The 56,323-nt window shown below is 42.2% G+C and carries 64 protein-coding genes (2 of these 64 only partly in view); 45 read left to right on the forward strand and 19 right to left on the reverse strand.

The features are described from left to right. The 6 genes from I595_RS12140 to I595_RS12165 all read right to left on the reverse strand — a co-directional run. Positions 1–758 carry the 5' portion of an enoyl-CoA hydratase/isomerase family protein gene (locus tag I595_RS12140; RefSeq protein ID WP_054559698.1) on the reverse strand. Its footprint begins 13 nt before the window's first position, so the window shows 758 of its 771 coding nt (coding positions 1–758); the start codon lies at positions 756–758; its stop codon lies off the left edge, out of view. 6 nt (positions 759–764) lie between these two features. After that, entirely contained in the window at positions 765–1,520 is a 756-nt protein-coding gene (locus I595_RS12145) for an SDR family NAD(P)-dependent oxidoreductase (RefSeq protein ID WP_054559699.1), read from the reverse strand. A gap of 9 nt (positions 1,521–1,529) precedes the next feature. Beyond that, positions 1,530–2,606: a phosphotransferase family protein gene (locus I595_RS12150; protein ID WP_054559700.1), complete on the reverse strand. Its 1,077-nt coding sequence runs from the start codon at positions 2,604–2,606 to the stop codon at positions 1,530–1,532. Positions 2,607–2,609: 3 nt separating this feature from the next. Beyond that, positions 2,610–3,824, reverse strand: coding sequence for an acyl-CoA dehydrogenase family protein (locus tag I595_RS12155; protein ID WP_054559701.1), 1,215 nt, complete (start codon positions 3,822–3,824; stop codon positions 2,610–2,612). Positions 3,825–3,833: 9 nt separating this feature from the next. After that, positions 3,834–4,607 carry a glucose 1-dehydrogenase gene (locus I595_RS12160; RefSeq protein WP_054559702.1) on the reverse strand — a complete coding sequence of 258 codons (774 nt, stop codon included), beginning with the start codon at positions 4,605–4,607 and terminating at the stop codon, positions 3,834–3,836. 228 nt (positions 4,608–4,835) lie between these two features. Next, positions 4,836–6,656 (reverse strand): acyl-CoA dehydrogenase, encoded by a 1,821-nt coding sequence (locus I595_RS12165; RefSeq protein WP_054559703.1) that lies wholly within the window; start codon positions 6,654–6,656, stop codon positions 4,836–4,838. Between the two features lie 151 nt (positions 6,657–6,807). Here I595_RS12165 and I595_RS12170 point away from each other — a divergent pair, with 151 nt between their 5' ends. Then, entirely contained in the window at positions 6,808–7,647 is an 840-nt protein-coding gene (locus I595_RS12170; protein ID WP_217997192.1) for a bile acid:sodium symporter family protein, read from the forward strand. A gap of 190 nt (positions 7,648–7,837) precedes the next feature. Here I595_RS12170 and I595_RS12175 read toward each other — a convergent pair whose 3' ends face one another. The 6 genes from I595_RS12175 to I595_RS17660 form a co-directional block, all read right to left on the reverse strand. Further along, a complete protein-coding gene (locus I595_RS12175; RefSeq protein WP_054559704.1) occupies positions 7,838–8,431 on the reverse strand; it encodes a Crp/Fnr family transcriptional regulator in 594 nt (197 codons plus the stop codon). A 315-nt stretch (positions 8,432–8,746) separates the two neighbouring features. After that, positions 8,747–10,090 (reverse strand): aryl-sulfate sulfotransferase, encoded by a 1,344-nt coding sequence (locus I595_RS12180; RefSeq protein WP_054559705.1) that lies wholly within the window; start codon positions 10,088–10,090, stop codon positions 8,747–8,749. Between the two features lie 123 nt (positions 10,091–10,213). Continuing rightward, on the reverse strand, positions 10,214–11,158 hold the full coding sequence (locus tag I595_RS12185; RefSeq protein ID WP_054559706.1) for a hypothetical protein: 945 nt from the start codon (positions 11,156–11,158) through the stop codon (positions 10,214–10,216). A gap of 14 nt (positions 11,159–11,172) precedes the next feature. Then, the gene (locus tag I595_RS12190; RefSeq protein ID WP_054559707.1) at positions 11,173–12,879 is read right to left on the reverse strand and encodes a SusD/RagB family nutrient-binding outer membrane lipoprotein; all 1,707 of its coding nucleotides are present in this window, start codon (positions 12,877–12,879) and stop codon (positions 11,173–11,175) included. A 23-nt stretch (positions 12,880–12,902) separates the two neighbouring features. Next, a complete protein-coding gene (locus tag I595_RS12195; protein ID WP_054559708.1) occupies positions 12,903–16,148 on the reverse strand; it encodes a SusC/RagA family TonB-linked outer membrane protein in 3,246 nt (1,081 codons plus the stop codon). 145 nt (positions 16,149–16,293) lie between these two features. Further along, entirely contained in the window at positions 16,294–16,644 is a 351-nt protein-coding gene (locus I595_RS17660; protein ID WP_245628285.1) for a hypothetical protein, read from the reverse strand. Here I595_RS17660 and rpsL point away from each other — a divergent pair. The 38 genes from rpsL to ctlX all read left to right on the forward strand — a co-directional run bounded on the left by rpsL (position 16,541) and on the right by ctlX (position 41,287). Next, positions 16,541–16,873 carry a 30S ribosomal protein S12 gene (gene rpsL, locus I595_RS12205; RefSeq protein ID WP_245628284.1) on the forward strand — a complete coding sequence of 111 codons (333 nt, stop codon included), beginning with the start codon at positions 16,541–16,543 and terminating at the stop codon, positions 16,871–16,873. The two genes, I595_RS17660 and rpsL, sit on opposite strands and share 104 nt — an antisense overlap. Before the next feature lie 25 nt (positions 16,874–16,898). Then, positions 16,899–17,375 carry a 30S ribosomal protein S7 gene (rpsG, locus tag I595_RS12210; protein WP_054559710.1) on the forward strand — a complete coding sequence of 159 codons (477 nt, stop codon included), beginning with the start codon at positions 16,899–16,901 and terminating at the stop codon, positions 17,373–17,375. Between the two features lie 5 nt (positions 17,376–17,380). Beyond that, on the forward strand, positions 17,381–19,507 hold the full coding sequence (gene fusA, locus I595_RS12215; RefSeq protein ID WP_054559711.1) for an elongation factor G: 2,127 nt from the start codon (positions 17,381–17,383) through the stop codon (positions 19,505–19,507). 10 nt (positions 19,508–19,517) lie between these two features. Next, complete coding sequence (rpsJ, locus tag I595_RS12220; protein WP_007094989.1) at positions 19,518–19,823, forward strand: 30S ribosomal protein S10; 306 nt, start codon at positions 19,518–19,520, stop codon at positions 19,821–19,823. A 156-nt stretch (positions 19,824–19,979) separates the two neighbouring features. Continuing rightward, complete coding sequence (gene rplC, locus I595_RS12225; RefSeq protein WP_054559712.1) at positions 19,980–20,597, forward strand: 50S ribosomal protein L3; 618 nt, start codon at positions 19,980–19,982, stop codon at positions 20,595–20,597. 4 nt (positions 20,598–20,601) lie between these two features. After that, positions 20,602–21,231 carry a 50S ribosomal protein L4 gene (gene rplD / locus I595_RS12230; RefSeq protein ID WP_054559713.1) on the forward strand — a complete coding sequence of 210 codons (630 nt, stop codon included), beginning with the start codon at positions 20,602–20,604 and terminating at the stop codon, positions 21,229–21,231. A 7-nt stretch (positions 21,232–21,238) separates the two neighbouring features. Beyond that, the gene (rplW, locus tag I595_RS12235) at positions 21,239–21,529 is read left to right on the forward strand and encodes a 50S ribosomal protein L23 (RefSeq protein ID WP_054559714.1); all 291 of its coding nucleotides are present in this window, start codon (positions 21,239–21,241) and stop codon (positions 21,527–21,529) included. Between the two features lie 9 nt (positions 21,530–21,538). Continuing rightward, the gene (gene rplB, locus I595_RS12240) at positions 21,539–22,363 is read left to right on the forward strand and encodes a 50S ribosomal protein L2 (RefSeq protein WP_054559715.1); all 825 of its coding nucleotides are present in this window, start codon (positions 21,539–21,541) and stop codon (positions 22,361–22,363) included. 11 nt (positions 22,364–22,374) lie between these two features. Then, complete coding sequence (rpsS, locus tag I595_RS12245; protein WP_054559716.1) at positions 22,375–22,653, forward strand: 30S ribosomal protein S19; 279 nt, start codon at positions 22,375–22,377, stop codon at positions 22,651–22,653. A 3-nt stretch (positions 22,654–22,656) separates the two neighbouring features. Next, positions 22,657–23,070, forward strand: a complete 414-nt coding sequence (gene rplV / locus I595_RS12250) for a 50S ribosomal protein L22 (protein WP_054559717.1) — start codon at positions 22,657–22,659, stop codon at positions 23,068–23,070. Between the two features lies 1 nt (position 23,071). Beyond that, complete coding sequence (rpsC, locus tag I595_RS12255; RefSeq protein WP_054559718.1) at positions 23,072–23,785, forward strand: 30S ribosomal protein S3; 714 nt, start codon at positions 23,072–23,074, stop codon at positions 23,783–23,785. Positions 23,786–23,807: 22 nt separating this feature from the next. Beyond that, positions 23,808–24,227, forward strand: coding sequence for a 50S ribosomal protein L16 (gene rplP / locus I595_RS12260; RefSeq protein ID WP_054559719.1), 420 nt, complete (start codon positions 23,808–23,810; stop codon positions 24,225–24,227). A gap of 15 nt (positions 24,228–24,242) precedes the next feature. Next, complete coding sequence (gene rpmC, locus I595_RS12265; RefSeq protein WP_054559720.1) at positions 24,243–24,434, forward strand: 50S ribosomal protein L29; 192 nt, start codon at positions 24,243–24,245, stop codon at positions 24,432–24,434. A gap of 13 nt (positions 24,435–24,447) precedes the next feature. Further along, positions 24,448–24,711: a 30S ribosomal protein S17 gene (gene rpsQ, locus I595_RS12270; protein ID WP_054559721.1), complete on the forward strand. Its 264-nt coding sequence runs from the start codon at positions 24,448–24,450 to the stop codon at positions 24,709–24,711. Positions 24,712–24,713: 2 nt separating this feature from the next. Beyond that, entirely contained in the window at positions 24,714–25,082 is a 369-nt protein-coding gene (gene rplN, locus I595_RS12275) for a 50S ribosomal protein L14 (RefSeq protein WP_054559722.1), read from the forward strand. 12 nt (positions 25,083–25,094) lie between these two features. Continuing rightward, entirely contained in the window at positions 25,095–25,406 is a 312-nt protein-coding gene (rplX, locus tag I595_RS12280) for a 50S ribosomal protein L24 (RefSeq protein WP_172675946.1), read from the forward strand. 2 nt (positions 25,407–25,408) lie between these two features. After that, complete coding sequence (gene rplE, locus I595_RS12285; protein WP_054559723.1) at positions 25,409–25,957, forward strand: 50S ribosomal protein L5; 549 nt, start codon at positions 25,409–25,411, stop codon at positions 25,955–25,957. Between the two features lie 2 nt (positions 25,958–25,959). Beyond that, positions 25,960–26,229: a 30S ribosomal protein S14 gene (gene rpsN, locus I595_RS12290; protein ID WP_054559724.1), complete on the forward strand. Its 270-nt coding sequence runs from the start codon at positions 25,960–25,962 to the stop codon at positions 26,227–26,229. Positions 26,230–26,250: 21 nt separating this feature from the next. Continuing rightward, positions 26,251–26,649 carry a 30S ribosomal protein S8 gene (gene rpsH / locus I595_RS12295; RefSeq protein WP_054559725.1) on the forward strand — a complete coding sequence of 133 codons (399 nt, stop codon included), beginning with the start codon at positions 26,251–26,253 and terminating at the stop codon, positions 26,647–26,649. Positions 26,650–26,669: 20 nt separating this feature from the next. Continuing rightward, positions 26,670–27,212: a 50S ribosomal protein L6 gene (gene rplF, locus I595_RS12300; protein WP_054559726.1), complete on the forward strand. Its 543-nt coding sequence runs from the start codon at positions 26,670–26,672 to the stop codon at positions 27,210–27,212. Between the two features lie 12 nt (positions 27,213–27,224). Next, positions 27,225–27,578, forward strand: a complete 354-nt coding sequence (rplR, locus tag I595_RS12305; protein ID WP_054559727.1) for a 50S ribosomal protein L18 — start codon at positions 27,225–27,227, stop codon at positions 27,576–27,578. A 6-nt stretch (positions 27,579–27,584) separates the two neighbouring features. Further along, complete coding sequence (gene rpsE, locus I595_RS12310) at positions 27,585–28,109, forward strand: 30S ribosomal protein S5 (RefSeq protein WP_054559728.1); 525 nt, start codon at positions 27,585–27,587, stop codon at positions 28,107–28,109. 6 nt (positions 28,110–28,115) lie between these two features. Beyond that, positions 28,116–28,295 (forward strand): 50S ribosomal protein L30, encoded by a 180-nt coding sequence (gene rpmD, locus I595_RS12315; RefSeq protein ID WP_054559729.1) that lies wholly within the window; start codon positions 28,116–28,118, stop codon positions 28,293–28,295. A gap of 13 nt (positions 28,296–28,308) precedes the next feature. Continuing rightward, positions 28,309–28,761: a 50S ribosomal protein L15 gene (rplO, locus tag I595_RS12320; RefSeq protein ID WP_054559730.1), complete on the forward strand. Its 453-nt coding sequence runs from the start codon at positions 28,309–28,311 to the stop codon at positions 28,759–28,761. Positions 28,762–28,773: 12 nt separating this feature from the next. Next, complete coding sequence (secY, locus tag I595_RS12325) at positions 28,774–30,117, forward strand: preprotein translocase subunit SecY (protein ID WP_054559731.1); 1,344 nt, start codon at positions 28,774–28,776, stop codon at positions 30,115–30,117. Between the two features lie 90 nt (positions 30,118–30,207). Then, positions 30,208–30,423, forward strand: coding sequence for a translation initiation factor IF-1 (infA, locus tag I595_RS12330; protein WP_008613577.1), 216 nt, complete (start codon positions 30,208–30,210; stop codon positions 30,421–30,423). A gap of 1 nt (position 30,424) precedes the next feature. Then, positions 30,425–30,541, forward strand: a complete 117-nt coding sequence (gene ykgO / locus I595_RS12335; RefSeq protein ID WP_013305171.1) for a type B 50S ribosomal protein L36 — start codon at positions 30,425–30,427, stop codon at positions 30,539–30,541. A 2-nt stretch (positions 30,542–30,543) separates the two neighbouring features. Further along, complete coding sequence (rpsM, locus tag I595_RS12340; RefSeq protein ID WP_054559732.1) at positions 30,544–30,918, forward strand: 30S ribosomal protein S13; 375 nt, start codon at positions 30,544–30,546, stop codon at positions 30,916–30,918. Positions 30,919–31,013: 95 nt separating this feature from the next. Continuing rightward, on the forward strand, positions 31,014–31,406 hold the full coding sequence (gene rpsK / locus I595_RS12345) for a 30S ribosomal protein S11 (protein WP_054559733.1): 393 nt from the start codon (positions 31,014–31,016) through the stop codon (positions 31,404–31,406). A 100-nt stretch (positions 31,407–31,506) separates the two neighbouring features. Continuing rightward, a complete protein-coding gene (gene rpsD / locus I595_RS12350) occupies positions 31,507–32,112 on the forward strand; it encodes a 30S ribosomal protein S4 (protein ID WP_054559734.1) in 606 nt (201 codons plus the stop codon). A 19-nt stretch (positions 32,113–32,131) separates the two neighbouring features. Then, complete coding sequence (locus tag I595_RS12355) at positions 32,132–33,124, forward strand: DNA-directed RNA polymerase subunit alpha (protein ID WP_054559735.1); 993 nt, start codon at positions 32,132–32,134, stop codon at positions 33,122–33,124. A gap of 60 nt (positions 33,125–33,184) precedes the next feature. After that, a complete protein-coding gene (gene rplQ, locus I595_RS12360; protein ID WP_054559736.1) occupies positions 33,185–33,685 on the forward strand; it encodes a 50S ribosomal protein L17 in 501 nt (166 codons plus the stop codon). Positions 33,686–33,772: 87 nt separating this feature from the next. Beyond that, positions 33,773–34,885 (forward strand): glutamine-hydrolyzing carbamoyl-phosphate synthase small subunit, encoded by a 1,113-nt coding sequence (gene carA / locus I595_RS12365; protein ID WP_054559737.1) that lies wholly within the window; start codon positions 33,773–33,775, stop codon positions 34,883–34,885. Between the two features lie 115 nt (positions 34,886–35,000). Beyond that, positions 35,001–36,293 (forward strand): phosphopyruvate hydratase, encoded by a 1,293-nt coding sequence (eno, locus tag I595_RS12370; RefSeq protein WP_054559738.1) that lies wholly within the window; start codon positions 35,001–35,003, stop codon positions 36,291–36,293. Between the two features lie 96 nt (positions 36,294–36,389). Further along, positions 36,390–37,928 (forward strand): glycogen synthase, encoded by a 1,539-nt coding sequence (locus I595_RS12375; RefSeq protein ID WP_054559739.1) that lies wholly within the window; start codon positions 36,390–36,392, stop codon positions 37,926–37,928. A 113-nt stretch (positions 37,929–38,041) separates the two neighbouring features. Beyond that, a complete protein-coding gene (locus I595_RS12380) occupies positions 38,042–39,325 on the forward strand; it encodes a citrate synthase (RefSeq protein ID WP_054559740.1) in 1,284 nt (427 codons plus the stop codon). Positions 39,326–39,400: 75 nt separating this feature from the next. After that, positions 39,401–40,330, forward strand: a complete 930-nt coding sequence (locus I595_RS12385) for a dimethylarginine dimethylaminohydrolase family protein (protein WP_054559741.1) — start codon at positions 39,401–39,403, stop codon at positions 40,328–40,330. Between the two features lie 27 nt (positions 40,331–40,357). Then, positions 40,358–41,287, forward strand: a complete 930-nt coding sequence (ctlX, locus tag I595_RS12390; RefSeq protein ID WP_054559742.1) for a citrulline utilization hydrolase CtlX — start codon at positions 40,358–40,360, stop codon at positions 41,285–41,287. Between the two features lie 3 nt (positions 41,288–41,290). Here the strand turns inward: ctlX and I595_RS12395 are convergent, their stop codons facing one another. The 3 genes from I595_RS12395 to I595_RS12405 form a co-directional block, all read right to left on the reverse strand. Beyond that, positions 41,291–42,790 (reverse strand): peptidase associated/transthyretin-like domain-containing protein, encoded by a 1,500-nt coding sequence (locus I595_RS12395; protein WP_054559809.1) that lies wholly within the window; start codon positions 42,788–42,790, stop codon positions 41,291–41,293. A gap of 98 nt (positions 42,791–42,888) precedes the next feature. Beyond that, positions 42,889–44,313, reverse strand: coding sequence for an SDR family oxidoreductase (locus I595_RS12400; protein WP_054559743.1), 1,425 nt, complete (start codon positions 44,311–44,313; stop codon positions 42,889–42,891). Positions 44,314–44,316: 3 nt separating this feature from the next. Beyond that, positions 44,317–44,742 (reverse strand): hypothetical protein, encoded by a 426-nt coding sequence (locus I595_RS12405; protein ID WP_054559744.1) that lies wholly within the window; start codon positions 44,740–44,742, stop codon positions 44,317–44,319. 287 nt (positions 44,743–45,029) lie between these two features. Here I595_RS12405 and argS point away from each other — a divergent pair, with 287 nt between their 5' ends. Further along, entirely contained in the window at positions 45,030–46,811 is a 1,782-nt protein-coding gene (argS, locus tag I595_RS12410; RefSeq protein WP_054559745.1) for an arginine--tRNA ligase, read from the forward strand. Further along, positions 46,812–47,639 (forward strand): zinc-dependent peptidase, encoded by an 828-nt coding sequence (locus I595_RS12415; protein ID WP_054559746.1) that lies wholly within the window; start codon positions 46,812–46,814, stop codon positions 47,637–47,639. 63 nt (positions 47,640–47,702) lie between these two features. Here the strand turns inward: I595_RS12415 and I595_RS12420 are convergent, their stop codons facing one another. Then, on the reverse strand, positions 47,703–48,449 hold the full coding sequence (locus I595_RS12420) for a bacteriorhodopsin-like (RefSeq protein WP_083467595.1): 747 nt from the start codon (positions 48,447–48,449) through the stop codon (positions 47,703–47,705). A gap of 117 nt (positions 48,450–48,566) precedes the next feature. Between I595_RS12420 and I595_RS12425 the strand changes: the two genes are divergently transcribed. Further along, positions 48,567–49,436, forward strand: a complete 870-nt coding sequence (locus I595_RS12425; RefSeq protein ID WP_054559747.1) for a Brp/Blh family beta-carotene 15,15'-dioxygenase — start codon at positions 48,567–48,569, stop codon at positions 49,434–49,436. On the opposite strand, the gene I595_RS12430 is transcribed toward I595_RS12425, so the two are convergent. The 3 genes from I595_RS12430 to I595_RS12440 all read right to left on the reverse strand — a co-directional run bounded on the left by I595_RS12430 (position 49,433) and on the right by I595_RS12440 (position 53,590). Then, positions 49,433–51,982 (reverse strand): TonB-dependent receptor, encoded by a 2,550-nt coding sequence (locus I595_RS12430; RefSeq protein ID WP_054559748.1) that lies wholly within the window; start codon positions 51,980–51,982, stop codon positions 49,433–49,435. The genes I595_RS12425 and I595_RS12430 overlap by 4 nt on opposite strands. Then, positions 51,963–52,880: a FecR family protein gene (locus I595_RS12435; protein ID WP_316934165.1), complete on the reverse strand. Its 918-nt coding sequence runs from the start codon at positions 52,878–52,880 to the stop codon at positions 51,963–51,965. The genes I595_RS12430 and I595_RS12435 overlap by 20 nt, the downstream gene beginning before the upstream one ends. A gap of 209 nt (positions 52,881–53,089) precedes the next feature. Next, on the reverse strand, positions 53,090–53,590 hold the full coding sequence (locus I595_RS12440; protein WP_054559812.1) for an RNA polymerase sigma factor: 501 nt from the start codon (positions 53,588–53,590) through the stop codon (positions 53,090–53,092). A 112-nt stretch (positions 53,591–53,702) separates the two neighbouring features. On the opposite strand from I595_RS12440, the gene I595_RS12445 reads away from it, so the two are divergent. The 3 genes from I595_RS12445 to ffh form a co-directional block, all read left to right on the forward strand. Continuing rightward, positions 53,703–55,496 (forward strand): hypothetical protein, encoded by a 1,794-nt coding sequence (locus I595_RS12445; protein ID WP_054559749.1) that lies wholly within the window; start codon positions 53,703–53,705, stop codon positions 55,494–55,496. Positions 55,497–55,662: 166 nt separating this feature from the next. After that, the gene (locus I595_RS12450) at positions 55,663–56,097 is read left to right on the forward strand and encodes a hypothetical protein (RefSeq protein WP_157449736.1); all 435 of its coding nucleotides are present in this window, start codon (positions 55,663–55,665) and stop codon (positions 56,095–56,097) included. A 128-nt stretch (positions 56,098–56,225) separates the two neighbouring features. After that, positions 56,226–56,323, forward strand: partial view of a signal recognition particle protein gene (gene ffh, locus I595_RS12455; RefSeq protein WP_054559751.1) — the 5' portion only. The gene runs 1,231 nt beyond the window's last position; only the first 98 of its 1,329 coding nucleotides appear in the window; its start codon is at positions 56,226–56,228; its stop codon lies off the right edge, out of view.

Genomic DNA, 56,323 nt, shown 5'->3' on the forward strand with positions numbered 1-56,323 from the left:
TTGCTAAAACTTTTTACATAAGCTTCCATTTTTGACCTGATTTCTGGCTTCCACCAAAGGTCTGCCGCCTCTTTGAGCGCGTTCCCAGAATTTGTATCCAGTTGGTCCCAAAGGTGTTTTCGGATTTTAGCTTTGGTGTTCTGCCAAATTTGCTGATCGGCACCTAGGTAAACGTCCATTTGCCTTTTTGATCGTGGAATCACCTCCTCCAATGGCACCAATTCATCTACAAGGCCCGCGTTACGGGCTTCCTTTCCACTTAATAATTTGCCCTCCAACAGGTATCGGCTCGCTAGTCCCTTACCCATCCAAAAGGCATAAATCTCCGTAAGGTTTTGACTGATTTGAATGTTGACCGCAACTTCATTTAGTCCTATTACATATTTTTCGCCCTGCGCCATGTAACGGTTATCCGCGGCAACGGCCAAAACACATCCGCCTGCTGGGGCATGTCCTGTTATCGCGCAAATAAAAGGTTTTTTAAACTGGACCAATTGTAGGTAGAGGGCTCCGAAAGCATTAAAAAATTGACTGATTTGCCCTTGGTTGTACCCAAACAATTCAATAAGGTCCAAACCTGCGGAAAAATAATGTGGCTGTCCGCAGAGGATGGCGCCCTTGGTGTCCTTATCATTTTCTATGGAGGTAAATACATCACTTAGTTCCAGCACCATATCATGGTTCAGGGCATTTACCTTACCTCTGTTCATTTTAACCACGCTATAGTCTTTCTCTTTAGTTAGTTCTAAATATCTCATAACATGTTATAATGAGGTTCCCCCATCTAGGGTTATAGTTTGTCCGGTTATGAATTTTGAGTGATCCGATGCCAACCAACAAATAGCCTCCGCTATTTCTTTGGCCTCCCCAAAGCGCCCCATTGGAATCATCCGTTTTAAATTTTTTTCCATAGTATCACTGCTGGCTAAAAGTTGGTTGAGTAGCGCAGAGTGGGTAAAGCCCGGGCAGACGGCATTGATCCGTATGTTTTTTCTGCCATACTCCAGTGCTGCCGATTTGGTCATCCCGACTACGGCATATTTACTTGCGCTGTAGGAAAGGTTGTTGCCAGATGCTTTTAATCCTGCAAGTGATGCAACATTGACAATGGCACCTTGGCCTTGAAGCATCATTTGCTGTAATGCGGTCTGCATGCCATAAAAGACCCCGGTTTGGTTCACAGCAATGACGTTATGCCAATCGTCATGATCGTGTTCGGCAGTTTTTAACTGGTGTTTGCCCCCAATCCCGGCATTGTTGACCATCACATCCAATTGCCCAAAGGTGGTAACCGTGTCTGTGACCAAGGCCTTGACTTGGTCAAATTGGGTAACATCTGTTTGCACCACAGTGGCCATACCACCACTTTTTTTGATATCCCTGGCCGTTAGCCCTGCTTGGTCCAAATTAATATCCGATACGATGACATTGGCGTTGTAAGCTGCAAACAATTGCGCCGTGGCCGCACCTATCCCGCTTCCTGCACCGGTAATGATAACCACCTTTTTTGTGAAGTCCATAAGCTGTTGTTAATATAGATGATCAATTTTATTTTTTTGAATGGCTTGCCAAGCGGTAGTACAACAAAGTGCCGACGCCTTATTAAGTTGGGCGAATTTTGGGTCTGATGTGTGGCCGTGTTGGTAGCGGTAATAAATTTGCTGTGCGATGACCGCTACTTTAAAAAGCCCATAGACGTAATAGAAAAGGATGTTATCTACCGGTTTACCGCTTTTTACCGCATACTGCTGCACTATTTCGGACCTTGAAGGGTTCCCGGGCATTACCGTAGGTGAGGGAAGCCCCTGCTTCATAAATTCTGGGTCTTGGGCCGTGGTCCAATAACCAAGGGAGGTACCCAGGTCCATTAGCGGATCCCCTAAGGTGCACATTTCCCAATCCAATATTGCGGCGATTTCCGTCCAGCCATTGTCCTTAAAAACTACGTTGTCATATTTAAAATCGTTATGTATGAGGCTATGGTCGTAATGTTTGGGTTGCTGCTCCTCCATCCACTTCATCACCTTTTTTGCTGCTGCCACTTCCTCGGTTGCCGCGGCAAGATATTGTTTGCCCCAATTGGTGACCTGTCTTGAGACATACCCTTGGGGCCTTCCTAGGTCTTGAAGCCCGGCTGCGCGGTAATCTATGGCATGCAGGTCTATAAAACCATCTAACCAGGTGGCTGCTATGGTCATGAAGGTTTCTGGTGCTATGTTTTCTGTTTTTGCACGTTTAGCGGTTAAAATTTCACCCGAAACGTGCTCCATAAGGTAAAAGGGAACTCCTAGGATGCCCGCAGCAGAAAATGCAAAAACTTTGGGTGTGCTTTCAAAAAATGGGTTTAATTGCTTTAATACCCGATATTCCCGTTCCATATCATGACCACGTTTAGGCGCTGAAAAGGGTGGGCGGCGCAACACAAATTCTTTGTCTTGGTAAGCAAGTAAGTAGGTGAGGTTAGAATACCCGTTGGCAAATTGGCGTATGTTCAATTCATCTTTTGTGCCACCTATTAAGTGGTGCTTAGCTAAAAACTGGATTATCTTTTCCTTAGGCAGTTCTTCTCCGGGTCTTACACTCCTTGTGTTACTGGTTTCTTCCATACCTTAACTCGTATACTTTTTAATGGTCAACTTCCCTAGTTGGCTCATATGTACTTCATCTGGGCCATCTGCCAACCGCAGCGTGCGTGCGGCGGCATAGAAATGGGCTAGGGGGGTATCATTGCTTACGCCCTGGCCACCTAAAATTTGAATGGCCCTATCAATCACCTTAACAGCCATTTTGGGGGCTACGATTTTGATCATGGCGATAAGGTCTTTTGCTTCTTTATTACCCAATTTGTCCATTTTATCCGCCGCGGAAAGCGTAAGCAAACGTGCTTGTTCTATTTCACACACAGATTGTGCAATATCCTGGCGGATACTGCTAAAAGTGTCCAAGGTCCTGCCAAATGGTTTTCGGTCAACTGTTCTTTTGGACATAATTTCCAATGCTCTTTGCGCCATACCAATAAGACGCATACAATGGTGTATTCGCCCGGGGCCCAATCTGCCTTGTGCAATTTCAAAGCCCCTACCTTCACCCAACAAAAGATTGGTTTTTGGCACACGTACCTGATCTAGCTGTATCTCTGCATGCCCCTCTGGGGAATCTGTAAAACCAAAAACTGGCAAATGTCTAAGGATGTTGACTCCTGGGGTATCCATAGGTACCAGCACCATACTTTGTTGCAAATGCCTAGGGGCCGTAAAGTCTGTCTTTCCCATGACTATAGCAATTTTGCAATGGGGGTCCAGGGCGCCAGAAGACCACCATTTTGTTCCGTTGATCAGGTAATGGTCCCCATCCGAAACAATGGAGGTCTCAATATTGGTAGCGTCCGAGGAAGCTATTTCCGGTTCCGTCATCAAAAATGCCGATCGAATACTGCCGTCCATTAAAGGTTGTAACCAATGTTGCCGTTGCTCCTTGGAGCCATATTTGGCCAGCACTTCCATATTACCCGTATCTGGGGGGCTGCAATTAAATACTTCTGACGCCCAAAGCATACGTCCCATAAGTTCTGCAAGTGGGGCATATTCCAAATTGGTTAATCCTGGGCTTAGTTTACCGTAGGATATAGGTAAAAAAAGGTTCCAAAGCCCGGCAGCTTTGGCTTTTTTCTTTAATTGTTCCAGACCTGGCCATTTGGTCCAGGCATTTTCTGGATGCTGATGGAATTGATTCACTTCCTCCTCAATGGGGAGGAGTTCTTTAGCCATAAAGGCCTTAAGCTTGTTTTGCAGTGCAATTGACTTTTCTGAGAATTCAAAATTCATAGTGCGTGTTTAGCCCGATATTAAATAACCACCGTCCGCAGCATAGGCACCACCTGTCATATAAGAACCGGCCTCTGATGCCAAGAGCATCACCAATCCGGCCATTTCATCCGGTTCTGCCATCCGTCCAAGGGGAACCATTTGCTCATAGCCTTTTGCCAATTTTTCATTGCTCCAAAGGCTTTCGCTGAATTTGGTCTTAATCAGCCCCGGGCAGATGGCGTTGCTGCGAATTCCATAACGTCCCCATTCTTTTGCCTGGTTTTTTGTCATCATAATCAATGCGGCCTTTGTCATGCTGTACAAGCCAAGGCCAAAACCCGGATGTAGGCCCTCTACCGATGCAATATTGATGATACTGCCAGAATTTTGGGCTTTCATCGCTGGCAGTGCCAAGTTGGAAAGCAGCCAAGGAGCTTTGACGTTAACATTCATTATTTTGTCAAAAACCGCCCCATCCGAACCTTCCAAAGGACCATAATAAGGATTGATGGCTGCATTGTTCACTAAAATATCAAGTCGTCCAAAATGTGCTTGGGTTTTCGCAATTAGTTCTTTGCACTGGGACGTATCCCCAATGTGGCAGGAAATCCCAATAGCTTCCAGTCCGTCTTTTTGAAACGTTTCTGCCACTTGATCTACAGCCTCCTGTTTACGACTACTGATGACTACTTTGGCACCTTGTTCTGCCAACCCCCTTGCGATAGACTTTCCTATACCCTTGCTAGATCCTGTAATGACCGCTACTTTTCCCTTGAGGTCAAATCGTTTTGTTATGCTCATAATTTAATTAAATAATCGAAGTTTGCAGCCGCCGTGTTGCGAATTGTTCCTTCCCTTTCGTATAAATCACTATTCATTTTCTTTCTGATGTGGCTAGGTCTTGCTTAGACAGGAGCTACTTTCTGTTTTACCTTATGGGCCTCTACTGCATTTTTAATAGGCTACCGATGTTCTTCTAATCCACTATTTTTTGGTGACATTTGTTTTAGCCAAGCCATATCATTTTCTTTAGTATTCGTTTCCGAAGACCTTTTGTTTGGAGCCAATGGTTAAGGCTTTATCATTCATGATGATTTCTGCCAATCCCGTTGTTTTGGGTAGTTCATAGGTGAAATAAAACTGCATGGCGTGAATCTTACTTTCATAGAAAGTGGTATTGTGCCTTTTACTTCCTGTTAGTAAAGCCTGTTGTGCCTCCCTTGCCATATCCAGCCAGAGCCAAGCAATTAGAATATTGGAGAAATAATCCATAAAAGGAGTTGCATCTGCTAGGAAACGTTCATAGTCCCCTTTTTGTGCATAGCCCAAAAGGGACTTTAAAATGTCCTGGGTCAGTTGGAGTTTGTCCCCTAAGGTATGCGCGTAGGCCTGCAGATTATCCATTACCATGGCCGCTTTGATGGTGGTTTTAATTTCATTGGAAAGCAATTGTAGGGCCTTCCCATTTTCCATGGTTATTTTTCTGCCAAGTAAATCTTGTGACTGAATACCGGTAGTTCCTTCGTAAATGGAAAATATTCTGATGTCCCTTAGGTATTGTTGCAAAATATAATCAGAACAGAATCCATAACCTCCTAAAATTTGTACTCCGTTATCCACGGCAACCCTTCCCATCTCAGAAGGATAGGTCTTCACGATAGGCGTCAAAATTTCAAGCAGTAAAGCATATTTTTCACGTTCCTCCGCATTTTGGAGCGATTTTGATAAGTCTTGATATTTGGAAGTCAGTAACACCAAACTCAATGCGCCCTCGGACACCACTTTTTGCAATAATAGCATTCGGCGTACATCAGGATGGTTTACAATTAAGGTTTGTTCTTGGTGTACATCTTTTTTGCCGGTGCTGGCAAGTTTACGGCCTTGTGCCCTTTCATGGGCGTATTTGAGTGATGCTTGGTATGCCGCCGCGCAGATGGCTGCTGCACCACGACCAACAGCAATACGGGCCCCGTTCATCATCAAAAACATATATTTTAGACCTTGGTGTAGCTCACCCACCAAATAACCATGACAATCACCATTACCCCCAAAAAACAAGTGGGTGGTACAATAGCCTTTTTGTCCCATTTTTTCAAAATCAGTCACGGTTTCAACATCATTAGGTGCTAGTTGTCCATGTCCATCCGGTCTATTTTTGGGGACCACGAAAAGTGAAATACCCTTTGTTCCAGCTGGCGCACCATCAATTCGTGCTAAAAGTAGATGTACAATGTTTTCCGCACCTTGATAATCCCCTCCGGAAATGAAAATTTTTTGGCCATGAATTTTGTACCGGTCGCCATCCGGTGTTGCTGAGGTTACAATGTCGGATAGTGAGCTTCCTGCCTGAGGTTCTGTAAGGCACATTGTGCCGCCCCATGTGCCATTGAGCATTTTTGGAACGTAGGTCTGGTTGAGATTCTCATTGCCAAAATGGGTGATAAGTTCAGCCGCACCAATGGTGAGGCCAATATAACCGGGTAGGTGGTTGTTGGCCGCTTCTTGGATGTACCCCAAAGCGTTCATAACGGTAGATGGCAATTGCATGCCGCCATCCTTGTAAGGAAATGCTCCGGCCAAAAGTCCCATTTCCCCGCTTGCTTTCATGTACTTGCTTACCTGCGGATGTACAACGATTTCGCCATTTTTAAAGTGGGCAGGATTTTCATCCATTTCCTTAAAATAAGGATACATTTCCTTATCGGAAAAATCCTTCACCGAATTAATCAATAGGTCAATGGAATCACTATCGTGATCGTTATATTCCGGTAGGTTTAAAATTTCTTCCAAATCATGAACCTCATTCAATAAGAATTTAAGCGTCTCTACATCTATATACTCGTTTGCCATGTTTCTCCCTTTAAATTAACCGTTCCTCAAGATACCATAAAAAGACAGGATTCGCCGTTAAACTGGTTTAAGAAAAGAATGTTGGATTGTTCCCATTTAAATGGATAAGAAATCCCTTATATTTAAGAAGTGGACATCAACTAGCTAAGCAATGGATGCTATTTCAAATGCCATACTTGCCCTATCGCTCATCATTATCATGTTTGGAATGGGCTTATCCTTGGGTTTGCGAGATTTTGCCGCTGTTTTTCTGAAGCCAAAAGCGATGGTTATCGGATTAATTTGCCAATTGGTGCTATTGCCCCTTATAGGGTTTGGCTTAATTTCCGTGTTCACCTTACAGCCAGAAATTGCCATCGGTATTGTTATTTTGGCCGCTTGTCCAGGTGGGCCTACCTCCAACCTAATCACACATTTGGCCAATGGAGATACCGCACTGTCCGTATCCATGACGGCAGTTTGCAGTTTTATTACCTTGCTTACCATTCCTTTTTTAATCAATTTGGGGTTGCAGCAAGTGCTTGGTAAAGGAACGTTGATTCAGCTAAACGTGGTCCAGACCATACTACAGGTCTTTGTCATCGTCATTTTTCCAGTAGCCTTAGGGATGTTGTTAAAATCTAGAAAGCCTAAGTTTTCTTTACGGATGCAAAAACCGGTAAAACGTGCATCTGGAATTTTCTTTGTGTTGGTGCTGGTAGCCGTTATCATTAAAGAGCGTGAATTGTTGTTGTCAAGTTTTGGTGAGGCGGGTTTGGTTTCATTCTGTTTAAACCTTTTGACGATGCTTACTGGTTTTGTACTGGGATATCTCTTTAAACTTAACCCAAAGCAACGTATCTCAATTACTATAGAAGGAGGCATCCAAAACGGAACCTTGGGCATCACCATTGCAACCATATTGCTCCATAATACTTCTTATGCTATTGCCCCCTGCCGTTTACGGCGTAATCATGTTCTTAACTGCCGGTGCCTTCATTTATTGGAGTAACCAAAGCCCAAACGTTTAAGGAAATAAAGAACCAAAGCTGTGGAAGTAAGAATTAGCCTTAGGACCTAAGAACGGGAGTTGGTAGAAACGCCAAAAACATATCAGATTGGGCTAAACACTTTAGAAAAGGATTGAACTAGCCTAAGCCGTAATGGATATTTTTTGGAAAATGGAGTATGGGTAGCGTGATTCATGCTTCACTTTTTCTTAAGCGTTTGCGGAGTTTGGATAGCCCTACGGGGGTAATGCCAAGATAAGAGGCAATTAGATATTGTGGCACTCTCTGCAGAATATCCGGTCTCTTGGTTAAAAGTCTCAAGTATCTTTCCTCGTTGCTCCTGTGGTTTAAACGGTCCACGCGGTTAAAGAGCTTAAGAAATGCTTCTTGCATGGATAACCTCCCAAAACGTTCTAATTGGTGTGATGCCCGAAAGGATTTTTCCGCCTCCTTTTTTTTAACGGCAAGCACAACGGAGTCTTCCAAGGCCTCCAGATAATAAGTGGTTGGACTGCCTTTTACGTAGGCAATTAAATCAGTGAAGAAAACGTCAGCGGTATAAAATTCCAACACCTGTATGTCACCCTCTTCCATTTTATAGTAGGAGATACAGCCACGCTCCAAATAGTAGAAAGTGTCCACAGTTTCCCCTTCAGAAATCAAACGGTCTCCCTTTTTAAGTGAAATGGTTTGGTAGAAGCTAAGGGCAAAAGCCAAAGGCTCAGCATCTACATGGGTGTATGATAGTATTTTATTTTTTATATTTTGAAGGGTATCGTTGCTCAATTTTTCACCACTTTAGCGCACTAAGATATGGTATTGACCACGATTTGGGCGCTCCACTAAGATAGTTGGAGTGTGCTCTTTACCATATTGATGTTGATGTATTTCCTGTTAATCCTTGCAGGAAGGAACCTAAGGAAAGAAAATAAGACCTTTCCAAATGTTCATTAAATTTGATATTGTCCATTCCTTTGGGCTTTTGCCATTACCTTACCGATAAAGTAAAGAAAAAACCGCCTTCAACGGAGTTAAATTAACTTTGGGGTTAACAAGGCTGTTTGTGTTTGTTTTGCAGTTATTGGTGGGAATGGATTAACTTCAATTACCAAATGGCAACATATTTATTTCATCGGCATTGGTGCCATAATCATAGCCTCGCCAAAAAAAGCCGGGTGCACTAAACTTCCAAACTACCTCTCCATTTCTGGTTACTTCCCAATAGCCAAAATCACCTTCCGTAATCAAAATGTTGCCATTATCCAACTCCACGGCACCGGAAACCCGGGCTGAGTAAAGTTCAGCATCGGTGAAACTCCAAGTAACAATGGGTTCATTGTCAGCATCTTGGGTAAGTTGATACGTGCTTGGCAACTGTAATTCATAAACTGTAGATTGATCTAGGCCATTCCCATTGGAATAGATTAAAAGCCTATCAACCTCCCCTCTTTCTGGAAAATTTGGATGGTGGTTGTTATAGAACAATCTAGTTCCCTCAGTGTTTCCGTAGGTCTGGGGATTCCCAAACCTATAGACTAAATCCCCACCTTTGCCATATTGCCCACCGGTATGGGAGGCAGCTTCTTCAGTGGTAGTGCTATGGTCTATAACCCATACTTCTGAATAAAAATTGGCGCTCAGAAATATCAAATCGTTTTTTGGGTCGTAGGCAATGCCATTGGCGTGGATAAAATCACCGGCAATATCTGGCTGTAACCCATTTTTAATCGTAAAGTTAATATCAATTAACTCAGGGTGTTGGCGCACATTTCCAAAGTTGGATTTGTTTTCATCAATATCCTGCACAATATGGTCCATAGCATCCCATTCCCATACTATTTCATTGGTGTTGGGATTAATTTCTATGAGTGATTCTGGATATATCTGGGTTTCGAGCATAAAGCCAGCTTCTGTAGCTTGCTCTGGGGATAATTCCCTCCATACCATGGCCAAGACATTTCCATTCGGAAGCATTTCTGCATCGTGGTGGGTCTCCCCATCTTTGGAGGAATAGACAAATTCCCAAGATACATTTCCTGATGGTTCAATAATTTGAAGTTTTCCACCTTTTCCGCCAAGGGTTATTTGGGGTTCATCTGCTTCCAAGGACGCAATCAAATTACCGTTGGGCATGAGGAATACATCATTACCAATGTTATTGGTTAAAGGCCATTCATACAGTAACTCGGCTTCCTTGGTCATCAGATATACCCTGTTGTTACCAGCATCATTAACGAGGATGAGGTTGGGGTCAACCAGGTTAGGGTTAAGCATTTCAACATCCCCAATGGGAGTAAAGCCCACGGGTTCGTCAATAGGTTCCTCGGTTTCCTCGTTTGTTTCCTCAATTTGCTCTATTTCTTCTGTATCTGCCTCTTTGGTACAAGAAAGACAGAATAAAAAGCCGGTTAGAAATAAGAAACGGATTATAGTAGTTTTAAACATGTCTTTATGGAATTAGTACACAATGGATTGCGTATTTTTCACGGAAGGAAGGTAAAAAGAAATCCACTAAAAATAAAAAAGCCACCTTTTAAAAGGTGGCTTTTAACATTATAAACAAAGGATTTAATCCTTGCAAAAGTCTATGGTAATTGGTCCAGCGTCAACACCTGTGTATCCACCTACAACGTTTCCGTTTGGTGTAATGATTTCAAAACCAATTTCACCGTAGAAGTCGCCCGGAAAGAACCAGTCTGCGGACTCAGTTCCTGCTGGAATTGTTATTGTACCAGTTCCGCTAGAGCCATCATTGGGAACACAATCAGTGCCGCCAAGGAACGTTCCTGCTGCGCTACCGTAAGGAGAACAAAGGCCTACTTCTAAAACAGTTCCATCATTCAACGTTACCGTGATACCGGCCCCACCACCACCGGTGGAAGTTTGCCAGCCGTCACCGTAGGAATCCGTCATGTTAATAGTCCAAACACCTGGCGTTGGAGCTTTTGGAGGACATACAACAGTGGCAGAATAGAGGAAAGGCGAAGAGAAAAAAGCACCAGTCAATGTACTTGAATTTTGAGCGAAAGACAACCTTCGTCCGCTTTCAAGCACCAATTCAAACCTAATCCTAAATTGGTCACTCCCATCAATTTCATCCGCTGCTATCCCTGTACCTGCCAGTAATTCGGCCAAGGTTGCGTTAAAAGTAAATTGCGGATAACCAGCAGGGCCTCCAATGAAGTCGGCAGCATTAATAGTGGTAAGCAAATTTTCCTCAGTATTACCAGGAGCATCATCTGGGGTAGCGTCCCTAAAACTTACGAAAACATCTACTGCGGTTACGGCACGGCCGTTGTCACGTGCTTGAACTTCAAGAGTGACACCAAAACTACCATCGGAAACACCAATGGGTAACTCGTCCGATAGTACTTCTATCGTGCGTAACGCCGCTCCACGTTCAACGTCAGCGATGATTTGATCAAACACCTTATCCCCATCTTCACAGGCAGCAAACACCAAAACCGAAGCTGCGGAAAATGCTTTTATATAATTTTTTATCTGTTTTTTCATTTGATTAATTTTTATTAATTAGCGGGTGGAAAGGTTGGGCTATCAGGATTATTGTCCCAAAACACTTTATCCGTCAATGCCGTTTTCTGAGACAAATTCGGATTGGTGATTACCTCATTTTGGGGATAAAGTAACGTTCTAGGGAAAGGTCCAGGGTTAAGTTCCCAGTTGGGCAATACCGTTGTGGGGTAACCAGTCTTTCTATAGTAATTGTATGACTCCGTAGCACCGCCATATAGTGTGGTGAAGTACTGCTCAGCAAAGATATTTTGCTTTCCTTCATCATCAGCTGCGTTGTAGGCAGCAACAATACCGTCGATATAGGCCGTAACGTCCGCAGCAGTTGGAGCAAGTGATAAATCGGCAGATCCGTCCAATGCACCAAAGCTTTGTACTTTGGCTATGGATTTTTCAAGTCCGGTTCTCATAAAAGTGGCTTTGTCTGCCAAAGGAGACATTTCTCCCCTCCAAAAATCTACATAGGATGCAAGGATGATAGGTTCTATACCAGCACCGCCTCCACCTTTGCCTAGACCTACGCCTTCTGTAAGACCGCTGTCCGCATCAAAAGCACTACTATCAAACAAACCTCCTGCGGGGTAAACACCAACTGCCGTTCTTTTAAAACTATCTGGAGGCGTTCCTTCGTCATTACCGTGAGATCTTCCCCAGTAACCGTTATCCACGCTACAATAGGTGAAGTTTCCATCAATATAATGTTGTGGCACTTGTGCCAATGAACAGGCTAAATCTTCTTCGTTGGGGTCTACAGGATCTCCATTAACATCAAGGGCACCTGGTGTGCCATTGGATTGGCGATAGAAATAGTATCTAATTCGAGGGTCGTTATTCTCCAACATCAGTTCCATCAACCAATTGGATTGGTAAATGTTGGCACCGGATGGCGTATAATCAGCGGCATAATCAGGATGACGCGTATCTGGCTGTAGTTCACTGGTACCATACTGTAACTGAAAATCATCTTCGTTATCAGTAATATAGTTTCCACCTGCTATGATTGCATTAAAAGCTGCAACATTGCCCGTATTCTTGTAAGATCTAAGTCGCAAGGTATTGATTAATTTAACCCACTTGGAAGTATCTTCATCATAAAAGAAGTCCGTTGCCCCTTGGGAGGCAGGGCTACCACTTAGTAAAGCTTCCGCTTCATCCAACAGTTGGAATGCAGCAGCATAAACCGCTTCTCCACTATCTAAGGTAGGTGCGGGGAATTCCAATGGATTTCCAGCTTGGCTAAATGCAGCTTCACCCAAAAAGTCAACCAATTGAAAGAGGCTGTGGGCATAAAGAGTTTTAGTAACCCCTATGTGGAATGAATAATCAACATCAGTCTCGGCATCAATTTGTTCCAATGCTTGGAGGTTAGTCAACATACCTACAGAAACACCATCTCCAACACCGTTGCCACCAGAACTGTAAGTTCTGGACCAAGCACCGTTTAATACGGTTCCAGGTAGCTGGTTAAAGTAGTCCCTTCCAAAAAAGTAATCTATTCTTGTCAATTCCGCGGCGTTGTCGCTAAACGTCTGTTGGTTTGTGGCATAGGCCAATTGTACTGCGTTAAGCAATAAATTGGGGTCTGCCTGCGTCGTTGACAAATCGTTCGGACTTACCGTCTGATCGAGGTCAGTAGTCTCACAAGAGGCAATAAACCCACCTGTAAGCAATACTAGCGTTATATTTTTAAATAATTTTTTCATTGTATATCTCATTAACAATTTTATTAGAAACTTGCTTTAAGGGTAATACCATATCTTCTGGACGCTGGGCCGTTCAAGAAATCGAACCCTCTACCGTTTCCGATACCTGCACCAGCTACGTTAGGATCAAAGTTGGCGCCATCTGGTGTGTTGTACGCATCATACCAAAGGTTAAAGCCTTGAGCTGTGATGGATAAACTACCAAAAGGTGTCTTCTCCAAAAATCTCGTTGGAAAACTGTAGCTTAGGGATACCTCTTGTAAACGAATTACGGAAGCATCATAAACCCTTGTTTCAGTTGGACCAAAAAGGAGGTTGTTGAAGAAATAGGTAGAGTTGTTGATTTGGATATCGTTAGGCTGTCCCGTGCTCTGGCGTACGCCTGGTAAAATATAGGTATCCAAACGATCTTCTGTTTCTACGATCAATCCACGACCTAATAATGCAGCAACAGTACTGGACATGATGTCTCCACCTTTGGTATGGTTAATCTGGAAGTTTAAATTCCAGTTTTTGTAACGGATAGAGTTGATAAAGTTCATCTGATAATCCGGTACGGCATCACCGATAATGGGTACATTGCCATCAGCGTCTTGCTCCGCTACAACGTAACTACCCCCATCGTTTATCAAAAAGTTGCCATCGGCATCCCTTGCAATGGCCGTACCTACCATGGTTCCTAGAGATTCACCTTCAATAGCGGCGTTAGAGCCTCTAAACAGCCCACCTCCAACAGCTAACGAACCAGCATAGGCGATAAAATCTTGCTCTTGCTCGGTAACCAACTCTTCATTTGCAAAGAAATTTACGCTAGAATTCCAAGAGAAATCTTCGGACCTAAAGATATCAACACCAACTACAGCTTCAAAACCTTTGTTGCTGATTTGGCCAATGTTACTTTGGGTAAAGCTAAACCCTGTAGATGGCGACAAAGGTTCGGTTACGATAAGGTCGTTTGTTCTTTTGTCGTAATAAGTCATATCTAAAGAAATCCTGTTTTTCCAGAACTTGGTTTCCAATCCAATTTCAAATTCTTCCAGTAATTCTGGTTTTAAATCAGGATTAGCTCGGAAGTTGTCTACTTGGTTGGTAGTGATCAAGCCGCCACCAAAAGGATCATCAAAGCGTTGCGTAGTTTGTTCCACTACATTTACCGTGGGATATGAAAATTGGGTATCAAAGTTCGCAGACGTTCCGTATCCTGCCCTAATCTTCAAGAAATTTAAACCATTTTCAGATTTTAGACCTGGAAAGGTCTCCAAGGGTAGCCATGATAAACTTGCCCCAGGATACGTTTGGTTTCTATTGGCACGTTGGAAATTGGAAACCCAGTCAGACCTTGCTGAAACGTTTAGGAAGAGCATGTTGTCATAATCCAAACTAGCTTGCCCCAGTAGACCAACAATGTTTCGGTTCCTACTGAACTGTATAGGTCTTTGGTTTTCGAAATTGAAATGTCTTTTTACACCAAATACGATTTGTCCGGTACTTGCGACCCCAGAACGGTCAAAATTATCTTGTCTAGCATTGGCACCTACTGTAAAAGTCATTCCGAATTTTTCCGAAAGATCATAGTTGGCGTTCAAGGATAAAAAGTGGTCCCAAATAGTACTATTGTTATCGAAGGTGTCATAGAATCCAAAGATGGCCTCTGTAAACTCTACACCCCCTTTGTTGGAGCCATTGATGTTACGTTCGTTGTAAAAATCCAAACCGGTCCTCCAAGTAACGTTCATATTATCATTTAACTGGTAGTCCAAAGAAACATTCCAGTTCACACGGTTAGTCAACTGTCTATATTGGACATTTTTAGCGGTCCACCTTGGATTAATGATATCGTTACCATTACGGTAATAGACACTGGAACCATCAATAGGATTTTCAAAGGGTAAACCCATTAAATCCACACTCAAGGGTGTAAAGAATACATTACCGAATACGGATAGACCATCTGTACCGTTACCCCTACTGGAGGCCACCGGAGGGCTGGTCACGTCTGTTCTCGCATAGTTCATGGTGCCCCTTACCGTAAATTTATTACTGAGTTTAGACACACCACCTACAGAAATGGTAGTTCTGTTTAGACCATTGCCAGGGGTAAAGTTTTCCTCTCCTAAATACCCAATATTGGCATTAAAACTGGTGTTGCCATCAGCGCTCCCGCCTGCAATGTTTACAGAGGTGTTGGTGGCAAATCCTGGCCTAAAAAAGTTTTCTACTGAATTATAAGGTCTCCAGGCATAGCGTGCGCCTTGTAGCTCTGGAAAAGCATTTCTGGTTGAGGCAACTGCCGTTGTGGAATAGGGATGTTCCAAGGTGCCTTGGTCATCAATGGCTGATTGTCTTCCCCAACCGGCTACACCGTCACGATCAAAACTAGGTCCCCAGTTACTAAAGAACCAACCAAAATTCTGGTCGAAACCATTACCATACTGTTGTTGGTATTCCGGTAAGGATGCCAATTCTATATTAAAGAAAGACTGGCTTACCGTAATTTCAGTTTTTTTAGGTCCTCCATTGTTAGCAGCACCCGCTTTGGTGGTAATCAAAATCACCCCGTTACGTCCCTGGCTACCATATAAGGTAGCGGCTGCAAGACCTTTAAGTACTTCTATACTTTCAATGTTGTTGGGATCTAAGTCCAAGAATCGTGAAGATCCAGGATTACCAGAAATAAAGTTACCAGCGGAGTTGGTATCGTTACTAAATGGGACACCATCAACAATAAATAAAGCTTGGTTGGTTCCACTAAAGGAACTAATACCCCTAACGTTAATATTGGTACCAGAACCAGAGGTACCACCTGCCGCAACAATTTGTACACCCGCAGCTTTACCGGATAATACCCTGGCAACATCGCCCTCGGTACGGTTTTCAAGAGCTTCCGATCCTACGGAGGTAACCGCATAACCAAGCGCTTTCTTTTCCCGCTTGATACCTTGGGCGGTGACCACCACCTCTTCCAAGGCTTGCGCGTCCTCTTTCATCTGTACATTTATAGTACTACTTGCCCCAACAGTTTGGCGTACATCCTGTTGGCCAATGTAAGTAAAAAGAAGGCTTTGGCCCACACTGGCGGTGATGGCGTAATTTCCATCAAAATCCGTTTGTGTACCATTAGACGTACCTTCTACGACAATGTTAACCCCAGGCAACGGTAGTCCATCCGCATCGGTGACCGTACCTGAAATCGTCTTGTCCTGTGCAAACGATAAATGCACGACAAACGCCAATAAAAGCGTTAAGATTCCATTTAGTTTTGTTCTCATTTTTTAATTATTTGAATTAGCTAGCCGCTAAAATCATAATTTCATGTTAATAATCCAAACTAATTTCACTAAACTTTCACAGTTTTGATTTTATCCACATAATCTAGCAGGCTATTTCATATTCCATAATTAGACCTTGAACTTTTTAGTTATTGTTTAAAATATCAATCCTTGGGTTCCTACTTGTATTCTTAAAGGTCATATATGTTTTGAAGCGTTGGACAGTTGGTTTCTTTCCCAGTTTTTCATTTTGTTTTGCTTTTTTTAACCAACCATTTGAATAATTCCTAATAATCATTACATTTGCAGCCCCAAAAAATGGGGTTATTTGATATTTAATAGACATATTAATGCCAACAATTTCACAATTAGTAAGAAAAGGAAGGGTCACAATTACCAAGAAGAGTAAATCGGCCGCTCTAGATTCTTGCCCACAAAGAAGAGGGGTTTGTACGCGTGTGTACACCACGACACCTAAGAAGCCAAATTCTGCCATGCGAAAAGTGGCTAGGGTTAGGCTAACCAACGGTAAAGAGGTAAACGCATACATACCTGGCGAAGGGCACAATCTACAAGAGCACTCGATAGTATTGGTAAGAGGTGGAAGGGTAAAGGATTTACCAGGAGTTAGATACCACATCGTTCGTGGAGCATTGGATACCGCTGGGGTTGCGGGTAGGACGCAACGTAGGTCTAAGTACGGTGCAAAACGCCCAAAAAAGTAAATTAGAAAGACTTTAGTAAGAAACGATGAGAAAAAGACAGGCAAAGAAAAGGCCAATTTTACCAGACCCTAGGTTTGGGGATCAGTTGGTAACACGATTTGTGAACATGATGATGTGGGACGGGAAAAAATCCGTTGCATTTAAGGTGTTCTATGATGCTATAGATATTGTAGAGGAAAAAAATACGGACGAGGAGAAAACCGCACTGGATTTGTGGAAAGATGCTTTGTCCAATGTGATGCCCCATGTTGAGGTAAGGAGCCGTAGGGTAGGAGGGGCAACTTTTCAAATCCCTATGCAGATTCGTCCGGATAGAAAGATTTCAACCGCTATGAAGTGGCTTATTTTGTATGCAAGAAAGCGTAACGAAAAGTCCATGGCACAAAAACTGGCGGCAGAGGTTTTGGCAGCGGCCAAGGAAGAAGGTGCCGCGGTAAAAAAACGGGTGGACACCCATAAAATGGCCGAAGCAAATAAAGCATTCTCACACTTCAGATTCTAATTGCAATGGGTAGAGATTTAAAATACACAAGAAATATTGGTATTGCCGCGCACATTGATGCCGGTAAGACCACCACCACGGAACGTATATTGTTCTACACCGGTGTGAGCCATAAAATTGGTGAGGTGCACGATGGTGCTGCTACCATGGATTGGATGGAGCAAGAGCAAGAGCGTGGAATCACCATCACCTCTGCGGCCACCACATGTACCTGGCAGTTCCCCACAGAAAATGGCAAACCCACTGCTGATGCTAAAGGATATCATTTCAATATCATAGATACCCCAGGACACGTTGATTTTACGGTTGAGGTAAACCGTTCCTTGCGGGTTTTGGATGGTTTGGTTTTCCTCTTCAGTGCTGTAGATGGTGTTGAGCCACAGTCAGAAACCAACTGGAGGTTGGCAGACAATTATAAGGTACCCAGAATTGGTTTTGTGAACAAAATGGACCGTCAGGGCTCTAACTTTCTTATGGTTTGCAAGCAAGTAAGGGAAATGTTGGGTTCCAATGCCGTGCCGATTGTTTTGCCGATAGGTGAAGAGGCAGATTTTAAAGGGATTGTGGATTTGGCCAAGAACCGTGCCATTGTCTGGCATGAGGAAGGTTTTGGTTCTACATTTGATGTTATTGACATCCCTGAGGACATGAAGGCCGAAGTAAAGGAGTACCGTGCAGCGCTTATTGAAGCGGTTGCGGAATACGATGAGGCGTTGATGGAGAAGTTCTTTGAGGATGAGGATTCCATCACGGAGGAAGAAGTGCATGCCGCGCTTAGGGCAGCCGTTATGGATCGTGCCATTATTCCAATGATTTGTGGTTCTTCCTTTAAAAATAAAGGAGTGCAGTTTTTATTGGATGCCGTCTGTAGGTATCTGCCTTCACCTATAGATAAAGATGATATTGTTGGTACAGATCCTAATACAGGTGCCGAGATTACCAGAAAACCGGATGCAAAAGAACCTTTTGCAGCCTTAGCCTTTAAGATTGCAACCGATCCATTCGTTGGTAGATTGGCGTTTTTTAGGGCATATTCTGGCCGTTTGGATGCGGGTTCTTATATTTTGAACAATCGTTCTGGAAAAAAAGAGCGAATCTCACGTATTTACCAGATGCATTCCAATAAACAGAATGCCATAGATTTTATAGAGGCGGGTGATATTGGTGCGGCAGTTGGTTTTAAGGATATCAAAACCGGGGATACCATGTCCTCCGAGAAGCATCCAATTATTTTGGAAAGTATGGATTTCCCCGATCCGGTGATTGGTATTGCGGTAGAGCCCAAGACCAAGGCAGATGTAGATAAGTTAGGGATGTCTTTGGCCAAGTTGGCGGAGGAAGACCCAACCTTTCAAGTGAAAACGGATGAAGCTTCTGGCCAGACCATTATTTCTGGTATGGGTGAGCTTCACTTAGATATTATTGTGGACCGTTTGCGTCGTGAGTTTAAGGTTGATGTCAACCAAGGACAGCCGCAAGTGGAATACAAAGAAGCCATTACCAAGGTAGCGGATCATAGGGAAGTGTACAAGAAGCAGTCTGGTGGGCGTGGTAAATTTGCGGATATTGTATTTACCATGGAACCTGCTGGAGAGGATGTTGTGGGCCTTGAGTTCGTCAATGTCATCAAAGGTGGTAATATCCCAAAAGAATACATTCCATCCGTAGAAAAAGGATTTAAGGAAGCCATGAAAAACGGCCCCTTGGCTGGTTTTGAGATGGATAGCATGAAAGTTACCTTAAAAGATGGATCTTTCCACCCTGTGGATTCTGACTCACTTTCTTTTGAGCTTGCCGCCAAAATGGGATATAAGGTTGCCGCGAAAGCGGCTAGGGCTGTATTGATGGAGCCAATCATGAAGATTGAAGTGTTGACGCCGGAGGAAAATATGGGAGATATTGTTGGTGACTTAAACAGAAGACGCGGAACTATTAGTAATATGAGTGATCGTGCAGGGTCCAAAGTGGTAAAAGGTGAAGTGCCCCTATCAGAAATGTTTGGGTACGTTACCTCCTTAAGGACACTTTCATCGGGCCGTGCCACCTCTACCATGGAGTTCTCCCACTACGCGGAAACACCATCAAATATTGCCGAGGAAGTAATTAAAGCAGCAAAAGGAGTAACAGCATAATTTTCAGAAGATGAGTCAAAAAATTAGAATTAAATTGAAGTCCTACGATCACAATTTGGTGGACAAGTCTGCTGAAAAGATTGTGAAGACCGTAAAGACCACAGGAGCTGTGGTGACAGGGCCAATTCCGTTACCAACGCATAAAAAGATTTTTACCGTGCTTCGTTCGCCACACGTGAACAAGAAGTCAAGAGAGCAGTTCCAGTTAAGCTCGTACAAGAGGTTATTGGATATTTACAGTTCTTCTTCAAAAACTATTGATGCTTTAATGAAATTAGAGCTCCCTAGTGGTGTAGAAGTCGAAATAAAGGTGTAAGTTTGCACGCCCTTTAAAAAAGGGTAACATGTCCTGAGCCGCGAGCGAGGGAAAAACGGTGAAAGAAAAGAATCTGGGTCAGGTGTTTTCTTGACCCATTTTTATGAGCAAAAGCTAGAGTAACAAAGTTTAGAAACACAATTAAATTAAAGATAAATGTCTGGGTTAATAGGAAAAAAAATCGGCATGACCAGCATCTTTGACGAGAATGGAAAAAACATTCCATGTACCGTTATCCAAGCTGGACCATGTGTGGTTACCCAAGTCAGAACCGAAGAGGTGGACGGGTACAGTGCCCTTCAGCTTGGTTTCGATGACAAGGCAGAAAAGCGTGCTAACAGGGCCGAAATGGGCCATGTTAAAAAGGCAGGTGCTTCTCCAAAGAAAAAGGTCGTTGAATTCCGGGATTTTGAAGGTGAATTTAAATTAGGTGATACCGTAGGTGTCGACCTTTTTCAGGAAGGAGAATTTGTAGATGTCGTTGGTACGTCCAAAGGCAAAGGTTTTCAGGGTGTTGTAAAACGCCATGGCTTTGGTGGTGTTGGACAAGCAACGCACGGGCAGCATAACAGGCTTCGTGCACCAGGTTCCATAGGTGCCGCATCCTATCCTGCGAGGGTTTTTAAGGGGATGAAAATGGCCGGTAGAATGGGTGGTGATCGTGTTACGGTTCAAAACCTCAGGGTTCTAAAGGTAGTTCCAGAAAAGAACATTATTGTCGTAAAAGGAGCAGTACCTGGTCATAAAAATGCTTACGTAACCGTAGAAAAGTAAGGTAATGAAGGTAGCAATTTTAGATATCAAAGGAAAAGATACGGGCAGGAAGGTTGAGCTTTCCGAAGAAGTGTTCGGTATAGAGCCAAATGAGCACGCTATTTATTTAGACGTAAAGCAATATTTGGCACACCAAAGGCAAGGAACGCACAAGGCCAAAGAGCGAGCGGAAATTGCTGGTAGTACAAGAAAAATCAAAAAACAAAAGGGTACCGGTACCGCAAGGGCCGGTAGTATAAAATCCCCGGTTTTCCGTGGTGGTGGTCGAATTTTTGGTCCTAGACCAAAGGATTATTCCCAAAAGCTGAACAAGAATGTGAAGCGTTTGGCACGGAAATCTGCACTAAGTAGCAAGGCCAAGGACAAGGCACTTATTGTGGTTGAGGATTTTAATTTCGACATTCCCAAGACTAAAAGTTTTGTGGAGGTTTTAAGCGCCTTGGGTGTGGGGAATAAAAAGTCGCTCGTTGTCTTGGGTGACACGAATAATAGTGTATATTTGTCGTCGCGAAATTTTAAAGGCGCTGAGGTTGTAAAAAGCTCGGAATTAAGCACTTATGAAATTTTGAACGCCAATAGTGTAGTGGTATTGGAAAGTGCCGTAGCAGGAATAGAGTCTAACTTAAGTAAATAATTGTAACATGAGTGTGTTGATAAAGCCAATCATTACGGAAAAAATGACCGCGGATAGCGAGCTTTTTAATCGTTATGGTTTCTACGTTGACCCAAAGGCCAATAAGCTTCAGATTAAGGAAGCTGTTGAAGTGGCCTATGGTGTTACGGTTGAAAAAGTTAGAACCATGAACTATGGTCCCGAACGTAAAACACGTTATACCAAGACCGGTATTCAGCATGGAAAAACGAATTTGCGTAAGAAAGCGATCGTTGATGTGTCTGAGGGAGATATTATTGATTTTTACAGCAATCTATAAAGACGGATAATGTCAGTTAGAAAATTAAAACCGATTACGCCAGGACAGCGTTTTAGAGTAGTAAATGGGTTTGACGCCATTACTACTGATAAGCCGGAGAAAAGTTTACTTGCTCCGTTAAAAAAGTCTGGCGGTAGAAACAGTCAAGGAAAGATGACCATGAGCCATAGGGGCGGTGGTCATAAGAGAAGGTATCGTATTATTGATTTCAAACGGGATAAGCAAGGTGTTGCTGCTGAAGTGAAATCTATACAGTATGATCCAAATAGAACGGCGTTCATAGCCCTTGTGGAGTATAAAGACGGGGATAAGGCGTATGTGGTAGCCCAAAATGGGTTGCAAGTGGGTCAAAAAATCGTTGCTGGTGAGGGTGCGGCCCCGGAAATCGGAAATGCTTTATTTTTAAAAGATATACCGCTTGGGACCATCATTTCCTGTATTGAACTAAGACCTGGCCAAGGTGCGGTAATGGCACGTAGTGCCGGTACTTTTGCACAGCTGATGGCCAAAGAGGGTAAGTTTGTGACCGTTAAACTTCCATCTGGGGAAACACGTTTGATATTGGCCAATTGTCTTGCTACCATAGGGGCAGTTTCCAATTCTGACCATCAATTGCTTGTTTCCGGTAAGGCTGGAAGAAGTAGATGGTTGGGCAGACGACCACGTACAAGACCAGTGGTAATGAACCCTGTTGATCACCCAATGGGTGGTGGTGAAGGTAGGGCTTCAGGTGGTCATCCTAGGTCTAAAAACGGTATTCCTGCCAAAGGCTTTAGGACCCGTTCCAAAACCAAGGATAGCAACAGATATATCATAGAACGTAGAAAGAAATAAAAAGAAAGTAAATGGCACGTTCATTAAAAAAAGGACCTTACGTTCATCATAGTTTAGAGAAGAAAGTTCAACAAAATGTTGATTCTGGAAAAAAGACCGTCATTAAGACTTGGTCAAGAGCTTCCATGATTACGCCAGATTTTGTTGGTCAAACTATAGCGGTACATAATGGGAGACAGTTTGTTCCGGTATATGTAACTGAAAATATGGTGGGGCATAAATTAGGAGAATTTTCACCAACACGTTCCTTTAGGGGGCATGCGGGTGCTAAGAATAAAGGAAAAAGGTAAGCTATGGGAGTTCGCAAAAAACAGATGGCTGAGAGAATAAAGGCAGAAAAAAAGGAGATGGCATTTGCCAAGCTCAACAACTGCCCTACTTCACCTAGAAAAATGAGATTGGTTGCCGATCTTGTGCGTGGTAAAAACGTTGAGATGGCATTGGCGATTTTAAGGTTCAACCCTAAAGAGGCTTCTAGAAAACTTGAAAAGTTGCTATTGTCCGCTATTGCCAATTGGGAAGCAAAAAATGAGGATGCAAGTATTGAGGATGCAGATTTGTTTGTTAAGGAGATACGTGTGGACAGCGGCACCATGTTAAAAAGGTTGCGTCCTGCACCCCAGGGCCGTGCCCACAGAATTAGAAAACGTTCAAATCATGTGACTATGATATTGGGAGCTAACAATAACACAGAAGCTACAGCATAATATGGGACAGAAAACGAATCCAATAGGAAATCGCTTGGGAATTATCAGAGGCTGGGAGTCTAACTGGTACGGCGGTAACGATTATGGAGATAAGTTGGCAGAGGATGACAAGATTAGAAAGTACATCCATGCGAGATTAGCCAAGGCTAGTGTTTCTAGGGTCATCATAGAACGTACGCTTAAGTTGATCACCATTACCATTACCACCGCTAGACCCGGGATTATTATCGGGAAGGGTGGTCAGGAAGTGGATAAGTTAAAGGAGGAATTGAAGAAAATCACCAACAAGGAGGTTCAAATCAATATCCATGAGATTAAAAGACCAGAAGTGGACGCCTACTTGGTAGCTGCAAGTGTTGCAAGGCAAATCGAGAGTAGAATCTCTTATCGTCGTGCGATAAAGATGGCCATTGCGGCAGCAATGAGGATGAACGCAGAAGGAATAAAGATACAAATATCTGGTCGTTTGAACGGGGCTGAGATGGCACGTTCAGAATCTTATAAAGACGGTAGGATTCCATTGTCCACCTTTAGGGCAGATATTGATTATGCGCTTGTTGAAGCCCATACCACTTATGGAAGGTTAGGTATTAAGGTTTGGATCATGAAGGGTGAGGTGTATGGCAAAAGGGAATTGTCCCCCTTGGTAGGTTTGTCTACCGGTAGCAAGGGTGGCAAGCAGGATGGAAAGAGACAACAGCGTCGTAGAAAATAATTTAAGGTAAACAGAAGGTAAGATGTTACAGCCGAAAAGAACAAAGTTTCGTAAAGCCCAGAAAGGGCGGATGAAAGGTGTTTCACAAAGGGGTCACCAGCTATCAAACGGCATGTTTGGTATTAAATCCTTGGATTCACATTTTATTACATCACGTCAGATAGAAGCGGCACGTATTGCTGCCACCAGATACATGAAGAGACAAGGCCAGCTTTGGATTAAAATATTTCCGGACAAGCCAATTACCAAAAAACCTTTGGAGGTTCGTATGGGTAAGGGTAAGGGTGCGCCGGAATATTGGGTAGCTGTTGTGAAACCCGGAAGAATCATGTTTGAAGTAGGTGGCGTGCCACATGACATTGCTAAAGAAGCCTTGCGTTTGGCGGCTCAGAAATTACCGGTGAAGACTAAATTTATTGTAGCCAGGGATTACGCTGGATAAGTAAAACTGATAAAGATGAAACAAGCAGAGATTAAGGAATTATCGGTTGAGGAACTTCAGCTTAAGCTTACCGAGGTAAAGAAGGAGTATGCTGATTTAAAAGTGGCACATGCTGTGACCCCACTTGAGAATCCTCTTCTAATTAGAAAGACTAGAAAAACGGTTGCAAGGTTGGCGACAGAGTTAACTAAAAGGGAATTACAATAACGGGTTCGGCCTTATGGAAGATAACACAAGAAATTTAAGAAAAGAAAGGATTGGCGTTGTAACCAGTAACAAAATGGAAAAGTCCATTGTTGTTTCGGAGGTAAAACGTGTAAAGCATCCTATGTACGGTAAATTCGTTTTAAAAACAAAAAAGTACGTTGCACATGATGAAAAAAATGATTGCAACGAGGGCGATACCGTAAAGATAATGGAAACACGTCCTTTGAGTAAAACGAAGTGTTGGAGGTTAGTTGAAATCCTTGAAAGAGCAAAATAATTATGTTACAGCAAGAATCAAGATTAAAAGTTGCGGATAACACTGGTGCCAAAGAGGTATTGACCATACGTGTGCTAGGAGGAACAAAACGTCGTTACGCTTCGGTGGGAGATAAAATTGTGGTCACTGTTAAGGAGGCTGCACCTAATGGTGGCGTTAAGAAAGGTTCCGTTTCCACTGCTGTGGTCGTAAGGACCAAAAAAGAGGTGAGAAGACCGGATGGATCATACATCCGTTTTGATGACAACGCTTGCGTATTATTAAATCCAACCGGAGAAATGCGGGGTACCCGTGTTTTTGGACCTGTTGCAAGGGAACTGCGGGACAAGCAGTTTATGAAGATTGTTTCATTAGCTCCCGAAGTGCTTTAAATCCAAGAGAAGATGATTAAATTAAAAATAAAAACAGGAGACACCGTTAAGATTATTGCCGGGGACCACAAAGGTACTGAGGGCAAGGTAATGCGCGTGGACTTGAACAAGAACAAGGCTATTGTTGAAGGTGCCAATATGGTGTCCAAACATGAAAAGCCAAGTGCTAAGAACCCACAGGGGGGTATAGTGAAAAAAGAGGCACCCATACATATTTCCAATCTTGCCCTTATTGATGCCAACGGTGATACAACTAGGGTAGGTTACGAACTAAGAGACGGAAAGAAAGTAAGGGTTTCTAAAAAATCTGGAGAAATAGTTTAGTCATGAGTTACATCCCAAGATTAAAGCAGGAGTACAAGGAGCGCATTGTTAAAGCGTTGTCAGAGGAGTTTAGTTACAAAAATGTAATGCAGGTTCCCAAACTTCAGAAAATTGTCGTGAGCCGCGGCGTTGGTGCCGCTGTTGCCGATAAGAAGTTAATTGACCATGCGGTAGAGGAATTATCCAATATTACGGGTCAGAAGGCAGTAGCCACGGTATCTAAAAAGGATGTTGCGGCATTTAAGTTAAGAAAAGGCATGCCTATTGGTGCCAAAGTCACCCTAAGGGGTGAAAGGATGTATGAGTTTCTGGATCGGTTGATCACCACGGCATTGCCAAGGGTACGTGATTTTCAAGGCGTTAGGGCAACCGGTTTTGATGGAAGGGGAAACTACAGTTTAGGGGTGACCGAGCAGATTATTTTTCCTGAAATCAATATTGATAAAATTAATAGAATCAACGGTATGGATATCACCTTTGTGACTTCTGCCGAGACCGATAAGGAAGCGAAATCATTGTTAACCGAACTTGGAATTCCATTTAAAAAGTAGTTATGGCTAAGGAATCAATGAAGGCCCGCGAGAGGAAAAGGGCAAAAACAGTTGCAAAGTATGCAGCAAAGAGAAAAGCACTAAAGGAGGCCGGCGATTACGAGGCTTTGCAAAAGCTTCCCAAGAACGCTTCACCTGTTAGGATGAGAAATCGTTGTAAATTAACAGGTAGGCCAAGAGGATATATGAGAACCTTTGGTATTTCTAGGGTTACGTTTAGGGAAATGGCGAATCAAGGTCTGATTCCAGGTGTGAAAAAAGCTAGTTGGTAAACAGAATTAAAGAGTAGTAGAATGCTTACAGATCCAATATCAGATTATTTAACGCGTATACGTAATGCCAGTAGGGCTGGTCATCGCGTTGTAAATATACCGGCATCAAACTTAAAAAAGGAAATGACCAAGATTTTATTTGATCAAGGGTACATTCTTAGTTACAAGTTTGAGGAGGATACGGCCCAAGGGAATATTAAAATAGCCTTGAAGTACGATAAGTTTACCAAAGCCCCAGTGATTAAAAAATTGCAGCGGGTAAGTAAGCCCGGTCTGCGGAAATATACCGGTTCCGGTGAAATGCCACGAGTACTTAACGGGTTGGGTGTTGCCATCGTTTCCACCTCACATGGGGTAATGACAAGTAAGCAGGCCAAACAAGAGAATGTTGGTGGTGAGGTGTTGTGCTACGTTTATTAATAAGAGAAAAGTTTTAGGACATGTCTAGAATAGGTAATAATCCAGTTGCGGTTCCTGAGGGGGTCACTATAGAAGTTAAGGACAACCTTGTAACGGTTAAGGGCAAACTCGGTGAGTTAACACAAGAGTTCTCAGGTGTAGAGGTGGCCATGGAAGACGGTAGTCTTATGGTTAAAAGGCCTTCTGATTCCAAGGAACACAAGGCAAAACATGGGCTATACAGGTCTTTGTTTTTAAATATGGTAGAAGGAGTATCCAAAGGATGGACCAAGGAATTGGAATTAGTGGGGGTTGGATACCGTGCCAGTAACCAAGGTCAGAAATTGGATTTGGCCCTTGGGTTTTCCCACAATATTGTTCTGGATATTGCACCGGAGGTTAAAATAGAAACTGTTTCGGAGAAAGGAAAGAATCCAATCGTGAAGCTTACATCACACGATAAGCAGTTGGTAGGCCAGGTAGCAGCAAAAATTAGAGCATTTCGTAAGCCAGAGCCTTACAAAGGAAAAGGAATCAGGTTTGTTGGAGAGCAAATAAGAAGAAAAGCAGGTAAATCTGCCTAATAAAATCGAATTATGGGATTGTCTAAAACTGATAGAAGATTGCGTATTAGAAGAAGAATCAGAAAGATTTCTTCTGGTACCGAAGCTAGACCTAGGTTGTCGGTTTTCCGAAGTAATAAGGAAATATATGCCCAAGTGATTGATGATGTTAACGGTAAAACGTTAGCTTACGCATCTTCAAGGGACAAGGGCCTAGAGGCCAAAGGAACAAAAATTGAAGTAGCCAATGCTGTGGGCAAGGCCATAGCCGAAAAAGCAAAAGCGGCAGGTATAGAAGCCGTTGCTTTTGACAGAGGCGGTAATTTGTATCATGGAAGGGTAAAATCATTGGCCGAAGGTGCCAGGGAAGCAGGACTTAAATTCTAAATCAATATGTACCAGAATTATAAAAACGTAGAGTTAGTAAAACCGGGAGGTTTAGAATTGAAAGATCGCTTAGTAGGCGTACAGCGTGTTACCAAGGTAACAAAAGGTGGACGTGCCTTTGGTTTTTCTGCTATTGTCGTGGTTGGTGACGAAAATGGTGTTGTAGGACATGGCTTGGGCAAATCTAAGGAAGTAGCAACCGCAATTGCCAAGGCAATAGAGGATGCCAAGAAGAATTTGGTAAGAATACCTTTGAACAAAGCAACCTTACCGCACGAGCAGAAAGGTAAGTTTGGTGGTGCGAGGGTGTTCATTAAGCCAGCTTCGCAGGGTACAGGTGTAATTGCCGGTGGTGCCGTTAGGGCGGTCCTAGAAGCAGTTGGAGTGCATGATGTATTGTCCAAGTCCCAAGGGTCCTCCAACCCACACAACGTGGTAAAGGCAACGTTTGATGCTTTGTTGAGGTTACGTGATGCCGGAACCATCGCCAAGGAACGCGGTGTAAGTTTAGAGAAAGTTTTTAAAGGATAAGTAGTGATGGCAAAGATTAAGGTAAAGCAGTTGAAAAGTGCCATTAAGAGGCCTCAGAATCAAAAAAGGACTTTAGAAGCCCTTGGTTTGAGAAAAATTGGACATGTGGTTGAACATGATGCTACACCCAATATCCTCGGTATGATAAAAAAAGTTGAACACTTGGTTTCCACAGAGGAAGCTTAAAGAAAATAAGACGATGGATTTAAGTAATCTAAGACCGGCAGAAGGTTCGGTAAATAGGGACGGTAAGCGTTTAGGCCGGGGACAAGGTTCTGGTAAAGGTGGAACTGCCGCAAGAGGCCATAAGGGTGCCAAATCAAGATCGGGTTATTCTAAAAAAATTGGATTTGAAGGTGGACAAATGCCGTTACAGAGGCGTGTTCCTAAATTTGGATTCAAAAATATCAATCGTAAAGACTACCAAGGCGTAAACCTAGATAAATTACAGACGTTGGTTGATAACAAAACCGTGAAAGGAGAAGTTACCTTTGATGATTTGGTTGAAAACCGATTGGTAAGAAAAAATGAGTTGGTTAAGATTTTGGGCAATGGTGAGTTAAAAGCCAAGCTTAAGGTTTCTGCCCATAAGTTTAGTCAGTCAGCAAAAGCGGCCATTGAGGCAGCAGGTGGTGAAGCTATTAGTCTTTAAGAGCACTTAATTATGAAAAAGTTTATTGAGACGATATCCAATATCTGGAAAATTGAAGAGCTAAGACAGCGTATTATCATAACGCTAGGTCTATTGCTCGTGTACCGGTTCGGTGCACAAGTTGTACTTCCAGGTATTGATACTACTCAATTGGCGAATTTGTCTGCAAATGCAGGTGACGGTATTTTAGGGATACTTAATGCATTTACGGGTGGGGCTTTTGCTAACGCCTCTGTATTTGCTTTAGGCATTATGCCCTACATTTCTGCCTCCATTGTTGTGCAACTCATGAGTATTGCCATTCCTTACCTTCAGAAATTGGATAAGGAAGGGGAAAGTGGTAGGAAAACAAAAAACCAGATTACCCGTTGGTTAACCATTGCCATATGTATTGTACAAGCACCGGCATACTTATATGGTTTAAGTGCATTGGGTGTTCCAGAAAGTGCTTTTGTTTTGGGTAAGGGTCTAGATTTTATCGTACCTGCCGTAATTATCCTGGTTACCGGTTGTGTTTTTGCCATGTGGTTAGGGGAAAAAATTACCGACAAGGGAATAGGCAACGGTATTTCATTGCTGATTATGGTGGGAATCATTGCCACAATGCCACAAGCATTTGTTCAAGAATTCATTTCCAGAACAGCGAATAACACGGGCGGATTAATGTTTGTACTCATAGAACTTATTGTCTGGTTCTTGGTGATATTGGCGAGTGTGCTTTTGGTCATGGCCATTAGGCAAATTCCGGTCCAATATGCGAGGAGGACCGCCTCCGGTGGTTATGAAAAAAATATAACCGGTTCACGGCAGTATATTCCCTTAAAATTAAATGCCTCAGGGGTAATGCCCATTATATTTGCTCAAGCCATCATGTTTGCACCTAGCTTAATAGGTAGGACCTTTAATGATACGGGTATTGGACAATGGATGGAGGTACAGTTTGCAGATATTTTTGGATTGGCCTACAATATTTTGTTTGCGGTGCTGATCATTATCTTTACGTATTTCTACACGGCAATTACGGTACCTACCAATAAAATGGCAGATGATTTAAAGCGCAGCGGTGGATTTATTCCTGGTATACGTCCGGGCAAGGAAACCGGAGACTATCTAGATAAGATTATGTCTTTGATCACCTTTCCAGGCTCCGTTTTTTTAGCCTTGTTGGCGGTGCTGCCGGCGATTGTGGTAAAGTTGATGGATGTGCAGGCGGGATGGGCGTTATTTTACGGAGGAACCTCTTTGCTAATTATGGTAGGGGTTGCCATCGATACGGTTCAGCAAGTGAATTCATATCTGTTAAATAGGCACTATGATGGACTTATGAAAACGGGTAAAAATAGAAAAGTAGCATAAAATTAGTTTAAAGTTGATAGTTGCTAGTTTATGATAAAGTGAGTTTAGCAAAAACTAGCAACGAACAACGAACAACAAATAACTATAAAAATGGCAAAGCAGCCAGCAATAGAACAAGATGGGTCCATAATCGAGGCATTGTCCAATGCAATGTTTCGTGTAGAATTGGAGAACGGTCATGTTGTTACCGCACATATCTCGGGTAAGATGCGCATGCATTACATAAAGTTGTTGCCGGGGGATAAGGTAAAACTGGAAATGAGTCCTTATGATTTGACCAAAGCACGAATTACATATAGATATTAAGATGAAGGTAAGAGCATCAGTAAAAAAAAGAAGTGCCGACTGCAAGATTGTACGCAGAAAGGGCAGATTATACGTGATCAACAAAAAGAATCCTAGATTTAAACAAAGACAAGGGTAGTTATGGCTAGAATTGCAGGGGTAGATATACCAAAACAAAAGCGAGGTGTAATTGCACTTACTTATATCTTCGGTATCGGTAGAAGTCGTGCTAAGGAGATTTTAAATGCCTCAGGGGTAAGTGAAGACAAAAAGGTTTCGGATTGGAATGATGATGAGATTGGAAAAATCCGTGATGCGGTTTCTTCTTACACCATTGAGGGGGAATTAAGATCGGAGACCCAGTTGAACATCAAAAGATTAATGGATATTGGTTGTTACCGCGGTATTCGCCATAGATCTGGATTGCCTTTACGAGGACAGCGCACTAAGAACAACTCTAGAACTAGAAAAGGAAAACGTAAAACTGTAGCCAACAAGAAAAAGGCTACCAAATAATAAAGTCATTGCTAGTTAGCTGTTAGATGAATCTGTTTGAAATAGCAATGTTTAGGATTCTAACAACTACAAACTAACAACTGCAAACTAATATTATGGCAAAAGCAAATACAAAAACGGCGAAGAAGCGTAAAGTAATCGTAGATTCCACGGGTGAAGCCCACATTACTGCATCGTTTAACAATATTATTATTTCATTGACCAATAAAAAGGGAGACGTCATCTCTTGGTCCTCTGCTGGTAAGCAGGGTTTTAGGGGTTCAAAGAAAAACACACCTTATGCGGCCCAAGTAGCTGCGGAGGATTGTGCAAAAGTTGCGCATGAAGCCGGACTTAGAAAAGTTAAAGTCTTTGTAAAAGGTCCGGGTAATGGCAGGGAATCCGCTATAAGAACCATTCACAATTCTGGTATAGAAGTAACGGAAATCATTGATGTTACTCCCATGCCACATAATGGATGCAGACCTCCTAAAAGAAGAAGGGTATAACTAATTAATAGCCCCACAAGGGAAATATTCACTCGGGAGTGAGCACTGATTATCGAAGGATAAGCCTTAATTCATAATCGCACTTCCATAAATTTTAAAGATGGCAAGATATACAGGACCAACATCAAAAATCGCACGTAAGTTCGGAGAAGCGATCTTCGGAGACGACAAAGCGTTTGAAAAGAAAAATTATCCTCCAGGACAACACGGTAACAACCGCAGAAGGGGCAAAAAATCAGAGTATGCCGTCCAGTTAATGGAGAAGCAGAAAGCCAAGTATACCTACGGTATTCTGGAAAAGCAATTTAGGAACCTTTTTGCCAATGCAAAAAGAAAAGAAGGGGTAACTGGTGAAGTATTGCTTCAGCTATGTGAGTCCAGATTGGATAATGTGGTGTACAGAATGGGCATTGCCCCAACAAGACGTGGTGCGCGCCAATTGGTATCCCATAGGCACATCACCGTTAATGGACAACTGGTAAACATTCCATCGTATTCCTTAAAAGCAGGTGATGTCGTAGGTGTGCGCGAGAAGTCAAAATCCGTACAGGCAATCAATGATTCCCTAGCAAACAACAGTAGTGTTTACGAGTGGATTACTTGGAATTCTGAAAAGAAAGAAGGCACGTTTGTCGCCGTACCGGAGAGATTGCAGATTCCTGAAAACATCAAAGAGCAGCTAATCGTCGAGTTATATTCTAAATAAAAACAACACTGATCGAATTATGGCATTACTAAATTTTCAGAAGCCCGATAAAGTTATAATGATTGACTCAACAGATTTCGAGGGGAAATTTGAATTTCGTCCCTTGGAGCCTGGATATGGCCTTACCGTTGGTAATGCGCTTAGACGTGTATTGCTTTCATCATTGGAAGGTTTTGCAATCACTTCTGTGAGGATTGACGGTGTAGAGCATGAGTTTTCCGTGATACCTGGTGTTGTAGAAGATGTTACCGAGATGATTTTGAATCTCAAACAGGTTCGATTCAAACGACAGATTGACGATGTAGAAAGCGAAACCGTCTCTATTTCCGTTAGTGGAAAAAATCAGTTAACTGCAGGGGACTTCCAGAAGTTCATTTCAGGATATCAGGTTCTTAACCCAGACTTGGTTATTTGCAACATGGATGCCAAAGTAGCCATCAACCTAGAGGTGATTATTGAAAAAGGTCGTGGGTATGTTCCGGCAGAGGAAAATAAAAAATCCAACACACCTATTGGTACCATAGCGGTAGACTCTGTCTATACCCCAATTAAAAATGTTAAGTACAGCATCGAAAATTTTAGGGTAGAGCAGAAAACGGATTATGAAAAATTGGTTTTTGAAATCGTTACCGATGGTTCTATCCATCCAAAAGATGCACTTACGGAGGCAGCCAAAGTTTTGATTCACCATTTTATGTTGTTTTCGGATGAGCGAATCACCCTTGAGGCAGATGAAATTGCCCAAACGGAAACCTACGATGAGGAATCATTGCACATGCGCCAACTTTTAAAGACCAAGCTGGTGGACATGGACCTTTCAGTAAGGGCTTTAAATTGTTTAAAGGCTGCTGAGGTGGATACGTTAGGAGATTTGGTGTCCTTTAACAAGAATGATTTAATGAAGTTCCGAAACTTTGGTAAAAAATCATTAACGGAATTGGAGGAGCTCGTAATCAACAAAGGACTTCAATTTGGAATGGATTTGGCCAAATACAAATTGGATAAAGACTAATAATCATATTTTGCTCTCCCACTGATGTGGGATTTGGAAGCAAGATGATAATACACAAACATGAGACACGGTAAAAAGAATAATCATTTAGGTCGTAAGGCCGCACACAGAAAGGCAATGTTAGCCAACATGGCCTGCTCTTTAATAGAGCATAAGAGAATTAATACCACAGTGGCCAAAGCAAAAGCATTAAAGCAGTTTGTAGAGCCTTTGATTACAAAATCAAAAGCGGCCAACAATCAAACAACGGAGAAAGGCACGCATAATAGGCGTATTGTATTTGCCAATTTGAGAAATAAATATGCGGTTACTGAGTTGTTTGGTGCGGTGTCGGAAAAAGTGGGTGATAGGCCTGGGGGCTATACCAGAATTATAAAACTAGGGAATAGACTAGGGGATAATGCGGATATGGCCATGATAGAGTTGGTAGATTTTAATGAAATCTACAATGCGGACAAGCCCAAGAAAAAGAATACAAGAAGAAGCAGGAGAGGCAAAGGGGCCAAGTCGGTAACACCGGCTCCAGCGACTGATGCAACGACAGATGATTCTGAAGAATAGGATGTTAATGATTAGTTTATAACAGTTAAAAGGATACGTTGAGGCGTATCCTTTTTTTATGTTTTTTTGTGACATTATTAGTGAAGTATGAAATACCAAGTAAGAAAAAAGGCCCTTATCCTTCTTGAAGATGGAACTATTTTTTATGGTAAGGCGGTGGGTGATAAAGAGGGCACCGCTTTTGGGGAGGTATGTTTTAATACGGGGATGACCGGCTATCAGGAAATATTCACGGACCCATCTTATTACGGGCAATTAATGGTTGCCACTAATGCACATATTGGTAACTATGGGGCGCACTTGGACGAAGTGGAATCGGATTCCATTAAAATAGCAGGACTTATCGTAAAGAATTTTAGTTACAACTATTCTAGGCCTGATGCGGATTTTAGTTTGTTGGAATTTTTAGAGCAAAATAATTTGTTCGCCATTTCTGATGTGGATACAAGGGCCTTGGTAAGTTATATCCGGGACAATGGTGCCATGAATGCGGTCATTTCAACACGCGTGGATGAAATTGATGTTTTAAAGAAAGAGTTGACGCAAGTACCGAGTATGAAAGGTTTGGAGTTGGCGTCAAAAGTGTCCACCAAAGAGCCCTACGTCTATGGTGATGAGCAAGCTGAAATAAAAATTGCAGCACTTGATATTGGCATAAAAAAGAACATTCTAAGAAATTTGGCAAAACGTGGAGCATGCATTACCGTGTACCCTTTTAATGCCACTGCACAGGAGATGAACGCTTCTGATCCAGATGCTTATTTTATATCCAACGGACCTGGTGATCCAGAACCGCTTACAGAGGCCATAGAAACTACAAAACAACTTTTAAAGGAAAATAAGCCACTCTTTGGTATTTGTTTGGGGCATCAAGTCTTGGCCTTGGCCAACGGCATATCAACCTATAAAATGCACAATGGGCATAGGGGCATTAACCATCCCATTTTAAACATACTTACGGGAAAGGGAGAAATTACATCCCAGAATCATGGTTTCGCCGTAAACAGGGAGGAAACTGAGGCACATCCAGATTTGGAAATTACCCATACCCATCTCAATGATCAGACAGTGGCAGGTATCCGGATGAAGTATAGAAACGTATTTTCAGTACAATACCACCCAGAGGCCAGTCCTGGGCCACATGATGCGGACTATTTGTTCGATCAGTTTTTTGAAGCCATTAAAGCCAGCCTCAACTAAAACGTTGTCGTAAGTTTTTCCCTTAATTTCCTTGTTTTATGACGCTTATCATGTATTGGAAAAGCGCTGCTTTTGTATCTTCGTCCTAGATTTTTTAAACCTAAAAAACATTTTAATGAGCATAATAATCAATATTCATGCAAGACAGATTTTAGATTCAAGGGGTAACCCAACCGTGGAGGTAGATGTGGTGACCGAAAACGGGATTCTTGGCAGGGCAGCAGTACCATCAGGTGCTTCTACCGGAGAGCATGAGGCCGTAGAGTTAAGGGATGGTGGCTCCTCCTTTATGGGAAAAGGCGTAGGAAAGGCCGTAAACAACGTCAATACCATCATTGCAGAAGAGTTGGTAGGTACATCTGTTTTTGAGCAGAATTACATTGATCGGACCATGATAGATTTGGATGGTACTCCCAACAAATCAAAGCTAGGGGCCAATGCCATTCTTGGGGTGTCCTTGGCCGTGGCCAAAGCCGCTGCGGAAGAGTTGGCAATGCCCTTATACCGTTATGTAGGCGGGGTTAGTGCCAATACTTTGCCGGTACCTATGATGAACATTATCAATGGGGGTTCACATTCAGATGCTCCCATTGCCTTCCAAGAGTTTATGGTGATGCCCGTTAAGGCTAAGAACTTTACCCACGCCATGCAAATGGGAACAGAGATATTCCATAATCTAAAAAAGGTGCTACACGACAGAAATTTGAGTACTGCCGTGGGTGATGAAGGTGGGTTTGCACCAACACTTGAAGGTGGCACCGAGGATGCGTTGGACACCATTAGTAAGGCCGTTACCCAAGCAGGTTATAAATTTGGGGAAGAGGTTATGATCGCACTGGATTGTGCCGCAGCTGAATTTTATGAAAACGGCAAATACGATTATACCAAATTTGAAGGTGACAAAGGTCAAATCAGGACCTCTGAGGAACAAGCTCAATATTTGGCCGACCTTTGTGAAAAATACCCGATTATCTCCATAGAGGACGGAATGGATGAGAACGACTGGGACGGTTGGAAATTATTGACCGAAAAAGTAGGGGATAAGGTGCAACTTGTAGGGGATGATTTATTCGTGACGAATGTAGAGCGTTTGTCAAGAGGTATAGAAAATGGTATTGCAAATTCTATCTTGATCAAGGTAAACCAAATCGGAACCCTTACAGAAACCATTGCTGCAGTGAATATGGCCAAAAATGCGGGGTACACTTCCGTGATGTCCCACCGGTCTGGAGAAACTGAGGATACTACCATAGCAGATTTGGCAGTGGCACTAAACACTGGGCAAATTAAGACTGGATCTGCCTCCAGAAGCGACCGTATGGCAAAATATAATCAACTTCTTCGTATAGAGGAAGAATTAGGTGAGGTAGCATATTATCCGCAAGAGAAGGCCTTTAAAGTAAAATAAAAAACTGCTGATACAAGATTCAATAAAAGCCTTTCCTTAAACCGAAAGGCTTTTTTTTGCAAGCTTTTCAACGTATATTATCACAAAATTTTTTTCATGAATACTTTTTTGTTTGCTGCCGCGGAAAATGATGCCATTGCCAATTGTAAGGCAGGCGGTATGGGGGATGTGGTACGTGATGTGCCAAGGCAGATTGCCGAGCGTGGTGATAAGGCGCATGTAGTGGTGCCTTCCTACGGAAGACTGCACCAAGGCGGGGAACTAAAAGCAGTGCTAAATTTTGAACTTAGGAATACCCTATATACCGCGGAGGTATATGAAGTGGAACCTAAGAAACCTATAAGTAATATTCACCACTATGTAATTCACCATCCAGAGATTCAAGCGGGGGGTATTGCCCATATTTATCATGATGATCCGGAGGAACCTTTTTTTACGGATGCCATTAAGTATTTCATTTTTTGTACCGCTACCGCTGAGGCTATAAAACAAAACTTGTTTGGGGATTTGGATGTGGTTCACCTTCATGATTGGCACAGCAGTCTGCTGCTGTTTTTAAGGGAATATGATTTAAGGTATGAAAAGTTACGCAAGTTACGGTTCGTCTACAGTATCCATAACTTGGCGATCCAAGGTATCCGCCCTTTTGAAAACAATTACTCTTCCTTGGCCAATTGGTTCCCCAAGTTGCGTTATGACAAAGAGACCTTGCTGGATAAACGGTACCCGGACTGTATTAACTTAATGGCGGTTGGTATCCGGTTTGCAGATGCGGTACATACGGTTTCACCTTCTTACAAACAAGATGTGATGAAACCTAGCTCCCCGCCAGAATTTATTGGTGGCGAGGGATTGGAGCAGGATTTGGTCCAGGCCAATGCAGAAGGCAGACTCGTGGGTATCTTGAATGGTTGTAACTATAAAAATATCAATACAGAGGCTAAGGGGGAGATTTATAGGAATACCGTTAAGGCGCTATTTAAATGGCTGCAGGAGGAATCAAAAAAGTATAAGGCGGATTTTTTAGCGCATACTGGAGAAAAAATCATGCGTTATGTAGGACGAAACAAACCAAAATTTATAGTGTCCAGTGTGGCTAGACTAACGGAGCAAAAGTTCTATTTCTTTAAACGCTCTCCGGAAGCTTTTGTACAAATCCTAAAGAAATTGGACAAGGTAGAAGGCATTTTTATCCTTTTGGGTACCGGGGCACCAGAATATGAGGAGCTTTTTAGAAGGATGAGCTACGAGCATAAAAACTTTATATTCACCAACGGACAATCAGAAAATCTTATTGATTCCATGTATTTGGAGTCCGACCTATATTTTATGCCCAGTTTATTTGAGCCTTGTGGTATAAGCCAAATGCTATCTATGCGCAATGGCAATCCCTGTTTGGTGCACCATACAGGTGGACTTATAGATACCGTAAAGCATTTGGAAACGGGTTTTGGTTTTACGGGGGATACGTACGATGCTAAAATTCAAAACATGCTGGATACTTTTGATTTGGCATTGGACATTTTTCAAAATGACAAACCCCAATGGAAGAGAATCCAAACCAACGCGAAAAAGGCAAGATTTACTTGGAAAAAGTCTGTGGATGCCTATTATTCCCGTTTATACAAGCTTTAGCACGCTTTGGTTTTACCGTGTTAAGAATAATCCAAATTTGTGTTTCTGGATTGTTAATGCCTTGTGTTTTTCGTAAATTGCCCCATTAAATTTAACATTTTAGTATAAGATACATGGCGAAGACTGCAACATTGAATTTTGATGGTAACACATATGAATTTCCGGTAATCAAAGGAACGGAAAATGAATTGGCAATTGATATTAAAACCTTACGTTCTTCCAGTGGCATAGTGACCATTGACCCAGGTTTTAAAAATACCGGTTCTTGTGAAAGTGCCATCACTTTTTTGGACGGTGAAAAGGGCATCTTGCGCTACCGAGGCTACTCCATTGAAGAGCTTGCAGAAAAGGCCGATTTTTTAGAGGTGGCCTATTTGTTGATATTTGGTGAATTGCCCAACCAGGAACAATTGACCTCCTTCCACAATGATATTAAGGAAGAGTCCCAAGTGGACGAGGAAATGAAAAAGATTTTGGATGGATTTCCAAAATCTGCACATCCCATGGGTGTTCTTTCTTCTTTGACGAGTGCGTTGGTGGCCTTTAACCCTACATCCGTAGACGTTTCCTCGGAAAAGGCAATGTACCACTCCATTGTTAGGATTTTGGCAAAGTTTCCTGTCTTGGTAGCTTGGACCTTGCGCAAGAAAAAAGGTCTTCCATTAGATTATGGGGACGATACTCTGGGTTATGTAGAGAACATCCATAAAATGATGTTTAAAAAACCGAACCAAGAGTATAAAAAGGATACCATAGCTATTGATGCCTTGGACAAGCTGCTTATCCTGCATGCAGACCACGAGCAGAATTGTTCAACTTCTACGGTGCGTATCGTGGGATCATCACATGCGGGCTTGTTTGCCTCGCTCTCCGCAGGTATATCGGCATTGTGGGGACCGCTGCATGGTGGTGCCAACCAAGCGGTATTGGAAATGTTGGAGGCCATTGAAGCGGATGGTGGGGATACAAAGAAATATATGGCCAAAGCTAAGGATAAAGAAGACCCCTTTAGATTGATGGGCTTTGGACATCGGGTTTACAAAAACTTTGACCCAAGGGCAAAAATCATTAAAAAATCTGCAGACGAGGTACTCGGTAGTTTAGGTATTGAAGATCCCATTTTGGATATTGCCAAAGGATTGGAAAAGGAGGCCTTGGAAGATGAGTATTTTGTAAAAAGAAAACTGTATCCCAACGTGGATTTTTATTCAGGAATCATTTACCGGGCCTTGGGAATACCTACGGAAATGTTTACGGTCATGTTTGCTTTGGGCAGGTTGCCCGGATGGATTGCACAGTGGCGGGAAATGCGTTTAAAAGGAGAGCCTATAGGCAGACCACGCCAAGTGTATATCGGAGAAAATCTTCGCTCATTCGTCGAAGTGGATAAAAGGTAGATTGCTACCTTATAAAAAAACAATAAAGCTCTTTTATTTATAAAAGGGCTTTTTTTATGAACAAAAACCGCTACTATGCTTCAACTAAACATTAAAGACGAGACAGCTCCCTTAAAAGCAGTTGTTTTGGGAACCGCCCAAAGTTGTGGTCCTGTTCCCAAGGCCCATAAGGCCTATGATCCCAAGTCATTGGAACACATTTTGGCGGGCACCTATCCAAAAGAGGCAGATATGGTCCGTGAAATGGAGGCGTTTGCAATAGTTTTTGAAAAATATAAGGTTAAGGTCTACCGTCCCAAAGTGTTGGAAAACGTAAACCAGATTTTTTCTAGGGACATTGCTTTTGTGATAGAGGATACCCTGATACATGCCAATATTTTACCGGACAGGGAGGAGGAGTTCCAAGCTATTTTACATGTGATAGCGCAGATAGATGCCAATAAGATCGTGTACCCGCCCAAAGAGGTTCATGTAGAGGGAGGAGACGTAATGCCGTGGAAAGACTATATTTTTGTGGGAACCTATACCGCTGCAGATTATCCTGATTTTATCACCGCTAGAACCAATAAAGCGGCCGTGGATTTTTTAGCTAATCAATTTCCTCAAAAAAAAGTAAAGTCCTTTGAGCTGCGCAAGTCCAATACGGATGCCAAAGCCAATGCGCTGCATTTGGACTGTTGTTTCCAACCCATTGGCAAGGATAAGGCCATTTTGCATAAAAATGGATTTTTGGTGGAGGAGGAGTATGAGTGGTTGGTAAGCTTTTTTGGAAAAGAAAACATCTTTGAAATCAGTGCGGACGAGATGTACCAGATGTACAGTAATGTTTTTTCAATTTCTCCGCAGGTCGTGGTTTCGGAAAAGGGATTTACCCGGTTGAACAGTTGGTTACGTGAGCAAGGGTTTACCGTTGAGGAAATTCCTTATGCAGAAATAGCCAAGCAGGAGGGCTTGTTAAGATGCAGTACCTTGCCCTTGATCAGGGACTACGGACCAATTAAATAAATACCAAAGCTGATTAGTAACTACACCATGCAAATTACCAATACCATATTAATGATCAGGCCGGTTGCCTTTAGAAAGAACGAGGAGACTGCCGTTAACAATTATTTTCAGGAAGATATTGCCGTTAAGGACAATACCATCAATATCAGGGCACAAAATGAATTTGATGCCTTTGTAAAGGTGTTGCGCGAGCACGGAGTCCATGTCATTGTCATGGAAGACAATGAGAAGGCAGATACCCCAGATTCTATTTTTCCCAACAACTGGGTTTCTTTTCATGATAGTGGAACAGTGGTAATTTATCCAATGTTTGCCGAGAATAGGAGACGGGAGCGTCGTGAAGACGTTTTTGATACATTGGAGAAACAGGGTTTTAGGATTGATCATATCGTAGATTATACCAGTGCTGAAAAAGAAGGGGTCTTTTTGGAAGGAACGGGAAGTATTTTAAAGGACCGTGTGAACCAAAAGGCCTATTGCGCATTGTCCGAACGTGCACATGAATCCTTGTTTATAGAGTTTTGTGAGGATTTTGATTGCTTTCCCGTGATTTTCACTGCGTACCAGACGGTAAATGGGAAACGGTTGCCCATCTATCACACCAACGTTATGATGGCCATGGCGGAAACGTTTGCGGTGATTTGTTTAAATACCATTGATGACAAAAAGGAGCGAAAGAATGTGGTGAACCATTTAAAAAACGACGGTAAGCAAATCATAGAAATCACAGAAACCCAGATGCATCAGTTTGCTGGTAACATGTTACAGGTTCTTGGGAGGGATGGCCAACGTTTTATGGTCATGAGTTCTGCCGCCTTTAAAAGTTTACGGCCAGACCAGATACAGGCAATACAAGCGCATTGTGACATTATACATAGTCCTTTGGACACTATAGAAACCTGTGGGGGCGGCAGCGCCCGTTGCATGATGGCAGAGGTTTTTTTGCCAAAGGCCTAGGCACTATTCCGTCCCGTTGGCCGTAAAGTTTTTGATGGCCTGGTTGGGTTCCATTATGGTGTAGCCCTGCCAAAATTCAGGATTGTAGGTTGGCATATAGGTGGCTTGTTTGGTATTTTCTTCTTCAAAGCCATCAAAAACAGTGGGTGGAATCAATTCATTTTCAAAAACCACCAACTCCCATCGGTTGGTGTTGCTGGTTCTAAAGTCCAGATTTAGCCTCAGTTCGTTTTGCTTTCTTTTGCCCTTTACGTTTTTGTTTTTTTCAATGACATCCAAGGGTCTATCAATTCGGAACCACCTTCCAAAATTGAGGTTGGCAAACTTTAGGTCGTATTTGTTGTTGGAAAGTTTAGTGAATTGCATGGTGCCGGAATACAAGGTTTCTTTATAAAAAATCCCAAGTAACCTAAAGTTTCTCAGGTTTTTTACATTCTCAAATTCAATTCGCATGACCCCAAAATCATCGATATTAATAAAAAACCGGCCTCTAAAATCCGCACTGCCTTTTGGTTCAAAATTTATGATGTACACCCCCTGGGCATCAATATCAGTATACCCCGCTAGGCTAAATTCGTATTTTCGGGTCTTGTCCACAACATTGAGCTTGGTGTTTTCCGTAAAGAACAGCTCTCCCAGAAGTTCTTTGAAAATAAATCGCTGTCCGCTCACAACTCCGGAAATAGTGTCCTTGCCCATTTCTTTTTCAAGTTCCCGGGCTTCTTCGGCCTCCAATTCCGTCATTATGGAGTCTACTTGGATTTTTTGACTAAAGATGCCCGATTTTATCTTAAGGTAGGAATCTGGTTTAACATTGTTTTTGAAGATGTTTTCCAATTTTTCTGCCAAATCCTCAAAGGAGCCGATGGCATTTTTGTTGTACAATTCCGCAGCTTTGATGACTTCTATCTTTTTTTCTTTGTCGTTCTTGTAGAGGTTTCCCAGCGTTTCAGTGTAATAGCTGGTCCGTTTTGGAATGGATTTTTGTATGCTGTCAATAAATGATTTGTCCAGCTCTTCAATACTGGATTTTTCAAAACCAAAGTCCGCTTTTTCAATGGTGCCATAGATGGACTGTCTTAGAAAATATCGTTGCTTTATAGGGTCTCTATTACAATTGATGGGCAATTTGGCAATCATGGTTTCCATAATCTCATCTGCCCCAAGTTCTTTGTTAAAAAGGTACACACCAGTTAACTCAATAGTTTTTGGGGTGATAAATAGTAGGCTGTCCGTGGCTTGATCAAGACTAAACCCCTGTTTTTGATACCCCATGCTGGAAATGTAAACCGAATCCAACCGAGTTTTTGTAGTATCCATTACAAAACTAAAAAGTCCTTCTTCATTGGTGATGACACCACTATTTTCTCCAAATTGTACCGTGGCGTATGCTACGGGTTTTTTGGTTTTGGCGTCGATGACCCTAGCGTTGAACTCCTTGTTCTGGGCATTTATGATCGTGTTGGAGAGAAGGAGTAGCGCAAAAACTAAAAGGTGCTTCATGGAATAGAAATTGGGTTCTAAGGTTAAAGACAACATGGCAGTGCCAAATGGTTGCCTCAAGTTCATTTAATTTTGTAGTTGTGGACCCAAGGGAGCCATCAAGTTTTGGCAATATTCCGAATCATACCGCCAAAGATGAAGAAATGAAATGGAAGTACGCTGTACCAATACAACCTTCCCCTAAGCCCTTTGGGTCTAAACGTTGCGGTTTGGTGCAGCACTTTATCATCATCAATTTTGAATTCTAGCCAAGCCTCCCCAGGAAGTTTCATTTCGGCAAAGAGCAATAATCTTTTAGAATTTTTATCGGCCAAAAGCACACGCCAAAAATCCAGTGCGTCCCCAGGAAAAATTTTATCCGCATTGGTACGTCCCCTGCGTAAACCCGGGCCTCCATTGAGTTTATCCAAGAATCCGCGTATTTTCCATAACCAGCTTCCATAATACCATCCTTGCTCTCCCCCAATGCGCCATATGTTGTCAAGCACCTTTTCAACATCTGTAATCTGCAGGGTTTGCTTGTCCTTAAGGACACCGTATTTTGGAACTTGGATATACTTGCCAAGATCTTCATTTACCTGCCCGCTCACAATGCTATCCTTCCAACTACTGATGACAAGGTTTTGTTCTATTTTCTTAAAGGCCATTTCAATGGCCTCTTCGTAGGAGTGGGGTTCAATTTCCAATAGTTGTTGGAGCTTGTTATTGCGTGCCACTACTTCCATCTTCATGCTATCCACTAAATTCACGGCTAGTTTGTAGGAGGTTGAGGTGACAAAATAAAGCCAATAGGAGGATAATTTAGGGGTCATCACAGGAACGGTGACAATCCAATTCTTGAATCCCCTTACCTTGGCATACTTATGGAGCATCTCCTTGTAGGTAAGTACATCTGGTCCACCAATATCAAAGGATTGCCCGTATGTCCGTTCATTCCCCAGTACGCCGGTCAAGAATTTAATCACATCACGAATGGCAATGGGTTGCGACTTGGTCAACACCCATTTTGGTGTGATCATAAACGGTAGTTTTTCACAGAGGTCCCTGATAATTTCAAAGGATGAGCTACCGGAGCCTACGATGATGCCAGCCCTTAATACCGTAAGCTTAAACGTGCCTTTGTACAGGATGTCTTCCACATTTTTTCTGGAGGACAAGTGTTTGGAAAGCTCTTTTTCATTTACGATACCGCTCAAATAAATGACCTGTTTGCAATTTGTTTTGGCCAGGTGCTGGTTAAAATTCCTTGCGGAGATGGCTTCTTTTTCATCAAAATCCGTAATGGAAGAAGTCATGGAATGTATCAGGTAGTAGGCGGTTTCAATATCCTTGGGGATTTTGGATTCTCCAACATCATCTAAAAAATCAAGTTCAATCACTTGAATGCGCTTTCTCATTTGGCCTTCCACGGAGAGTCGCTTTTCATCGCGTACCGCGCAGATAACCTCATGGCCTGCTTCTACCAGTTGCGGTAAAAGTCGCATACCTATATAGCCATTGGCTCCTGTAAGCAGTATTTTCATGCTTTAAAGGTCTTCTATTGATGTGGGCGCATTATCAGCCTTATAATCCAGTAACTTCCTAAAAAATTTTTGAACCGCCTTTGTATCGGCCCTAACTTTTACAAAATGGTTGTCACGATAGACGGAGTAGATGCCCAAATCCCCTTTGTAAATGGTAAGCTTGTAATAAGGAATCACAAGGGCAAAAGATTCTAATAAGGACCTAAATCCCAAAATGATGCCATTGGGTCGCATTTCAATATTACAGCAATCTGCATTATTGTCAAGAATCAATAGGTTTCTAATTTCCACACTGGCTTGGGTTATTTCCAGTTTTGGGGAACCAATGCCACCTAATTTAAACCGCTCTTTTATGGTAAAGGGTTTGCCAACGGCTTCCTCAATTTTTTTGTTAATTTTTTTGTCGTTGTATGAAACGTTCAGCAACATATTTAAGTGATATTTTCTTGGTTCAATTTAAGTCAGGTCAACATCTCTGGCAAAAAATAAATGCCTACAAAACATTGAGTTTTAAATTTATGTAAGACGGTTTATTGATGGCAGAATGTTTTTTTATCCTGTGTTACATGCATCAATCAACCTAACCAAATACATGTTTTGCGCCTTAAGCCTAGTGTACCCAACCTACCCCTATAAAAATAATAGGGATTCTTGGCTACTGTTCTTAATCTTATCATAAAAACGTAGTTTTACAACCTGAAAAAATGAAAAGATACATGCAGTTACAAACCGTTTTGACAACTAAGGTAAAAGAGGCAGTACAAGAGTGCTTTCAGGCTGCCTTGCCCACAGTGGAATTTCAACCCACACGAAAAGATTTTGAGGGTGATATCACCGTGGTAGTTTTTCCCATGTTACGTCATGTCAAGGGCAATCCGGTTCAAATAGGTGAACAAATTGGTTCTTATCTAGAGAAGCATGTTGATGAGGTGGTAAAATTTAATGTGGTCAAGGGTTTTTTAAACTTGGTCATTAGCGATGCCACTTACCTGAATTTTTTTCAGGAAGCATTAAAGGATAAAACATACGGACTTGCAAAACCAGATAGCAAGGATGCCATTATGGTGGAGTATTCCTCACCCAATACCAATAAGCCCTTGCACCTTGGCCACATTAGAAATATCTTATTAGGGTATTCCGTGGCCAACATCCTAAAGGCTGCAGGGCATAAGGTGTATAAGACACAGATAGTGAACGATAGGGGCATCCATATCTGTAAAAGTATGTTGGCATGGAAAAAATTTGGAAACGGAGAAACTCCCGAGAATTCTGGGTTAAAGGGCGATCATTTGGTCGGTAAATATTATGTCGCCTTTGATAAAGCCTATAAGCAGGAAATAGAGGAATTGATAGACGCTGGCCAAGAGAAGGCAGCGGCGGAAAAACAAGCGCCCATTTTGTTGGAAGCACAAAAAATGCTCCAACAATGGGAGGCCGGCGATGAGACCGTTACGGCGCTTTGGAAAAGGATGAATGGTTGGGTCTATCATGGTTTTGACCAGACTTACGCTACCATGGGTGTTGATTTTGATAAGCTGTATTATGAAAGTGACACCTATTTGTTGGGTAGGGATATGGTTGGGGATGGCCTTGAAAAGGGCGTGTTCTTTACAAAAGAGGATGGCAGCGTATGGATAGACCTTACGGATGAAGGTCTTGATGAAAAAATTGTGCTCCGGGCAGATGGTACGGCGGTATATATGACCCAAGACATTGGTACGGCCATACAACGCGTAACGGATTTCCCCGATATCAACGGCATGGTCTATACTGTTGGGAATGAACAGGACTATCATTTTAAAGTGTTGTTTTTGATATTGAAAAAATTGGGATATCGCTGGGCAGATAAGCTGTACCATTTAAGTTATGGGATGGTGGACTTGCCCTCGGGGAAAATGAAGAGCAGGGAAGGTACCGTGGTGGATGCGGATGACCTCATGGAAGAAATGACACAAACTGCTGCCAACATTTCTGAAGAACTTGGGAAACTAGAGGGGTATTCCGATGCAGAGAAACAGGAACTTTACCGCACCATAGGGTTGGGAGCCTTAAAATATTATATCTTAAAGGTAGACCCCAAAAAGCGCATTCTCTTTAACCCTGAAGAATCTGTGGATTTTCAAGGGAATACTGGCCCTTTTATCCAATATACCTACGCCCGTATCCAATCCATTTTACGCAAAGCCAAACCTATGGATGCCACGGATGCCCACTTCACTGGTATTCCGCTTCATCCAAAGGAAAAGGAATTACTAAAGCAGGTTCAACTTTTTCCGGAGACCGTACAATTGGCGGCGGGGAATTACAGCCCTGCCTTAATAGCCAATTATACCTACGATTTGGTAAAGGAATTCAATTCGTTTTACCAGCAGGTGTCCATCCTTGGGGAAGAAGATATGCTTAAACGGGATTTTAGGGTTTGTTTATCACAAAAGGTAGGGGAGGTGATCAAGACTGCTTTTGGATTATTGGGCGTGGCCGTACCAGAGCGCATGTAATTGACGGATATTTGGATAGACATATTTGCCATTACGTGTCTCGTTGGCGTTTTTGCCTACGGGCTTTATATAGTGTATTATGCACTAGGGCTTTACGACATTAACCCGTTTTATAGGCCAGTACCATTATCACAGGAGGAAAAGGAAAAACTGCGGCATTATTTTCCATACCTCAAGTCCATGGGAAAAGGTACCCAAACTGTTTATTTTAAAAGGGTGGCCTGGTTCCGGGCCAAAAAGGCCTTTGTGTTTAAGCATCAGGTTAACAACCAAGCCTTGGTCAAACTTTTGCTTAGTGGTGCCGTATGTTACCTTACCATTGGTTTTAGGAGGTATAAAATGATCAGGTCCATCCATAGAATAGTGCTGCACCCAAAAAAGTATTATTCCAATTTTAACAGAAGGTACCACCTTGGGGAATACCATCCAGGCCTCAAGGTAGTGGCGCTATCGGAGGACACGGTGCATATGGGTTTTGCAGATACCACCGATAACAGGAACTTGGCCATCCATGAATTTGCACATGCCGTATATTTTGAAACCAAGGATAAGAATTCATGGGAAGCCTTGCGTTTTCAATGGGGTTTTAGAGAACTGAAACGATTGTTTGCAAATGAGGCAGAATTAAAACGTATGATGGATTCTGGGTACTTTCGTACATATGGTAAGACCAATGTGTTTGAGTTTCTTTCCGTGCTCACTGAAAATTTTGTGGAAACACCAGAAGAGTTTATGACCCAATTTCCGGTAGTGTTTGGGATAGTTTCCAAGATGTACAACCAGCATCCACTTGCGGACGCCTACGAACATATTTCAAAAAACGTATAAACATAAAAAAGCCCTGACGTATGCCAGGGCTTTTCCTTTAGTAACCAACTAAAATATATAGAATCAGTCATTATTTCTAGCTGCAACGGCTGCACCGTATACAACAAGACCAAATCCTATTTTGTTCACGGCATCACCTATATTGTAGATGACATCCATGTTTAATCCCCAAGTTCCAACGGCATCGTACCAACCTTCGGTACCTGCCATATACCCTAGTGGGTAAATTGCCCAACCTACAAGAACAAACCAACATAGGGTTTTGTGGGCCTTTAAAACGGCACCACCAGCTTTCTCTGCCAATTTTCTGGCACTACCTAACCAAATTTCATAGGCAATGTAGAAGTAGGCAAGACCTGATGCAAGACCCCAAAGTGCTGGTCCAGTACCGGTTGTGTGAACCGCTTCACCAAAGTACCCCGTCACTAGCATCACTACGGAAGCAAGGATAAGTTTCCACATTAATGATTTCTGTGCTCCGGCTACCTTAAGGATAAGATAAAATTCCACACACATTAAGGGTACGGTCAATACCCAATCCACGTAACGGAAAAAAGTAGGACTTTCTCCCACTACCGCCCAATAATCACGCATGTACCAATAGTGTACAGCGGCGATAAAAGTAATCAAACCTGATACCAGGATTGATGTTTTCCATTTCTTGTCAAAGTCGTTCATTGACAAAAAGAAGAAGGCAGAAGCTGCCATCATGGCCATACATCCTACGAAGAATGTAAACCCAACATAATCGTCTGTAGCGATTTTTGAAACATCGGCCCAAAGGGGCATACTTAATAATAACGTTTTCATATATATTAGAGTTAATTAATTTGTTTAAGTAAATATAGAAATATTTAAACATAAAAATATAAAAAATGTTCAATATTTTTACTGTATCTTTAAACAGTTACTTAAAATAATGTTAATTTGAAAAATTGGTTGCTTGTTTTGACCTTTTTTAGTCTTTGGTTGACCACGATGTTCGATAGTGATATCCAACAATATTTGGCCTATGCCATTATCCTTACCGTTGGGGTGTTGCATGGCGCCAATGACATTACCCTTATCAAAACAATATCCTCCAAAAGAGGGAGTAAGGTTAGATATTCCAAGGTATTGCTGTATTACCTGATAACGGTATTATTGATTTTAGCCGTCTTTTTTGTCTATCCGCCTTTGGCGTTGACCTTATTTATTTTAATCAGTAGTTACCATTTTGGTGAACAACATTTAAAACAGGCAACTGTCTCTTCTCATTTGCTAAGCAAGTCTTGTTACTTTTTTTATGGTTTGGTTATCTTGTTTATGATATTTACTTTAAATGTTAACAAAACGGCCCCCATATTTTTAGAGGTCACCGGGTTTGAGCCTTCGCCTATTTTTTTTGGAACTACCTTGGCAATAGCCATCGTTGGCTTGCTTATATCCTATAGTGTTCTTTGGTACAGGAAACAGGTTCACCTTAATGTCCTGGAGGAGCTGGCTTTTTTGGTAATATTGGCGCTGGTCTTTACCGTAGCGGACTTATTATGGGCCTTTGGTATTTATTTTGTGCTTTGGCACAGTGTTCCCTCTTTAAGGGACCAAATACAGTTACTCCACGGAAAAGCCGAGATACAAGGACTAAAGACCTATTTAAAAACGTCTTGGTTGTATTGGTTGGCCTCAATTGTAGGCTTGGTGGTTTTATATCTGGTGTTACAGGGAAACAACGATTATTTTATTTCCATTTTGGTATATTTCTTGGCTGCCATCACCTTTCCCCATGTGATCGTGATGTCCCGTATAGAAGATTAAAAGGAAATCCTGACACTGGCATTAGGGGTTAGGCCCAGGGAAACATTTTCCACCGTTTCTATTTCATTGGCGTCATTAAGACGGAAATAACTGTTAAGGATGTTGGTTCTGTCTAGAATATTTAGAAGTGACATGGCAATGTCAATTTTTGCAACACGGTTTAAGTGGTATTGATATTTGGCAGAGGCGTCCACCCTTATGTATTCTGGGAGGCGGGAACTGTTGGATGGTCGAAAATTAATTTTGGGCGGGAATTCGCTGTCATTGATTGGGGTTAGTTCATCAGGTCTGGTAATGGGTATCCCGGTTCTATAGGTAGCGCCAAGGCCAAATTCAAAGTTTTCTAAAGTGTAGGTCCCGGAGAGGTTTACGGTATGCCGCACATCCAAATTGTTGGGAAACCTCATGGGGGTCAGGGATGCAAACATATATTCATTTTTATTATACGTATAGCTTAACCACGCACTGTAATTATTCCATTTTTGATTAAGGAGTACTTCGGTCCCGTACACTTGGTAATTTCCAATTTCCCCGTTAAATTGATTTTGGTTTTGAAAGCCCTGTGTTCTGGTGCTAATGCCAGTAACAAATTTGTAAAACCCTTCCAGCCCAAAATAAAAACCGTTCCTTGCATAATTAACGCCCATAGAGCCTTGTTTGCTCTGCGTTATGGGCAATTCGTTATCATCGGACAAAATCCATCGGCGTTTTTCAATACCCAAAAAATTCTGTTCAAGGTCTATGACCTGGTTGGTGGTCTGGCTTTTGAATTCCCCCAAAAGGGAACCTCTCCAATAGTCTGCCAGTTTAAAGTTTAGGGTTAACCTGGGTTCTATCAGTAGTTTTGAAAACGTATCCCTATTTTCAATGAAATTTAGCCTGGTGCCCAATCCAAAGATAATGCCGTCATTGGCGGTGTTGTACTGAAATTGGGTAAAAGGTGCATGAATACGTATTACTCCTTTTACATCACTTTGAAATGCCGGGGTTGTAACGTTGGCCGTATTAGTGATGCCGGTTTCTGTGTATTGGTAGCCATTGGTCCAATTCACTCTGTCCGATACGCGCAGTTGGGTCTCCAGTTTTATGGACGTTTCCTCCACCGTATTTTTTTGAAACAGTTGTTGTGACGGGTTTGGAAATACATTTTCCGCCTCAAGGTTGTAATTGGTGTAGTAGGCATTTACAAGGGAAGAAAAATTAGAACTCCATTGGCTTTGAAGCTGTACACCTGCGGAAAGGTTGGTTTGGTCCAGCAAGCTTTGTGTTGTTTCCATGAATTCATTGTCTGTTCTGCTAAAATCCAGGTCGTTGGCTATGGACAGAAAACTAAGCCTTATTTTCTGATTTTCGTTGATGTCATACAATACCTTTCCGGAAAAATCATAGAAATAAAAGGTTTCATCCGTTTCGATATTTTCGTTGGCGGCTCTGTTTTCAATTTGGGTGTCTTGAAAGATCCTATTGGTAAAACTGGAGTAGGCCGGGGTGTTAAGGATATCCGTAATGGAACGCCTTGCAGAAAATTGAAATCCCAGTTTTTCCGTAATCGGTATTTGTGCAAAGGCATCTGCATTTATAAAGTTGATGCCTGCTCCACCAGTGATGCCGTTTGCAATTTCGTTTTTGGTTTCCATGTTAATGACGCTGCTCACACCGTCACCATAGGATGTTGGGGTGCCATTTTTAAAGACCGTGACCTTATCGGTCAGGTAGGGATTAAATGCGGAAATCAACCCAAAAAAATGTCCAGATTGGTACATCTTAATGCCGTTCCAAAGGATAAGGTTTTGATCATTGGTGCCACCACGAACGTTAATGTCCGATACGGTTTCGTTGACGCTTTTAATGCCTGGCAATGCTTGGATACTTTGCAATACATCTGGCTCAATGACACCGGGCAAAGCACCAAGTTTACTGGTGTTAAGGGTTATGCTTCCGTTGGGTTGCTTCTTGATGCCCCTAGTCAGGTACTCGTAGATAACAACCTCATTCAACTGCTCTACGTATTGCGATAACAAAATTTCCTTACAGCCTTGGGATTTCAGCAATTCTGAGACAGAAACGTATTTGGTAAGATAGCCCAGGTACCTAATTTTTAAACTTTGTTTTCTTGGAACGTTTGCTAAGTTAAAGTAGCCCTCTGCGTCCGTTACCAGGGAAGTTTTGGTTCCTAAAACTTCGATAGTGGCGCCGGCCACGGTATTTTTTGCAAAATTGTCCAAGACCCTCCCGCAAACGGTTACCTTGTCCTTCTGGGCAATCGTATAATAGCGCTTATTGAGTTCTTTAATGTCCAGTCCGGTCTGTTGCCTAAGTTGTTCCAAAATGGCAATTAGGCTGCGGTTTTCCAAAATGTTGGATACTTCAATACCGGCCACCGTATCATCTACGTAAGAAAACTTGATATTAAAATCACGTTCCAATTGGGAAAGGAAGGTAGCTAAGGGAATTTTGGTTGTTTCTTGCGCGTTCCCATAAAGAGGAACAACAAGAAGTATTCCTAAACATAGCTTGGTAATATGCTTAGTGAGCATCTTTTCCATGGAAAAGCACCTTGTCTTCACTTAGGGTATAGCTCATTTGTGAAGGTGCACTTATACTTTCTAATGCTATTTTTAAATTGGTGTTGCTAAATGTGCCGGTAAATAGCGCTTTACTGTCTATGTCTTCTTGGTAAATGACTTCAATATCATATTGGCGTGCCAACTCCTCAAAAACATATTTTAAAGGAATGCTTTCAAAAGAACTTTCATTATTGAGCCAAGCGGGCACAGCATCAACACTATTGGTTTGTTGTCTAATCTTGCCGTCAATGACCGCAAAAGAGTTGCCGGCAGCTAACCTATACTCTTGCTGGTTGTAGTCCACGCGCACCAAACCTTCATAGCAGCTTACTTTAAAAAAGCCATCTCGCTGCGCCACATTAAATTCCGTTCCCAGCACCGTAACTTCCCCAAGTGTTGTCTGTACCGTAAACTTTTTTCCCTTGGCCACTTTAAAAAAGGCTTCCCCTTCCAATGTTAACTTCCTTTGTTTTTTCCAGTCTTTTTTGCCAAAACTAAGCTTGGAATCTGCATTTAAAACTACCTCAGAGGCATCGGGCAGACTAATATTGGTCTGCTCCGCAAGTTGGGTAGCGTAGGTGACATCCAAGGAATTCAGGTAAAAGTAAGAGCCAACCAACATCACGGCGATTACCGCCGCTATTTTTAAAAATTGTTTATAGGGATTGAGCGGGATTACTTTTTGGGTAGTTGCCCTTTGGGTATTTTGGAATTCTTGCCATGCGTCATCCACCTTAAAATCAGGCGCCTTCATTCGATTGCTCGCCTCTTTTATTTTGACATAGGAAGCGTATCCTTCCGTTTTCTTAAATTCGGAAAGCTCCTCTTCGGTCAGCTCGTTGTTAAGCCATTTGGCCAAGTAGTTTTCTTGCATCATACTATAGGTAACCTATTAATAACAATTCAGCTTTAAAAAACCCTACCATTTTTTACGTTTGAGTCCAAATTCAATGTCAAATACGCTATTTGCGTTACACGTTGCTTTAAGCTTCTATTTATTCTCTTCTCCTTTTCCATACTTAAGAATCAAGATCAAATTTTACGTTCCACCTCAGACCTATCGTTAGACATTGGGTGAGCCCTGGATTAAATGCCATCAATCTTTTCTCGCAATGATTTTAAGGCCAGGTGCATTCTTTTTTCAATGGCCTTAACACTTACTCCTTCCATCTGGGCAATTTCAGCATATTTTTTTCCGTCGATGCGGTTCAGTAAAAACGTGGTTCTTTGGTTTTCTGGCAAGGCGTTCAGTGCATGGTCCAGCTTAAGTTGGAATTCTTTTTCCTCCATCAAAAATTCCGGGGACTCCTTTATAATACCGTTACCTTGTCTTTCTGCATATTTCAATTTCACCTTTTCTGCTTTAAGCACGTTCAGGTACAAATTGTTGGAAACGGTGTAAAGAAAGGATTTTGCTTTTTGCGGTGCCACTTTAGCACAGTTTTCCCAAAGTTTTACAAAGGCTTCCTGGACGGCATCATTTGCTTTTTCTTCATTACCGTACTTATAATATATGAAGTTGAAAATCGTTTTTGAATAAGACTGGAAGACCTGACTAAAAGTTTTTTCTTCACAAACATTTTCCATAAGTGCCTGATTGCATGTTTCCAAAGGTATTTGAAAAAAAATTAAAATAGCAAGTAGGGTTTCACTTCCAAAAGTTGTTTTAGGGTTGTAGTAATTAAAAATCCAAATCATTATGAAAACGTTCGCAACTAAATTAATTTACTTAAGTGCTGCGGTTTTGGCGCTTACGATAACATCTTGTCAGGAAGAGTTTGAAGATGTGGGAGGTACCCCAGACCAACAGAACGAGGCTGCATTGACGGAGACAACGGTTGATCTCATTTCCAAGACTTCTTCCAATGATGGTTCTTTTGATAATATTGCCGATGGTGCAAGTTGTATCGCGGTTCAGTTTCCATATACGGTAGACGTGGCGGGAATACAGCTTACTATAGATTCCAAGGAGGATTTGGAATTGATCGAGGAGATTTTTGATGAGTTTGATGATGATTTGGATGAGCTGGATTTTATTTTTCCCATTACGGTTACCTTGGCAGATTATACGGAGGTGGTCATTGAAAATGAAGCGGCACTTCGTGAACTTGCCGCACAATGCCAAGAAGGGGGCAGTGATGACGATATAGAATGTATAGATTTTGTGTATCCCATCACCTTGTTCACCTTTGATGTAGCCGACCAAATCTCCAATACATTTACCATTAACAGCGACCGGGAATTAAGATTGTTCTTTAAGGAACAGCGAGATTCTAATGATTTGGTAAGTATTGATTATCCAGTGACCTTGAAAAAGGCAGATGGGACAGAAATTACGGTAGCCAGCAATGTGGAACTGGCAAGGGCCCTAGAACAGGCAGAAGATGCTTGTGATGAGGATGATGACAATGACTATAACGATGATGACTGCGAGACTTGTTCCAATGAGCGGGTTAAAGAGGCCTTGGTTTCCTGTGGCGCTTGGGACATTCTGGAGTTTGAAAGAAATGATGCAGACCTCATAAGTGATTATGCTACCGCTACGTTATTTTTTAATGTGGAAGGTGGTTTGCTCGTGGTGCAAAATGGAATGCAGTTTCAGGGCAATTATTCCATTTCTGGGGAGGGTAATGCCATTTTGGTGACCCTAAACGTGCCAGAATTGCCAGATTTTAATCTAGAATGGCACTTGGCCGAGGTAGACTTTGACGAATCTTACAAGGAAATAGATTTGATCAAAGGAGACGGTAACGTATTGGAGCTTAAAAGTTTATGTGGTGAAGAGGAGCAAGGCGAAGACCCAGATACCCTGCGAGAAATTTTAAAAGAGTGTTCTTGGATCATTAGAAAAGTAGAACTACAAGATGAAGAAATAGACAGGTTATTGGGCTTTGAATTTGAGTTTTTACCGGATAACGTAGCTACCTTAAGCAATGGTATCACTACTGGCCAAGGTACTTGGGAAGTTGGGTACAATGAGGACCAGGTATTGGCTTTGCTGATATCTTTTGGGGATGAACCTGCAGTAAATTTCAACTGGCCACTACGGGAATTGACCAACGATCGCCTAAAATTTGAGGTGGAGGAAATAGGATATGAATTAATCCTGCAACGGGAGTGTAACGAAAGCGCCGGAGATGAAAGCGTGGCCGAGATAAGGAACTTTATGCTCGGAGGCCTATGGAATGTTACCCTGTACGAGGACGAAGGTGAAAATGAAACGGAGGATTACGCGGGTATGGACTTTGGTTTCTCAAATTTCAATCAAGTAGAGGTTTCTGTGAACGATGACCCCATTATTGCAGGCGTCTGGAGAGTGTTGAGGGATGCAAACGGCAACGTGCAGCTGTTCCTAAACCTTGGAGATGCCGAACCCTTTGAAGATTTGACCGAGGCTTGGTTCGTTGGTGAAACCACTGCAAACAGCATTGAACTTATTTATGAAGACGAAAACATCAACTTTAAAAAACTGGTGTTCCAAAGAAAAATGTAACCTTTTTTGCCCCATATCAAAGGTGTAAAGGGCGGTTGTTCGACAAATCGCCCTTCATAAAATATATCGTCCCAAACGAGTCATAAACAAACCAAAAAGCTTGGCAAAAAAAAGTTGAACATAAAGAATAATGAAAATGAAATTAATCAAATTAAGTTTAGTACTAATGGCGCTATCACTATTCATAGCCTGTGATAAAGATGATGATAATGACGTAATGCAACAACAATTTAGCACTGCGGATGTTACCGCCTTAAGTTCAATTACCAATGTTGGAACGTGGAGGGTCAGCAGTTTTATAGAGGATGGTGATAATATTACCAGCGTTTTTTCAGGGTTTAGCTTCACATTTAACGATGATGGTACCCTTGTGGTGGATAATGGTACGCTAACCCTAAACGGAACCTGGCAGATTACCTATGATGATGACCGGGATGATGTTGAATTTGAGGTTTCCATTTCCACATCAATGGGCGATTTGGATGAAGATTTTGATGAACTTTCAGAAGATTGGTACATCATTACCTATTCGGATACCCGTATTCAATTATCGGAAGATGACGATGACGATGACGACATCCTCATTTTAGAGCGAATTTAAAGAGCGGAGTGCCTATTAATAATAAAGCGACCTTTTTGGTCGCTTTTTTTGTTTTTGGACCAGGTGGACGTTCACCCAATTCAAGCAGTAATGCTTAAATTTGTGCTACTTAAAAATTAGGAAAGCATATGTTTGATAATTTAAGCGATAAGTTAGATAAGGCCTTACACGTCCTAAAAGGACACGGACAAATTACGGAGATCAATGTGGCAGAAACGTTGAAAGA

This window comes from Croceitalea dokdonensis DOKDO 023 (genome assembly GCF_001306415.1).
GTDB classification, from domain to species: Bacteria; Bacteroidota; Bacteroidia; order Flavobacteriales; family Flavobacteriaceae; genus Croceitalea; species Croceitalea dokdonensis.

What these genes read in the sequence shown, in the direction of transcription:
- I595_RS12145 (WP_054559699.1), bottom strand. Translation starts at nt 1,520, where the DNA reads ATGGACTTCACAAAAAAGGTGGTTATCATTACCGGTGCAGGAAGCGGG.
- I595_RS12150 (WP_054559700.1), bottom strand. Translation starts at nt 2,606, where the DNA reads ATGGAAGAAACCAGTAACACAAGGAGTGTAAGACCCGGAGAAGAACTG.
- I595_RS12155 (WP_054559701.1), bottom strand. Translation starts at nt 3,824, where the DNA reads ATGAATTTTGAATTCTCAGAAAAGTCAATTGCACTGCAAAACAAGCTT.
- I595_RS12160 (WP_054559702.1), bottom strand. Translation starts at nt 4,607, where the DNA reads ATGAGCATAACAAAACGATTTGACCTCAAGGGAAAAGTAGCGGTCATT.
- I595_RS12165 (WP_054559703.1), bottom strand. Translation starts at nt 6,656, where the DNA reads ATGGCAAACGAGTATATAGATGTAGAGACGCTTAAATTCTTATTGAAT.
- I595_RS12170 (WP_217997192.1), top strand. Translation starts at nt 6,808, where the DNA reads ATGGATGCTATTTCAAATGCCATACTTGCCCTATCGCTCATCATTATC.
- I595_RS12180 (WP_054559705.1), bottom strand. Translation starts at nt 10,090, where the DNA reads ATGTTTAAAACTACTATAATCCGTTTCTTATTTCTAACCGGCTTTTTA.
- I595_RS12185 (WP_054559706.1), bottom strand. Translation starts at nt 11,158, where the DNA reads ATGAAAAAACAGATAAAAAATTATATAAAAGCATTTTCCGCAGCTTCG.
- I595_RS12190 (WP_054559707.1), bottom strand. Translation starts at nt 12,879, where the DNA reads ATGAAAAAATTATTTAAAAATATAACGCTAGTATTGCTTACAGGTGGG.
- I595_RS12195 (WP_054559708.1), bottom strand. Translation starts at nt 16,148, where the DNA reads ATGAGAACAAAACTAAATGGAATCTTAACGCTTTTATTGGCGTTTGTC.
- I595_RS17660 (WP_245628285.1), bottom strand. Translation starts at nt 16,644, where the DNA reads ATGGCAGAATTTGGCTTCTTAGGTGTCGTGGTGTACACACGCGTACAA.
- rpsG (WP_054559710.1), top strand. Translation starts at nt 16,899, where the DNA reads ATGAGAAAAAGACAGGCAAAGAAAAGGCCAATTTTACCAGACCCTAGG.
- fusA (WP_054559711.1), top strand. Translation starts at nt 17,381, where the DNA reads ATGGGTAGAGATTTAAAATACACAAGAAATATTGGTATTGCCGCGCAC.
- rpsJ (WP_007094989.1), top strand. Translation starts at nt 19,518, where the DNA reads ATGAGTCAAAAAATTAGAATTAAATTGAAGTCCTACGATCACAATTTG.
- rplC (WP_054559712.1), top strand. Translation starts at nt 19,980, where the DNA reads ATGTCTGGGTTAATAGGAAAAAAAATCGGCATGACCAGCATCTTTGAC.
- rplD (WP_054559713.1), top strand. Translation starts at nt 20,602, where the DNA reads ATGAAGGTAGCAATTTTAGATATCAAAGGAAAAGATACGGGCAGGAAG.
- rplW (WP_054559714.1), top strand. Translation starts at nt 21,239, where the DNA reads ATGAGTGTGTTGATAAAGCCAATCATTACGGAAAAAATGACCGCGGAT.
- rplB (WP_054559715.1), top strand. Translation starts at nt 21,539, where the DNA reads ATGTCAGTTAGAAAATTAAAACCGATTACGCCAGGACAGCGTTTTAGA.
- rpsS (WP_054559716.1), top strand. Translation starts at nt 22,375, where the DNA reads ATGGCACGTTCATTAAAAAAAGGACCTTACGTTCATCATAGTTTAGAG.
- rplV (WP_054559717.1), top strand. Translation starts at nt 22,657, where the DNA reads ATGGGAGTTCGCAAAAAACAGATGGCTGAGAGAATAAAGGCAGAAAAA.
- rpsC (WP_054559718.1), top strand. Translation starts at nt 23,072, where the DNA reads ATGGGACAGAAAACGAATCCAATAGGAAATCGCTTGGGAATTATCAGA.
- rplP (WP_054559719.1), top strand. Translation starts at nt 23,808, where the DNA reads ATGTTACAGCCGAAAAGAACAAAGTTTCGTAAAGCCCAGAAAGGGCGG.
- rpmC (WP_054559720.1), top strand. Translation starts at nt 24,243, where the DNA reads ATGAAACAAGCAGAGATTAAGGAATTATCGGTTGAGGAACTTCAGCTT.
- rpsQ (WP_054559721.1), top strand. Translation starts at nt 24,448, where the DNA reads ATGGAAGATAACACAAGAAATTTAAGAAAAGAAAGGATTGGCGTTGTA.
- rplN (WP_054559722.1), top strand. Translation starts at nt 24,714, where the DNA reads ATGTTACAGCAAGAATCAAGATTAAAAGTTGCGGATAACACTGGTGCC.
- rplX (WP_172675946.1), top strand. Translation starts at nt 25,095, where the DNA reads ATGATTAAATTAAAAATAAAAACAGGAGACACCGTTAAGATTATTGCC.
- rplE (WP_054559723.1), top strand. Translation starts at nt 25,409, where the DNA reads ATGAGTTACATCCCAAGATTAAAGCAGGAGTACAAGGAGCGCATTGTT.
- rpsN (WP_054559724.1), top strand. Translation starts at nt 25,960, where the DNA reads ATGGCTAAGGAATCAATGAAGGCCCGCGAGAGGAAAAGGGCAAAAACA.
- rpsH (WP_054559725.1), top strand. Translation starts at nt 26,251, where the DNA reads ATGCTTACAGATCCAATATCAGATTATTTAACGCGTATACGTAATGCC.
- rplF (WP_054559726.1), top strand. Translation starts at nt 26,670, where the DNA reads ATGTCTAGAATAGGTAATAATCCAGTTGCGGTTCCTGAGGGGGTCACT.
- rplR (WP_054559727.1), top strand. Translation starts at nt 27,225, where the DNA reads ATGGGATTGTCTAAAACTGATAGAAGATTGCGTATTAGAAGAAGAATC.
- rpsE (WP_054559728.1), top strand. Translation starts at nt 27,585, where the DNA reads ATGTACCAGAATTATAAAAACGTAGAGTTAGTAAAACCGGGAGGTTTA.
- rpmD (WP_054559729.1), top strand. Translation starts at nt 28,116, where the DNA reads ATGGCAAAGATTAAGGTAAAGCAGTTGAAAAGTGCCATTAAGAGGCCT.
- rplO (WP_054559730.1), top strand. Translation starts at nt 28,309, where the DNA reads ATGGATTTAAGTAATCTAAGACCGGCAGAAGGTTCGGTAAATAGGGAC.
- secY (WP_054559731.1), top strand. Translation starts at nt 28,774, where the DNA reads ATGAAAAAGTTTATTGAGACGATATCCAATATCTGGAAAATTGAAGAG.
- infA (WP_008613577.1), top strand. Translation starts at nt 30,208, where the DNA reads ATGGCAAAGCAGCCAGCAATAGAACAAGATGGGTCCATAATCGAGGCA.
- ykgO (WP_013305171.1), top strand. Translation starts at nt 30,425, where the DNA reads ATGAAGGTAAGAGCATCAGTAAAAAAAAGAAGTGCCGACTGCAAGATT.
- rpsM (WP_054559732.1), top strand. Translation starts at nt 30,544, where the DNA reads ATGGCTAGAATTGCAGGGGTAGATATACCAAAACAAAAGCGAGGTGTA.
- rpsK (WP_054559733.1), top strand. Translation starts at nt 31,014, where the DNA reads ATGGCAAAAGCAAATACAAAAACGGCGAAGAAGCGTAAAGTAATCGTA.
- rpsD (WP_054559734.1), top strand. Translation starts at nt 31,507, where the DNA reads ATGGCAAGATATACAGGACCAACATCAAAAATCGCACGTAAGTTCGGA.
- I595_RS12355 (WP_054559735.1), top strand. Translation starts at nt 32,132, where the DNA reads ATGGCATTACTAAATTTTCAGAAGCCCGATAAAGTTATAATGATTGAC.
- rplQ (WP_054559736.1), top strand. Translation starts at nt 33,185, where the DNA reads ATGAGACACGGTAAAAAGAATAATCATTTAGGTCGTAAGGCCGCACAC.
- carA (WP_054559737.1), top strand. Translation starts at nt 33,773, where the DNA reads ATGAAATACCAAGTAAGAAAAAAGGCCCTTATCCTTCTTGAAGATGGA.
- eno (WP_054559738.1), top strand. Translation starts at nt 35,001, where the DNA reads ATGAGCATAATAATCAATATTCATGCAAGACAGATTTTAGATTCAAGG.
- I595_RS12375 (WP_054559739.1), top strand. Translation starts at nt 36,390, where the DNA reads ATGAATACTTTTTTGTTTGCTGCCGCGGAAAATGATGCCATTGCCAAT.
- I595_RS12380 (WP_054559740.1), top strand. Translation starts at nt 38,042, where the DNA reads ATGGCGAAGACTGCAACATTGAATTTTGATGGTAACACATATGAATTT.
- I595_RS12385 (WP_054559741.1), top strand. Translation starts at nt 39,401, where the DNA reads ATGCTTCAACTAAACATTAAAGACGAGACAGCTCCCTTAAAAGCAGTT.
- ctlX (WP_054559742.1), top strand. Translation starts at nt 40,358, where the DNA reads ATGCAAATTACCAATACCATATTAATGATCAGGCCGGTTGCCTTTAGA.
- I595_RS12395 (WP_054559809.1), bottom strand. Translation starts at nt 42,790, where the DNA reads ATGAAGCACCTTTTAGTTTTTGCGCTACTCCTTCTCTCCAACACGATC.
- I595_RS12400 (WP_054559743.1), bottom strand. Translation starts at nt 44,313, where the DNA reads ATGAAAATACTGCTTACAGGAGCCAATGGCTATATAGGTATGCGACTT.
- I595_RS12405 (WP_054559744.1), bottom strand. Translation starts at nt 44,742, where the DNA reads ATGTTGCTGAACGTTTCATACAACGACAAAAAAATTAACAAAAAAATT.
- argS (WP_054559745.1), top strand. Translation starts at nt 45,030, where the DNA reads ATGCAGTTACAAACCGTTTTGACAACTAAGGTAAAAGAGGCAGTACAA.
- I595_RS12420 (WP_083467595.1), bottom strand. Translation starts at nt 48,449, where the DNA reads ATGAAAACGTTATTATTAAGTATGCCCCTTTGGGCCGATGTTTCAAAA.
- I595_RS12430 (WP_054559748.1), bottom strand. Translation starts at nt 51,982, where the DNA reads ATGGAAAAGATGCTCACTAAGCATATTACCAAGCTATGTTTAGGAATA.
- I595_RS12435 (WP_316934165.1), bottom strand. Translation starts at nt 52,880, where the DNA reads ATGATGCAAGAAAACTACTTGGCCAAATGGCTTAACAACGAGCTGACC.
- I595_RS12440 (WP_054559812.1), bottom strand. Translation starts at nt 53,590, where the DNA reads ATGGAAAATGTTTGTGAAGAAAAAACTTTTAGTCAGGTCTTCCAGTCT.
- I595_RS12445 (WP_054559749.1), top strand. Translation starts at nt 53,703, where the DNA reads ATGAAAACGTTCGCAACTAAATTAATTTACTTAAGTGCTGCGGTTTTG.
- I595_RS12450 (WP_157449736.1), top strand. Translation starts at nt 55,663, where the DNA reads ATGGCGCTATCACTATTCATAGCCTGTGATAAAGATGATGATAATGAC.